Genomic DNA, 57,671 nt, shown 5'->3' on the forward strand with positions numbered 1-57,671 from the left:
GTTGTCCTGCCAGGGCTCGAACCTGGACTCTTCTGATCCAGAGTCAGACGTGTTGCCAATTACACCACAGGACAATTTTCGGGTGCAAAAATAATACAATTGTGCTGAAAAGAAATATCCTTTTTTAAAATCTTTGGCTGGTTTTTAGAAATGAGTTTATATTTTCTGCCCAAAATTTGACTCATTTTCCTCTTTCCGCATTTGAGCATACAATTTGTTGGCAAAAATAAAATCGTTTAGTTTCTCATTTTTCGTGTGTAAAATATCTTTGTTTGAACCTTGCCAGCAAACTTCTCCTTTTGAAATGAAAAGCACCGATTCACCAATTTCAATAACAGAATTCATGTCGTGAGTGTTGATAATGGTGGTCATGTTGAATTCTTTGGTCAAACTTTGAATAAGTTTATCAATTACCGTAGCGGTTTCCGGGTCGAGACCAGAGTTGGGTTCATCGCAAAACAAGTACTTCGGATTCAGGGAAATGGCGCGTGCAATGGCCACTCTTTTTTGCATTCCACCGCTTATTTCGCTGGGGAAAAGTTTAAATGCAGGAGTTTCAATGTTTACATGGTCGAGACAAAATTCCACCCTTTTTTGTTTTTCTTTTGACGACATGGACGTGAACATATCTAATGGAAATTTTACATTGGCAGCTACCGAAAGGCTGTCGAAAAGAGCGCCTCCCTGAAAAACCATTCCTACTTCGCGCCGCATCAATTTTCGTTCTTTTTCCGGCATTTCAACCAAATTTCTGTCGTCGTACCAAATTTCTCCCTTATCAATTTCATATAAACCCAAAATTGATTTTAGTAAAACCGTTTTTCCTGAGCCACTCCTTCCAATTATCAGGTTCGTCATGCCCGGTTCGAACCGGGTTGAAACGTTTGTCAGAACGGTAATTTCTTCAAATGATTTGTAAATATTTTTTACCTCTATCATGTTAGTAATAAACGGGTTAATATTAAGTCGAACAGCAAAATAAGAATGTTTGTATTCACAACCGCTTTTGTGCTGGCTGTACCCACTTCCAGGGCGCCTCCCTGAACGTAATAGCCGTAATAAGCCGGAACTGAGGCTACAATAAAACCGAAAACAACCGATTTTATCAACGAAAAAGTTACATAGTAGGGGTAAAAAAGCCACTGAATGCCATCAATATAATGCGGAATGGTAATAACACCGGCAATGGGGCCTGTTACCAACCCGCCCAGCAGTCCAAAAAACACACTGATAATGAACAAAAACGGGAAAACAAAAACTACCGCCAAAATTTTCGGAAGAATCAGGTAACTGGCTGAATTTACACCCATAATTTCAAGTGAATCAATTTGTTCGGTTACGCGCATGGTTCCAATTTCGGAAGTGATGTTAGAACCAATTTTCCCTGCCATAATAAGAGCCAGCATGGTAGATGAAAATTCAAGAATTAATGTGTCGCGGGTTCCCAACCCAACAAGAGTATGCGGATAAATTGGATTTGCCATGCTGTAGGCAAACTGAATGGTCATAATTCCACCAATAAAAATGGAAATGATAATGACAATCCAAACTGAATTCACACCCAAACTATCAATTTCATGAAACAGTTGCCTGATATACATTTTATGTTTTTCGGGCCGACCAAATACCCTGGCAAGCAACTTAAAGTATTTTCCTACATGAAAAAAGAATTTCATTTTAATCTATTTTTTGATTCACTTTTCGGTTTTAACCCCGTAAAAAGAATTGGCATAAATTTACAACATTAATAACTGAAACAAAACTTAATTCTTTTATTGGATGCTTTATAGGTATAAATAACTTGTATTTTATTCTGGTTCAGGTTAAAATTTTAATTTTGCACATATTAGAAAATTGAAGATTATGGAAAATAATTACTGTGTTATTATGGCCGGAGGCGTTGGAAGCCGGTTCTGGCCATTAAGCCGCCAGGCCAAACCAAAACAATTTCTCGATATTCTTGGAACAGGGCGAACCCTTATTCAACAAACATTTGACCGGTTTTCAACTTTTGTTCCGGTTGAAAATATTTTGGTTGTTACCAGTGTCCGGTACAAAGATTTGGTTATGGAACAACTGCCTGAATTAAAAAAAGATCAGGTGTTGCTTGAACCTTTGCGCCGGAATACAGCTCCTTGCGTTGCCTACGCATCGTATAAAATTAAAATTCAAAATCCTAAGGCAAATATTATTGTTGCACCCTCTGATCATTTGATTATTAAAGAGGAAGAGTTTGTACGTCAGATAAAACACGGACTTGATTTCATTAAAACACATGATGCCTTGCTTACTTTAGGCATAAAACCCAGCCGGCCCGAAACCGGTTACGGGTACATTCAGGTAAAAGAGAAGGTAAGTTTTAACCAACTCGACAATTTGTTTGAGGTGAAAACCTTTACAGAAAAGCCAAATCTCGATATGGCAAAAATTTTTCTGGAAAGTGGTGAATTTTTCTGGAATTCAGGAATTTTTCTCTGGTCGTTGCCATCCATTCTTTCTGCATTCGATAAATACCTGAGCGACGTGTCGGCGTTGTTTGCCAAAGGGCTGAAGCTTTACAATACTGAAGATGAGGTACATTTTATAAACAAAACATATTCTGAATGTCAGGGTATTTCCATTGATTACGGTGTGATGGAAAAAGCAAAAAATGTTTATGTTTTAACTGCCGATTTTGGCTGGAGTGACCTGGGAACCTGGGGTTCGCTTTACGAAAACAAGCAAAAAGATTCTGATGGAAATGTTATTCATGGGGAAAATGTTTTGATATACGATACCACTAATTGTATTGTAAATCTGAGTGATGAAAAAGTAGCTGTTTTACAGGGATTAAATAGTTATATTGTTGCAGAATCGAATGATACACTGATGATTTGCCGCAAAGAAGACGAGCAGCAGATTAAGCAGTTTGTTACCGATGTGAGAATTCAAAAAGGAGATTCACTGGTATAAAAAATGAACGGGGCTGCATTCAAAGCCCCGTTCGTTTTTTCTCTATTTGGGTAAATTCCCTGTCCATTTTTTTATCCGGTAGTTTATGCGAATGGTAAGCATGTACATTACCGGAATTATCAGCAAGGTAAGGAATGTGGCAAAAGTCAGCCCGAAAATTACCGTCCACGACATGGGGCCCCAGAATGCAACACTTTCGCCGCCAATTGATATTTGCGGGTCGAAGCGGGAGTAAAGGGTGAAAAAGTTGAAATTGAGGCCAACAGCCAAAGGAACAAGTCCCAATACTGTGGTAATTGCTGTAAGAAGCACAGGTCGTAAACGGGTTTTTCCGGCTTCAACAAGTGCTTCGCGCTGCATTTTTTGCGGGAGGAAAGCATCTTCGGACAAACCCAGCTCTTCCCGTTTGCGTTGCCTTACCAAATCAATATAATCGATAAGTACAATGCCATTATTCACAACAATACCAGCCAGGGATATAATACCCACTCCGGTCATTATAATTACAAATTCCATATTGAAAATTCCCAGACCCAAAAACACCCCAATGGTACTGAAAAGCACCGTTGCCACAATAATCAATGGCCTTATTAATGAATTGAACTGAGTTACCAGAATAATCATAATTAAGGCAACAGAAACCAATAAGGCAAAAAACAAAAATTCACTGCTTTCTTCCTGCTCCTGTTGTTCTCCTGTAAAAGCATAAGTATATCCATCAGGCATTTCGTAATTTGCAAGTAATTGACGGATGCGCTGATTAATCTGGTTGGGATTGTATCCTTCCACCACGTTGGAAGTTATGGTAATTGTGCGCTTATGGTCAATCCGGCTGATTTTATCGTAGGTTGAAGAATATTCATAACCGGCAACAGCAGAAATGGGAATGGTGTTTCCTTCCACTGTTACTTTTTGATTCATCAGGGTTGAAACATCGTTGCGATACGTTTCGTCAAGCCGTATAAAAATATCGTATTCTTCCTCGCCGTCCTTAAATTTGCCGGCTTCGTAACCATACAGTGCATTTCGCAGGGCCATTGCAATTTGCTGGGTCGAAAGTTCGAAAAGCCTGGCTTTTTCACGGTTAACCTGCACCAGCATTTCCGGTTGGTTTACATTTATATTCAGTTTCAGTTCATCTATTCCGGGAATATTATCATCGGCAATCAATCTTACAAAATCATCAGAAATAAGCACCAGTTGATCAAACTCGTCTCCCGAAATATCGATATTTACCGGAGGTCCTGTTGGTGGCCCGTTTTCATCTTTTTCCACATAAATTTTAGCGCCCACAAAACCTTTCAGATTTTCGGTAATTTGTTGCATAATTTTAGCCGTGCTTATTCCTTCCCTGAATTTATACTCAAGGAAAGATATGGATGTTAATGATTTGTTTGGACTTGCATCATTTTCGAATACACCGCCTTTTCCAACACCAACATTTGTGGTTACCGATTTAACGATGTGGTTAACCGGCTGCAGAGTTTCCTGGATGATTTTCTCCACTTCGTCGGAAACTTCATCTGTTTTTGCAAGCGAAGTTCCCAAAGGAAGTTCCATCGTTACAAAAATGGTTTGCGGATCGGTATCGGGGAAAAAAACCACTTTGGGATTTCCCGCAAAATAGAAAAACATGGAGAAGATTAGCAGGAAAACAGTCCCGCCAAAGTATGCCAGCGGCCAGTAACCGGTAAGTGCGTGCCGCAACTGGCGGGTGTAAATATTTTCGAGCCATACCAAAAATTTGGTTTGAAACCACCGGGCCAAAGGCCTTAGTACAATCAGGTTAAGAACTAAAAACAGCGTTACGGTAATGGCAAGGTTTCCAAGCAGCCAGATTTTTGCTATGTAAAACAACACCGCAACTACGGCAAAAATTGCAGCGTTTTTAAGTTGTTTTTTCCAGTTTAACCGAGCATTAATATCATCTATTTTCATAAATGAAGAAACAAATGCCGGATTTAAAATTAACGCTACAAACAGCGATGAGGCCAGCACCACAATAAGGGTTTTGGGCAACACACTCATAAACTGCCCAACAATTCCTTCCCATATAAGGAGTGGAAAAAATGCAGCCAGTGTAGTTAAAGTTGAAGTGATGATGGGATAAGCAATTTCACTTACTCCTTTTTTTGTGGCACCCATCAGAGAGTATCCGGAATTGAGTAGCCGGTAAACATTCTCCACCACAACAATGGCGTTATCCACAAGCATCCCCAGCGCCAGAATAAGCGAGTACAGTACCATGTTGTTGAGGGTAACTCCGGATTGTTGCAAAATAATAAAGGAAAGGAACATGGACATGGGGATGGCCAATCCTGCAAAAAGTGCATTTCTGAATCCCAAAAACATGAACAGTACAAAAACGACCAGAATCATTCCCAGAATAATACTGTTTTCAAGGTTTTGGATTTCGTCGCGAATGTAGAAAGAGAGGTCATCTGTGGTAACTACTTCGAGGTTGGGAGGAAGGTATCCTTTCTCTTTTTGCTCCTCTATAACACGTTTTACTTTTTCCGAAGCCTCCAGAATATTTTCTCCGGCTTTTTTTGTAACTGAAAGGGTAACAACCGGTTTGTCGTTCAGGCGGGCAATGGTCGATTGTTCTTTGTATCCGTCAATCACTGTTGCCACATCCCTGATGTAAACCGGTTTGCCCATATTCACTTTAATGATGGTGTTGGCAATCTGGTCAACATTTTTAAAATCGGCTACGGTGCGGATTATCCTGCGGGTGGCATCGGCTGTGAATTCTCCGGCTCCAATTGTAATATTTTCAAACTGAACGGCAAGTGCAATATCATCGAAGGTAAGTCCTACTGCATCAAGCTTGTAAGGGTCCACGTTAATTTGAATTTCCCTTTCTTCCACTCCACGTATGTTCACTTCCGAAATTTCCCGCAACCCTTCAAACTCATCTTGCAGAATTTCGGCATACCGTTTCAGATCGCGCATGCTGAAATCACCCGAGAGATTTACATTCATTATGGGAAACTCTGAAAAGTTAATATCGAGAACCAGCGGATCGTTTTGCAAATCGTCGGGCAGTTCCGACTTCGATTTATCCACCCGGTCTTTGGTGTCTTGCAAAGCTTGCTGGGTTTCAATATTTGTATTGAATTCAACCACCACAGTGCTCACATCCTGGTACGATGCCGAAGAAACCTTTTTAATGCCCTGCATTCCTTTCAGCTCCTTTTCAATGGGGCGTGTAATCAGGTTTTCTATTTCAACCGGCGAATTACCCGGGTAAATGGTTTGAACAAAAATGTAAGGCACAACTACTTCGGGCATTAATTCGCGGGGCATTTGGTTGTACGAAAAAATGCCGAAAAATACGAGTAGCCCGGATATTATATAGACCGTAGTTTTGTTTTTCAACGAAAGATAAGTAGGTTTAAACTTTCGGTGAATATGCTGCAGGTTGGGTTCTTTTTCCTTTACCATGTTGAAAACTGATTTAAAATGTTGCTGAATTAAAATACAACAGGAGTTCCGTCAGCTACCTGGCTGTACCCTTCCGAAATAATCTGCATTCCGGCCATAAGTCCGTCAACCACTTCGGTCCGGTTATTATTGGTCATTCCGGTTTCTAAATAAACCTTCCTGGCTTTTGGTGTTTCCTGCCCGTTTTCAACAATAAAGGTGTATTTTCCCCTAAAATCTTCTTTAATATAAAGCGACGGAACAACAATGGCATCATTTGCCACATAATCACGAATCCGTATAACGGAAATCAGGTTGGGTTTTATCATCCGGTCAGGATTATTTAAATCAATCCGGATTCTGAATGTGCGGTTGTTGGGGTCGATGGTGTTTCCAATACGGCGGATTGGCGCACTCATTTCGCGGCTAAGTGCCGGAAAAGTTATTTTTACCGAGTCGCCCTGCGAAACTTTGGTAAGATACGATTCAGAAACATCAGCATAAATTTTTACTGTTCCGATGTTGAGAACTTTTGCAAATGGAATTTGGGGACTTCCCATTTCCCCTTTTTTCTGAAAAACAATGTCAATCACTCCATCAATCGGCGATTTTATTTCCGACATTCTGATTTGCGCAGCCAGCCCGTCAATTCTTTTTTCCAGGCTTTCCATATTTGTTTTTGCCTGAAGGAATTGCATTTCCGAACCAATATTCTGGTCCCAAAGGTTTTTTTGGCGCTGAAAATTGGTTTCTGCCAGTTCCAGTTGAATTTTCATTTCATCCAGGCTCCGTGCAAGCGCATCGGTATTGAGCCTGCCCAAAACCTGTCCTTTTGAAACCTGCTGCCCTTCTGTTACCAGAACGGATTCAATTACGCCTGCCGATTCCGGGCTAACATCCACATCAAGATCGGCTTCAACTTTTCCTGTAACCTCTATAAAATGTTCAAAGCGTTGATTTTCAAGTTCGGTTACTGAAATTTTCACCCTTTCATCTCGTTTGGTATCGGCCAAATCGTTTTCCAGTACAGTAATTTTTGCCTGAAGTTCGGAAAGCTGTTGTTTGTAATTTTGCAACTCACTGCGTTTGCTTTCTTCGTCGCTAACCGGTGTGCTGCTGCATGATGCCAAAAATATTGCAGCGGCGATAAGTGTTGTAATTCGTTTCATATTTTTCTGTTTCTGAATTGTTTATAATTCTCCCATCGCTTTTTTTAGTTTTAAGTCGGCCTGCAAAAGCTGCATAACCGAACCCACGTATGAACCGTAAGTTTGCAGGTATTGGGTTTCCAGTTGCGACAGTTCTGTGCTGCTGGTTAACCCATTGTTGAATTTAATTTTCGATTTTTCCAGAATCTTTTCTGCCAACTGTCGGTTTTCCAAATCATTATCGTATTTTTCAATGGCTGATTCCATTTCGGCAACAGCCGTGAGGTAGTCTTTCTGCAGGGTTGTTTCTGCAAGCATTCTGTTGTTGGCTGCTTTTTCCAAATCAATTTTAGCTTGCTGAACTTTAAACACTTTTTGGCCCGAATTAAAAACCGGAATGGAAAGCTGAAGCCCCACCAGCGAAGACGGAAACCATGAAACACTTGATTTGAACAGGTTTGCATGGTTGCCGTATGCCGTTTTTGAATAGCTGTAAAATCCGCTCAAACTGGGGAGGAAGGCCACTTTTTCCAGCTTAAGCAATTTTTCAGAAACCTGAAAGTTGTTGGTTGCCAGCCGGTAATCAATGTGGTTTGAAATATCGAAGCTGCTTGATGTTCCTGAACTGGTCAGCGGCTGAAGAAATTTATCCAGATTATCGCTTAATTCAATATCAGCATCCATTTGAAAGCCCATGGCATATTTTAAAACCACTTTGGCAATGGCAATTTCACGTTCTGCTTTTAAAATTTCATTTTCGGCATTTTTAACCAGAATCCGCATCTGGTCAACATCCATTTCCTCGCGAAACCCATTATCGTAATATGCTTTGGTTTCAAAAAAAAGTTTTTTCACGTTTTCCAGGTTATCTTCCATTACTTTTTGGTTTTGCTGCCCTATTAATACCATATAATAAGCCTGGGTAACGGCGTCGCGAATTTCTACTTCGGTTTTCTCGTGGGCATGTTTGGCCAGGTTAAGGTAAATTTTTGTGGAATTCACGCCAACAATATATGAGCCGTCGAATATGAGTTGCGAAACGGTAATCCCGAAATCGGAGCTGTAATCCTGTCCAAATTTAACCGGAATGTATGTGCCTGCGTCTTCTCCGAAAAACTCGCCGGGAATTAGCGAAACCGGCAAATCGAGAAATTTATTGTAGTTGGCCGTTCCTGAAACCTGGGGCAGCCCGATTGTTACAGTTTTCCAAACTTCTTTCTGCGCTAAAGTAATGTCGCTGCGTGTATTTTTTAAAACATAGGAGTTTTCCATAGCAAATTGCCGTGCTTCTTCCAGCGAAAAAATGTGGTTTTGGGCTAATGCACCTGTTGTTGCAAATACCAAAATAAGCAGCCAGATTTGCTGTTTCAATCTGTAAGTCATCTGAATTCTGTTTAATTGTTTTCTGTTTTGTCAATTCAATATCTCAAAAAAATGTGTCATTATAAAAGTGTTAATTGTCTTTTAATAATTACAATAACACTCAGACTATTTTTTTGATTACTAAATGTGAAACAAAACTAAATTGTCAGGGAAAAAAATTATACAGTTAATCGGCAAACAGCGAAATAAGCTTAATAAATGTAAAATTATCAAAGGTAAAGTCCCGATAGCAAAAGATAAGTTATAAGATTTTCACCGGTAAATAACAGAACCGGCTTATTCGTTGTGTTTTGGAAGTAAAGTTTTGGCTATAACCAAATCTTCAGGAAAAGTAATTTTAATGTTTTCACGGTTGCCTTCCACCAGGTGTATTTGTGTTCCGGTGTTTTCCAGAACTGAAGCATCGTCGGTAAATTCCGGCAAATACTCTTGGTTAAAAGCATTTTGAATAAGTTGAATACGAAAAGTTTGCGGCGTTTGAACCAGGAAAAACCGGTTGCGGTCAACTGCCTTGTTTTGGCCGTTAAAAACTTCACGAACAGATTCCGATGGTGCAATTACAGGCAAAGCATTGCCCTTCCTCAGCGCTGTTTGAAAGCAGTTTTCAATGGTTTGGGCCGAAACCAGCGGGCGCACGCCATCGTGAATAAACACAATTCCATCCTGGTTAATTTGTGCCAACCCGTTTTTAACCGAATGAAACCTGGTTTTGCCACCTTTTACCACCAAATGTTTTATGTTGAAATTGTACTTTTCGCAAAGGTTTTCCCATGTGCCAATCTCCTTTTCGGGCAGAACCAGAACGAATTCAAAATTTGCATCGGCCTTGAAAAAAGCCTGGAATGTATGCATTAAAAGCGGCATTCCGTTCAATTCAATAAACTGTTTCGGAACAGGTGAATTCATCCGGTTGCCACTTCCCCCAGCCACAATCAATGCAAATTTTCTCATAAAAAAGAATTACCTTGGCATAAAAGTAACGCAATTTAAAAAACAATGGAAAAAGTATTGCAATTTCTTCGGGAGCTTTCAGAAAATAACACACGCGAATGGTTCGATGCCAACCGGGACAGGTACCAGGAAAGCAGGGAAAAGGTTTTGTTTGTTACCGATGTTTTAGTAAACGAAATCAGAAAATTTGATAAGGAAATTCCTGTTTTAAACGCCAAAGATTGTATGTTTCGGATTTTTCGCGATGTTCGGTTTTCGAATGATAAACGCCCGTATAAAACCAATTTTGGCAGTTTTATTTCGAAAGAAGGCCGGAAAAGCCAGTTGCCGGGGTATTATTTTCATATTGAACCCGGAGAAAGTTTTGTGGGCGGAGGAGTTTATATGCCCGATGCCGGGCCGCTAAAATCAATCAGAGAATACATTTCGCGTTTCCCTGAAGAATTTATAGAAATCATTAACCAGTCTGAATTCAAATCGGTATTTTCCGAAATGTACGATCATCAATTGAAAACTGCGCCAAAAGGTTTTCCTAAAGATCATGAATTTATTCACCTGTTGCGTTACAAGTCGTTTGTATTTTCAGCACCAGTTTCTGACATAGAAATTACGAATGGAGATTTTATTGAAATTGCAGTAAATTCCTTTAAACAACTGCACAAATTTAATGCTTATTTATACGATGCTTTAAGGGAATTTTTGTAAAAAAATTATTTGGAAATTGAGGCCAACTTTCATAACTTTACAACATCTTAATAGATGACCCATATTTTTTTATCTTCCCGATGAAAAAATAGCCCCGGCAAAAGAATTTGCCGGGGTTTATTTTTAAATAAGTTTTCTATTTTTGCCGCCATTAAAAATTCTAAAAACCAAATAATATGAAACGAGTTCTACTGTCCTTAGTTTTTGTTACAGCTCTTTTTACAGCCAAATCACAAAATGTTCAGCTTCATTACGACCTGGGTGAAGGAAGAAACTTTTTTACCACAACGGTTGAAATGTTCAGGCCCGACAGTTGGGGAAGCACCTTTTTCTTTATCGATATGGATTACAGTTCCGATACCCGTAATATCGATAACGGAGTTTCGCTGGCTTATTGGGAAATTGCCCGGAGTTTTAAATGGAATGAAAACCAGAAGTTTCAGCCCCGGGTTGAATACAATGGCGGCGTTTTTAAATTGGATGGAGATGAAACTCCGTTTATTCCAATAGAAAACTGTTTGCTGGCCGGTGTGGAAAGAACATTTGCCTCAGGCGATTTTTCTAAAATATTAACCCTGCAGGCCAACTACAAACGCATAAAAAACAAAGAGGATGCCTCGTTCCAGTTAACTGCAGTCTGGACCATCCAAATGCTGGAAGGCAAATTGACATTCACAGGATTTGCCGATTTCTGGAAAGAAGAAATGTTTTGGGGAACAGATTACCGCTTCCTTTCAGAACCGCAACTGTGGTTTAACGCTACTAAAAATTTAGCATTGGGAACCGAAATTGAATTAAGCAACAACTTTGTGGCTGATGAATTTAAGGTAATGCCAACTTTGGGTGTAAAATATACCTTCTAAAAAAACCTGAGTTATGTTCGAAAAATATTTCAAACTAAAAGAAAACAAAACAACGGTTAGAACCGAAATTTTGGCAGGGATAACCACGTTTATGACGATGGCCTACATTCTTGCAGTGAACCCTGATATTTTGAGTGCCACAGGCATGGATAAGAATGCGTTGTTTACTGCAACTGCGCTTTCGGCCATGGTGGCAACCATTGTGATGGCGCTGGTGGCAAAATTACCGTTTGCCCTGGCACCGGGAATGGGTCTCAACGCTTTTTTTGCATTTACCGTAGTGCTTGGAATGGGTCACTCCTGGCAATTTGCTTTAACTGCAGTTTTTCTTGAAGGAATTATTTTCCTCTTGCTTACTGCTTTTAATATTCGCGAACTCATTATAAATGCCATTCCACTTTCAGTAAAACACGCCGTTTCTGCCGGTATTGGTTTGTTCATCGCTTTTATTGGTTTACAAAATGCAGGCGTAATTGTAAACAACGATGCTACCCTTGTTGGCCTGGGAGATATGGGTTCTCCGGCTGTGCTGATAGCAATGGGTGGAATTGTTTTAACTGCTGTTTTACTGGCTTTAAAAGTAAAAGGCGCTTTACTTATTGGAATTTTTACTGCAACTATTGCCGGATTGCCTCTTGGCGTTACCCAAATGCCCGAAGGTCATTTGGTTGGTGCACCGCCATCGCTTTCTCCCATTTTTTTCAAATTTGAATTCGCTGAAATTTTTACGCTCGATATGGTGATTGTGTTGTTCACCTTCCTTTTTGTGGATATGTTTGATACGGTTGGTACGCTGGTGGGTGTTTCGGATAAAGCCGGAATGTTAACCAAAGACGGGAAAGTGCCGCGTGCAAAACAGGCGCTGTTTGCCGATTCAATCGGTACCACAGTTGGCGCCATGCTGGGAACAAGTACGGTTACCACTTATGTTGAAAGTGCATCGGGTGTGGCCGAAGGTGGAAAAACCGGATTAACATCCCTCACCACTGCAGGTTTGTTTTTGGTAGCGTTGTTTTTTGCCCCGCTGTTCACCATGGTTCCGGCTGCTGCAACAGCTGCCGCCCTGGTTTTGGTAGGTTTTTTTATGATGTCGCCCATTCAAAAAATCAATTTTGAAGATTTTACCGAAGCTATTCCGGCATTTATCACCATTATTGTAATGCCGCTTACTTACAGTATTGCCGAAGGAATTGTTTTCGGTATGTTGTCGTATGTTTTCCTGAAACTTTTAACCGGAAAGCTGAAGGATATTTCGGTGGTTATGGTTGTTTTGGCAGCGCTATTTGTGCTGAAGTTTTTTATATAAATATTCTCAGAAAAAATTAAAAAACAGAGCCGGCAAAAGTTATACAATTTGCCGGCCCTGTTTTTTAAACGATTTTCATTCTACCCGTTCAAAATGGTAATTAAACCTGTCGCAACACGGAGAACTTAAATGCAGGGTATCGTTTCCGGTGTAATGTACATACTTTACCCTGTCTGAAAAAAACGAACCCGATTGTTCATCTTTTTCAAAATCAACTTTTAACCGTAAATCGTTAGGATTCCAGAGAGCAGGCACTATTTTACCATATTCCAGCAGGCTGTTGTCTTTTACAAAACCATAGATTTCCACTTTTTTAATGACCAGGTAATCAAAATCGGGGTCATAACCTAAACCGTGAAATCCGCCGGAAATATCAAATATTTTCCATGTGCCGTAAATTTTCAAATCCTGTTCAGAGAAAATTTCTGCATTAAAATACCTGGTTGATTCCACTTCGTCAAGTACCTTTGGTATTTCAATGGTTTCTTCGTTGCAGGCAGTGAATAATCCTGCCAAAATTAAGAGGGTGAAGAAGTATCTTGAAGTTTTCATGGCAAGTTTATTTTGTTGTTTTTAACGATTCATCTCAGGTTATACTTTTTCGTTGTAATTAATGCCACCTGTAATCCGTTTCGGCTAATGGGTCAATATTTTTAAACTCGTCGAAATTTTTGTGTTTGTTTTCGTTCCACCAGTCGAAATAGGCTTTGGCTGCAACTGCATGAGATTCATCACTGTTAACTAATTCTAACCCCTCCGAATTGCGCAATCCTAAAACAAGATTTTGGGATGGAAAATTTCCAAACACGTGTTCAGTTTTAATTGCATCTGTCCTAATAGCTTCAATTGTCCATAAAACATACATGCCCAGTTTACATTCCGGTATCATCAACGATGAAAACATGTTATGAGGAAAGTTGGTTATCATCTGGTTTTCATTTCGGTATTGCAGAAGTAAAGGAATGTCTTCAGCGGTGAATGGTGGAAGTTTCAAAAATTTATATTCACCTTTTTTTAGCAATTCAATGTATTTTTCTACCTCAATATTATTAATATCAACTACATCATCTTTATCGCAACCTAACGCGCTGAATAAGAAGATTATTAGTACTGAAATTTTAAAGGTTTTCATGGTATTTTGGATTTTATGAATTTCAAAAATCTATCTATTCAACTTTTTTAATTTCAATGATTTCGCAATCAATGAATGGCGAACAAAACTCATTTATACCCAGTTCTTTGTATTTCACGTTTACACGGTCATCGGTTTTAAAGGTTATTATTTCATCGATTGAAACGACTAAGGTATCGCCGTTGTCGAAGTGAATTTGTTCGGCACAGTGCCACAAACCGCCACTTAACCAGACTTTTCCATTTCCTTGTTTAATGCCATCGTCAACATCATCTTTTTTATTACAGGAAAAAAGAAACATAAACAGGAATCCGAGCAGAACAAGTTTTTCTATTTCTTGCGATTTTTCAGAATTCATTGTGGTATTCTTCGCTCATCTTATAAATCTTCAAACTGTTTTCATCTACCGAAATGATTTGCCATTTGTAGTCGGCCGTGCCACCCCAGTAATCAACAGTTATAATTAGCAATGAATCCTGCCGCTGCCATGTTCCTTCAAAATCGGCGTAAGCAATTGGCGGAGTTCCGCACCATCCGGCATTTTTTCTTTCGATAAAAATCTGGTTTGATTTAAACTCAAACCCGTAGTCGTTAACTTTCAGGGAATCTGCTCTGGTAAATTCCATGATGGTATCATTTTCCAACTGGTTTGTCCAGCTACCCATTAATTCATCTGAATTCTGAATAAATAATTCAGGTTCCTTTTCGCATGAAAACAACAGAACAGGGAATAAAAACAAAATCAGTTTTTTCATCATCCAAATATTTGCGGTTACTTTTTCAAGATGCTTTTAATATACAATCGGTTGCGTTGAAATTGAAATATTTAAAACCATTGGTAAGAAGTACCTTCCAATGGATTTTTATTTTTCCAATCCTTGTTTTTGAAATTATCCCACCAATCTTTATAAAAGTCCCTGACGATAAGTATTTCATTTCCTTTTAACCCCTTGTATCGTTCACTTTTATTTTTTGCTGCATCAATTAAAAAAGGGTCAAGCGAACCATATCCGGCGCCATTGCGAATTCCTTCCACGGTCCACAACAAACACTCACCCAAAATAAAATATTCCCGTCCTTCGGGAAATGGCCGGCGCGACGAGAGTGGATTAACCGGGAATGCCACAATGTGAGTAGTGTCTTTTGAAAAGTTGATTAGCGATTGAATATGATTTTCAGAAAAATTTGGCATCAAAAGCCATACGTTTTCACCATTGTCTCCTTTCTTATATTTATTGTATTTGCCACTTTTTAGTTGATTCACAAAGATTTCGACATCCGGATTATCCAGGTCAAAGTCATCTTTTTTGCATCCAACGATTAAAAAAAGGCATGCTGCAGCAATCAAAACAAATCTGCTTTTCATCATCCAACGATTTTTGGTTACTTTTTTAAGATGCTTTTAAAAATCAAATGGTTGCGTGCAGAAAATAATTTTTCCTACCTTTTTAAAAACTATACCCAAAAGATACTCCGCCTGACGGATGAAGTTCATTGCCATCCAGTTCATACATTGGGGTGAAACCAATTCTGAAAATAAAACGTCCGTTGGGTTTTTGGTACCGGTAACCAGCGCGCCCGGTTAAAAAAGTGCTCCAATCCCTTGTGTTTTCGCCCGTTAAACGCTGCATTTCTTCATTGGTAAAAGCCGTTCCCAACCCAAATTCAATATGGTGCCGGTTGAAGGAAATCAGTTCGTTAATAGATACCGGAATCCAAAATTCCCGCACATCGGTTGACGGAGGATACCACGCAAAGCCTGCCTGGGCAGTGGTTTTATAATTTTCTCCGTTTAACAGAATGCGTTCGTAATTAACGGAATAAAAAGCTCCGTGCCCGAACAACTCCAACTGGATGCTGTTTTTGTGCTGAAACTCAAACGGCAGGGTTACTTTTTCCTGACAGAAAGCTGTGAAGGTTGCTAAAATGATAATTGCAGTTGTGATGATTTTTTTCATGGCAGAAGGTTTTTTGTTTTGAAAGCTATAACGATTCTTCTGCAATTTTTATTTCATCTTCGGTTAAATCATACAGTTCATAAACCATTTGGTCTATTTCGCGATCGGTTTTTTCGATTTCAGCATTAATTTTAACTCTTTAATTTGTTGCTAAAATGAAGGGACAAAATACAATTTTATCATAACATTAAGGATAAAAATTCCCGGTAAATCCGTATTCGTGTGTTAAAAGCATTTGTTTGATAAGAAAAAATGTAGTTGAAAAATGACGTTGATTTTTTGCAGGTGGTTTCAGTTTCTATGTATCATTCAGGTTTAATTTGGTTTTGTTTTTCTTTTTCTCAATAATCCAAGCATTGTTCCAATCCCAACGCCATAATAAACTCTGTATTTATTTATTTCGAGCATAGGCGAAACGGTTAATCCAAAAACCGATGTAAATGGAAACTCAATTTTTGGGTTGATAATCAGGCTCGCGGCATTGTTTCTTTTGTAATTCCAGGTATAATTTTCGAAAAAAAAAGATCCATCATCAATCTTTTGCCAGTTTTCAGGCTCTCTTATTATTGTATAACCTATTCCAACTAAAAAATTGATCCTGATTGTTCCACTTTTGTTTAACCTGTCAATTTTTCCAAAAGCAATTTGGTAATTTTCAATTTGATCATAAGGATTTTCCAATCCCAAAATCATTACTTTTATCAAACCAGAGGAGTAATCTTCAGGTTGTGATTTTGGTTTTCGGATATTCCCATTGTATCCGATTTTTAAAGAAAACCGTTCGTTATATACGTAATTCAGGTCTGCATTTAGTCCGATGTAATTTCCGAAATTTAGTTCCTGTGAAAGATAAATTGCATGATTTTCAGCAAATTGTGCATGAACCCATTCAATGCTGAAAATGAACAGTGATATTATTATTGTTCTCTTCATCAATTTTCAACGCTATTATTTTTTTGGGGATAGTCCATGTTTTATTCCCACTGAAACTGAAAATCCATAATGCCTCAAATTGTGATCGCCAAAATAGTCTATATTTGAAAATGTAGTTAAACTATGTTTGTAAGCTAACGCCGAACAAATTATAAGTTTCTCTGACAAAGCACGTTCAATGCCAATCTCAATTAATCCTCCAAAGTCAAATTTTGAAATATAATCCATTTGATCAACCGTTTCCTGTCCGATAACTAGTTTTGAATCGTTTAGTTTAGGGATAATTGATTCTGCAGTAACCGGGAATGCAGGCACCATTCCAATTTTTGGAATAATCTTTATTTTATTTCCTATTTCGTATCCAATTTTTATGGGAATACTCATATAGTCAAAATTCATTTCAGAATTTACTTCCCCGTAATACGTTCCATATTCATCAACGAGACTAAATTTTTCAGAAAATCCTTGCTGCGAATACAAAACATCTACTCCAATTCGGTATCTGTCGGAAAGTTTGAGGTCGTAGGTAATTCCGCCAGTAAATCCAGCTCTCATTTCTGAATTATAGAAGATTTCATTAGCTGATATGTTTGTAAGATTCAGACCTACCTGCATTCCTATAATATGCGTTTGCCCAAAAGCAGTTGTTGTTAATGCAATGAATAAAATGATTAGAATCTGTTTCATTGTTATTTTAATTAGTAATTTTTTTTCTTTCAATACCAACAAAATACAAGTCAAATCCGCCTTTTCCGCCCGGCCGGTTCGATGAAAAAATCATCATGTCGTTGTCGAATTCCCATTTATCGGATCGCACAATGGGCCTGAATTCATCGTATTCCGAATTAATTTCACTCCCAAAATTGACGGGTTCGCTCCACTTTCTGTTTTCAAAAACGGAGTAATACAAATCGTACCCGCCAAATCCGCCGACTCTGTTCGAGGCAAAAACCAGTATGTTATTGGTAATGGACGGGCATTTGTCATCAAATCCGGAAGAAAGAACACCATCTTTTTCAACGGACGCTGAACTGTTTTCAGCTAAAATTTCAACGATTTCTTTGCTGTTGTCGGTTTCAACTTTGTAAATATCAAATTTGCCGCCTCTGTTTGACGTAAAATAAATTTCAGAGTTATTGTTATTGAAGGTTGGATAAGCATCATCAAAATCTGAATTTAGAAATTCAACAGCAATGGGGTCTTCATAATTTTCATTTTCAAGATTCTGAGTAAAAAAGATATCCTGATTTCCGTTTGAATTGTTTGAATAAAGGAAAATGTAAGTTTCAAACCTTCCGTTCATATTCGTTCCGCCACTGGTTCTTCCCATGGGAATAAGGCAGGGCCCAAACTCGTCAAAAGGTGAATTGATTTTGTTTAGCGCCTTATTGATATTTTCATTTTCAATATGAACAGAAAGATTGGCTCGGGTTTCTTCATAAATGTCAAGTTTCCCGTTTTTTTTCGAAAATTCCACCGACATCAGTTTGTAAACGATATCGAAATTTTCACCTTTGCTGTTTCTGTTCGATGAAAAACAAAAAGGAAAAACATCCAAAAAAACGGGGATGTCGGAATTGTAATCGTCGAACTCCGTATTAAATTCCTCTAAATTAACCGGCGAGGTTGGAAAGTGGCCAATGGTATATTTGTTTCCTCCCCAGTTCAGGTTGAATAAATCGCAGGAAAACAGTGTCATTGAAGCTACTAAAAGGAGAGCGGAACTTTTGTAAAAAATATTGTTTTTCATTGGAATAGTTTTTTTTAACATGATGGTTTTTCAATGGTATTGGTTGCGTTAAAAAATCATTTTTAAAAGCAAAAGCAGCATTAAAATGACAAACAGGGCAATTCCTGTAATTTTATTGTTGTTGAAGTCGTAAAGTTTCATATTCAATTTGTTTTGGCTGTTTAGCTAACCTTTTGGGTTGTTTTAATATTCGTATAAAATCTGGTCACCGGAATTTGTAATATTTAGTAACACCTTATTTCCATCGACTTGTAAATCTTTAACATCAAACGTTATTTCTTTCCCAATATAGGCATCACACAGTTCCTGATTTTTTAAAGACAACCGTAAATTTCTTTGAGGTGGATTGGAATAAAGAATAATCCCTGAATCAATTAACTTTACTTCCCAGGAACTTCCGCTGCAGCCACTTGAGGCAAAATTAATTTCTAAACAATCAGCATTTATTTCGGCACTGTTTATCGTAAGCTGGTCATTGGGTGCAGTATTGTACTTTTCTTTGCTTACAATAACCGTTTGGTCGCAAACTGTAGATAAATTGTCGGTTTCTTTGTCACAGGAAGTTAATAACAGTCCGGTTATTATTGCTCCAAATATATATTGTAAGGTTTTCATAATTCTGTTTTTCGTAAGATGCAAATGTTTAAAATTAGGTTGCGTTAAAATTAGCTTTTTAAGTTCAGTTTTTCCCTGTAAACTCCTAAATTCTGTTTTTCCCTGTCATTCATCTGAAATTTTGTACTAATTTTGCCGGCACTTGGGTTGTTACCTGCCTGCCTGCCGGCAGGGCTCAGTTGGTATAGTCCGCCAGCCGGCGGATGACAGGGTAGGGGTCGTTAGTTCAGTTGGTTTAGTCCGCCAGTTGGCGGATGACAGGCATAGGGGTTGTTAGCTCAGTTGGTTTAGTCCGCCAGTTGGCGGATGACAGGGATAGGGGTTGTTAGCTCAGTTGGTTTAGTCCGCCAGTCGGCGGATGACAGGGTAGGGGGTCGTTAGTTCAGTTGGTTTAGAACGCATGCTTGACAGGCATGAGGTCGGCAGTTCGAATCTGCCACGACCCACATAAACTTTCAGAATGTACTTTGTTTACGCACTGTATTCATCAAAATTCGATAAGATCTATATTGGGTCCAGCGAAAATCCTGAAAAAAGATTACAATCACATAATGATGAACGAAATAAAGGTTGGACGCGTAAATTCCAACCGTGGCAATTAGTTTACACCGAAGAATGTGCGACAAAAACAGAAGCTTTAAAAAGAGAAAAGCAACTGAAAACTGCAGCTGGAAGAAGATTTGTATGGGAATTAATTAAGAATAATTGATTCCATTTAAAATGTTAGATCAGTTGGTTTAGTCCGCCAGCCGGCGGATGACAGGGTAGGGGTCACTGGTTCGAATCCAGTACGACCCACATAAACTTTCAGAATGTACTTTGTTTACGCACTATATTCATCAAAATCCGATAAGATCTATATTGGGTACAGCGAAAATCCTGAAAAAAGATTACAATCACATAATGATGAACGAAATAAAGGTTGGACGCGTAAATTCCAACCGTGGAAATTAGTTTACACCGAAGAATGTGCGACAAAAACAGCAGCATTAAAAAGAGAAAAGCAACTGAAAACTGCAGCTGGAAGAAGATTTGTATGGGAATTAATTAAGAATAATTGATTCCATTTAAAATGTTAGATCAGTTGGTTTAGTCCGCCAGCCGGCGGATGACAGGGTAGGGGTCACTGGTTCGAATCCAGTACAACCCACAAAATTCAGAGCTGGATTTTTCCGGCTCATTTTATTTTTTTGCCAACTCTTCCACTTCCCTGAACACCCTGAAAAAATTGCCGCCCCACACTTTCAAAATTTCTTCTTCGGTATAACCCCGTTTTACCATTTCGCGGGTGATGTTGGGCATCTGGCTCACATCTTCGCAGTCGGCCAAACCGCCGCCACCGTCAAAATCGCTGCCAATGCCTACGTAGTCAATTCCCACCAGGTTTTTTACATGGTCAATGTGGTCCACCAAATCGGCAACGGTTGGCAAGTCCTTTGGATATTTTTCACCGGTTTCGCGCCATTTTTGCCTGAAGGCTGCTTTTTCTTCATCGGTCATCGACTCAAATTCAGTGTTGTAAATTTTTCGCAGCTCCTGCATTTTTTTGTAGCGAACTGTTGTGGTGTCGGGGTCTTTTATGTAGTCATCGAGCAGACAGATTTGAATAACACCGCCGTTTTTGGCCAGTGCTTTAATCATGTCGTCGGTCATGTTGCGTGGATGACGGGCAAAGGCGCGCACACTGGAGTGGGACGCGATTACCGGCGCTTTACTGCGTTTCATTACATCGAAAAATGCCTTGTCGGAAATATGTGAAACGTCAACCATAATTCCCTGGCGGTTCATCTCTTTTACCACCTTTTTTCCAAATTTACTCAGGCCGTTATGTTCCGGTCCGGCTGCATCGGTCGAAGAGTCGCAGATTTCATTGTTTTTGGAATGGCTTAGTGTAATGTACCGCACTCCCTTGTTGTAAAATTCCTGAACACGTTTGATGTCAGTTCCCAACGGAAATCCGTTTTCCATGCCAATGTAAATGGCCCGCTTTCCGGCAATTTTCAGCCGTTCGGCATCGGCAGATGAGGTAGCAACTTCGGCCAGGTGGTTGTATTTTTTGCAAACCGCCCAGGTAGAATCAATCATCTGGTGTGCCCTTTTGTAGGCTTCTTCCGTATTTTCGGCAGTCCGTTCCCGTTGGCCGGTAAAAGCTGCAAAAAAGATGGCATCCAGTCCGCCTTCTTTCATGCGCACAAAGTCCACACGGCTGCGGGGAGCTTCATTTCGCTGTCCCACATCAAAACCTTCGTTGAGCAAAGCCATCGGCGTGTCAACGTGGGTATCAACGGTCAGTGCCTTTGCATGAATTTTTTGTGCCCTCAATTCTTCATTTTGGCCGGAAACTGAAATGGATACAGATAATGCAATAATCGCGGTTGAAATTAATTTAATCATATTATGATTGATAACAAAACTTTGCAATTATACAAAAAGTATGCTGACCGTATTTACAGCAGATGAGAAAAGTTAGAATTACTTTTTTTCCGCACCAAACCGGTAGGTTATTCCCATTTTAAAAGTATGGTAGTGGTAATCATTTATTCCGGTAATAAATTCAGCCTTCCAGTCGATTGATTTGCCTGATTTTTCAATATTCAGCCGGTACACCAGCGGGTCATTGTTGCCGGTCACACCAATAAATTCATACACATCGTATCCAAAATATCCGCCAATTTCGTTGGCTACCGAAAAGTTGTTTTTGCGCAATTTCAATCCTGCTTCAACCAGCGGACCTTCGTCTTGTGCCATTTCCACCTTGTTGGTTTGCCACAAATAGAATCCGCCCAAACCTGCAATGCGCAATTCGTCCAAAATTCCGGTTTTTGGGAAAAAGCTCTTTCCGAGCGCCAGGTAAAAATAGTTGGTGCCGGCATCGGAATAGCGGCCATGTTTCATTAATCCGGTTGTGTTTTTAAACGAATAATTCAGGGTGATATCGGGCAGTTTTTTGTGATTTTTTAAAACCTGAATTCGGGTACTAATCCACAAATCGCCCTGGTGGGTAATCCAGCCGGGGTCGTCGTAGTAAATTTGCCTTTCGTCTCTTTTTTCGTTTGTCATTCTGAATGTTTCGGTGGGGAAACCCCAAAAGCGAACCTCCACTTTTTCGGGAACAACAATCCATCGAATACTCAGAAATGAATTCACAGCCGTATCGCCTTTCATAAAATGGGTGTGGATGCCGGTTTCCAGGCTCGATGAACCTGCAACCAGCGCGTAATCCATTTCGGGTACGGGAAGTGCATTCGGCCCCATAGTTCCGGGGGCCACCTGAATCCATTTGTTCACATGGCTGCTGCCAAAATCGGTCCAGTCTTTGGTGCTCCGCGACTGCCCGAAAGATTCAGGCGACAAAGTCAGGCTGAAAATTATCAGGAGCAAAACTTTTACTTTGCGATGTTTTTTATGCCAATAAATCATAAAAAATAATTCAGCTTCAAAAATAAGTTTTTACCTCAAACTATTCGTTCATCCGAGAGTTTTCTATTTTTGGCAAAAATGAATGGATAACATTTTGGTTTCGAATGAAAAAACATAGAAAAAAAATAAAAAACCTGCGCTGGTTTCTGCTCCCGCTTTTTGCTGTCTTTACATTTTTTCTGACAGAACTGGCTGCCCGAAACCCGGTTTGGATTGAAAAATACTACACGCAGGGAATTTATCCGGTTATTGCCACATTTCTTTCATTTTTAAGCAATTTGTTCCCATTCTCGCTGGGTGACCTGTTTTACGGGTTTTTAATTCTGTTGCCCGTCGTACTGATTCTGTTCGGTTTTTTAAAACGAATATCGTGGAAGTTTGCTTTAAAACTTGGGCTGAACATTTTAGCGCTGGTTTATATTTCATTCTACTTTTTATGGGGTTTCAATTATTACCGGAGCGATTTGAACCAGCGCCTGGAAATATCTGAACAAAAACCTGCCACTGAAAATTTTATCAGGGTGTTTGAAAACCTGGTTGAACAGGTAAATGCATCGCGAACTGATTTTGAAAGCATCACAAAAGCCGAAATTGATTCACTTGTTGAGGTTTCTTTTGAAAAATGGGCCCCGGTATTAAAGTTGCAATATCCCCTGGGAAGACGAAGAGCCAAAGAAATTACCCTGAGCCGGTTTTTTGCGCAGGCAGGAATTTCGGGCTATTACGGGCCATTTTTTAACGAAGTGCATATAAACCGGCACAACCTGCCGCTGGAATATCCATTTGTTTTGGCACATGAAAAGGCTCACCAGTTTGGAATAACCAGCGAGGCCGAAGCCAATTTTTATGCCTGGGTGGTTTGTTCTCAAAGCGAATCGAAACACCTGCAATATTCGGCAAACCTGGCTATACTCAGGTACTTTCTTTACCAGGGAAATCGGCTGGAAGAACTTCCTCAAATTATCGAAAAACTGGATGAAGGAGTTAAAGCCGATTTCAGAAAAATAAGGGAACACTGGCTGGAGTTGCGAAATGAAAAGATCGATCAGGCTGCTTCGAAAGCAAACGACGCCTACCTGAAAGCCAATAAAATAGAAAAGGGAATTCAGGATTATACCGGTGTGGTGAAACATGTAATGGATTTCTCAGCAGATTCTGTTTTTATGAAGAAACAGGCATTCTAACTCCTTTTTGTGGTTTCCTTTTAAAACATAAATACAGAATTTTGTCTCCATGTTTAAAACAAAACAGGTGAAGTATCGTAAAAGAGGACATTAATAAAAATTCTTAAAACCTTAAAACAATTTATTATGTCTGACAGTATTTACAAAATTATCGAAGTTGTGGGCAGCAGTCCCGAGTCGTGGGAAAAAGCAGCCCAAAATGCCATCGCCCGTGTGTCCGAGTCGTTATCTGATTTGCGTATTGCTGAAGTTTGCAAGATGGATATGCATCTGCATGAAGGTAAAATTCAGTACTATCGCGTGAAAATGAAAATTTCATTTAAGTATCACGGACATGAATAGTACTTTTCCCGGGTTTCAAAGAGGTGTCAGTTCATGGCACCTTTTTGTTTTTAGCGATAATAATTGCAGATGAAAAACTGGTAATGCAATTTTTAAATCGTTATATTTAAGGTCTTTTTGCAAGATTAAATCATTTAATTAACTCAATATGAAACGAAGAAAATTTATAAGGAACAGCGCCATGGGAACCCTGGCATTAACAATTCCTGTCATCCGAAGTTTTGGAAGTAATTTTTCACCCAGTTATGAAATTCCGAAAAGGGTACTGGGTAAAACCGGAGAAAAACTTTCCGTTATTGGTTTTGGCGGTATTATGCTGAACGATAATCCGCAGGATTTCGCCAACGAACTGGTGGCCAAATCTTACGAATTGGGCGTAAATTATTACGATGTTGCTCCTTCGTACGGAAATGCTGAAGAACGGCTTGGCCCGGCACTGAAGCCTTACCGGAATAATTGTTTTCTGGCCTGCAAAACCGGCAAACGCGACGCTGAGGGCGCACAGCAAGAACTGGAGAACTCACTCCGGCTGATGCAAACCGACCATTTCGATTTGTACCAGCTTCATGCTTTAAGTTCGGTAGAACAGGTGGAACAGGTTTTTGCCCCCGGCGGCGCTATGGAAGTTTTTGAAAAGGCCAAAAAAGACGGTAAGGTGAAGTACCTTGGATTTTCGGCACACTCGGTTGATGCTGCCATGTTGGCTATGAAAAATTACGCTTTCGATTCCATTTTGTTCCCCATCAATTTTGCATGCTGGAATGCCGGTGATTTCGGCCCGCAGGTTTATGCCGAAGCTGAAAAACAGGGCATGGGAATTCTAGCGCTCAAAGCCATGGCTCTGACCCGACTGAAAGATGGCGAACAGAAATTTTACAAAAATGTTTGGTACAAGCCTATTTTGGATGAGGAAATTATGAAAATGGCGTTAAAATATACCTTGTCGAAAAATATTACTGCGGCAGTTCCTCCGGGAAAAAATACGCTGTTTTTAAAAGCGTTGGAGTTTATGGATGGATTTGGCGAAATTACTGCTGAAGAAACTCAAAAACTTACTGAACTATCGCAGGTTACCGAACCTATTTTTATGCACGCCTGAAAGCAGAGTAATGGCAAAAAAAAATTGGTCTGTCAAGTGAATGGCAGACCAATTTTTTTTGAACCTGGTTCTTACCTCAATTCAAGTGTAGTGGTTCCAATATTGTGTCCGTCGGCAAACAAGTCAATGGTGTAAGTTCCCGCCATCAATTCGGGTTCGTTGGTGTTGTCCCAGAAAATGGCCACGGGCAAATCGTGCCCTTCGTAAACCACTTCGCGCATGGCTGAGTACTGAATTCTCAAATCTTCAAACTGAAAAAGATTGTCGGCCGATTTACTCATCAGCAACTGGTCAGGGCGCATAATGCGCACATAAATATTTTTGCTGCCTCTTCGGGCGGTAATGTTTTCGTTTATAATGAAATAGACTCTTATGCGTTCTGCCCGACTGGCAAACCGGGTATCTTTATTCCTGGAATTCAGCGCTTCGGCCATCAATTCACGCACCTGAAGCACTGCAGCCCTTTGCAGGTTTTGTTGAAGCCGGTCTTTCTCTTCACTTATCTGCTGTTTTTCAGTTTCCGATCGTTTAAATTGTTCTTTTACTTCCAGGTTTTCTGCCATTAACTCCTGGTTTCGGCGGTTGAGTGAATCTATTTGAACCACAAAATCGCGCATGATGGTGCGTAAGGTAGTTACCTGTTTCTGGTAGGAGTTGATTTTCTCCAGACTTACTCTTTTGGTTTGCTCAATTTCTATCAGTAAATCTTTCACTTTTGCCTGTGCTACAAATAATTGGTCGTTAATGGTATCATTTTCGGTTTGTAACGAATCGTAACTCACCACCAGGCCGCTCAATTCCATTTGAATAGAGTCCTTTTCGGCATTCAGTTCATTTACAATTACCCGGTGTTCCTTGTTTTGCAGGTAATACAAAACTCCTACGGCAACAAGAACTAACGCAAGCACTATTACAATTATATTGTTCCGCCGTTCTTTGGCTTTTATTTTTTTCAGGTCATCCAATTCACTCATCGTATATCTTTTATCTAAATCATAGAACGCCACAAAATTAATAATCTTTTGTGTGCCGCAAATAAAAAAGGCTGCCCGTTCGTAGAGCAGCCTGTTTTTTATTCGGTTTTATGTTTACAGAAGACTTCCCAGCCTGATTCCAAAATAAATTGTTCTGGGTGATGTTGGCCCGTAAATGTATGCCGGGTCACGATCGATGCCTGAATCGAAATCATTTTGATAGGAGTTGAATATATTTTTCACCCCGGCATTCCATTCCATTTTTACCAAGTCAGTAATTCGGGTGGAGTAAGAAATTTTAAGTCCGGCATCAAAAAATGACATTGATTTTCGCAATTCACCCGCTTCCGGATTTTCGAGTTGTGGCCCAAAGTAAGGAACAAGCATTGGGCCTGTATAGTTGCCTGTTGCCGAAAGGCTTAATCGTGGTGAGGGCTGGAAATTCAGACTGGCATAACCATACCTGTCAGGTGAGCGGAAAAATCGTGTTTCGTCAAACTCCTGCGGTTCTTCAAAAGCACTTTTCTGCAAAGTAAAACCCGATTGTAACTGCCACCTGTTTGAAGGCGAAGCATTAAGTTCCAGATTAATTCCCTGCACTTTTGCACCATCCTCGGCATTTGTGCGGGTGTAAATTACCACTCCATTTTCATCGGGTGTACCATATTCGTTGGCAAATGGATTGTTCAGGCTGGTATAAAACCCTTCAGCCAGAAACTGGTATTGCCATTTCCCTGATTCGTAAGTATAATTTAACGAAGCCGAAAAACTGTTTGACGTTTCCTGTTTCAGATTCGGATCATTCCGGTGTAAAACCTGCCGCGAACCTGATGTTTCAATGTGCAAATCTTCATCGAAAATTTGCGGTGCCCTGAACCCTCTGGCAAAACCAAGTCTGGCCTGCAGGTTACGGTTAAGGTTGTACAGGAAACTTAAGCGCGGGCTAAAAACGTTTCCTGAAACTTTTTTGCTTTCTCCGTTATTGTCAGTAACCTGGTAGTTATCGTAACGGATGCCGGTAGTAACTATCCATTTATCGCGGCTCCATTCCGACTGTAAAAATGTTGCCCTGGTGGAAAGTTGCTGATTTGCTACTTTGGTATTTCCACGGTGGATGTCTTCTTTAAAATCGTAATAGCCGAGTTTGTCATCCTGCAGCCAGCTACCGTTTAATTCCAAACCACTGGTAACAGCAGCCGGGGCAAAAAACAGGTAGTCGATTTGTCTTAAGTACTGAACTCCGGATGCAAAAGTGAAATCGGTGGTTAATCCGTAGGCAGAAAGATCCTGGTTCGCTCCGTAATACGAATCCCGGTTAACATGCTGAGCCGAAAAAAATGCAGAAAATTTATCTGCATCGCGCAGAAGTAAATCGAAGGTAGCGGCACCAGAGTGAATGGCGTGATCAACACTCTCTGCAATGTCGGCTTCGTGCAAAGGGAGTTCAAGTTTGTTGCCTCCTCTTCTGAATTCGTTAATATGAAAATAATCGAACGTAAGTTTTCCACGGGTTGCAACCCGCTGGAAAAACCGGGCGCCAAGGGTGCTGTTTTCAATGGAAGCCAGTTCGGTAAACCCGTCGCCATTGGCATCGAACGCATTTCGGTTTCTGTAAAATCCGAAAATGGATAATCCTGTTCGGTAATCATCTGTTACAAAAGATCCATCCAGATTCAGGTTAAAATCGCCAACAGGCTCGTGTGCATCTGCCTGGCCCAATGAACCATAATTACCTGAAATGGAAAACGTATTGGCGATGGGGTCTTTGGTAATCAGGTTTACAGTGCCGGCAATGGCATTGCTGCCATACATGGCTGAACCTCCTCCGCGGATGACTTCCACCCGTTCAATCATATTGGCCGGAATGAGTTCCAGCCCGTAAACACCCGCCAAACCGCTGAATACCGGGCGTGAATTTATCAGAATTTGAGTGTAGGGTCCTTCAAGGCCGTTCATTCTCACCTGCGAAAATCCGCAGTTCTGGCAGTTGTTTTCCATGCGAAGTCCGGGTGAAAAGTTCAGTCCATCGCTTAATGTTATACTTTGTGTACGTTGAAACAGCTTTGGATTGATACTATTTACAATGGTTGGCGTTTTACTGCGGCTTTTGGCATTCCGGTCGGCTGAAATAACAACCTGCTCAATTCCAATGTTGTCGGACTCCAATTCAGCCAAAATAGTAACACTGGTTTTTTGTTTAAATTCCACTTCTTTAGAAAAAGGTTTGTACCCTACTGCCGAAATCAATACCGTTTGTTTTCCCAGTGGAATATCGGTGAGTTTAAAATGTCCCGTGGCATCGGCTGCTGTACCAATAGTTGTTCCTTGTATCACCACAGTTGCAAACGGAATATGATCGCCCTCCGATTTTACATCGCCAAAAAGCATGGCATCGGTATTTGATCTATTTTCAGGCTCATTTGTAAACCCCGAAAGAGAAAAAACAATAAGAAATACAGATAAACTGAATACTGAATTAAATCTCATTTTTAAAAATTAGCGGTTGATGGATTTCCTCCACCATTTTAACTGGTTAATTGAAACACTTCATCAGGCGCAAAAATAGACAGGACCGTTTTACTGTAAAATCCCAATTTATAGGGATATTTTCAATTCAAAAACAATAAATACCGGTATGACCTGCTAAGCAAAAAAATTAAAAAATGAAGGAGGACCGCGGGAAAAGTTTCTGTGTATTGAGAATTGCTGTTTGCTTTTTTCATCCGTAACGTAATATTTTTCCCGTAACGAATTTTCCTGAATTATGATTTGAATTTCAGGCGAATGGGAGAAATAATCGAAATATACGAGGTGATAAAAACAAATTTCCGAATCTGAATGGTCATGTGCGTTTAGTGGTTCATTTTTATCGTGGTTAACCGGATGGGAATGAGAAATAACTATGCCGTTGGCACTGATATGTGTATGCCTGTTTTGAAGTGAACTTTGTGCGATAAAAATATATACCGGCACAAACAAAGCAAACAACAGCCTGATATTTTCCCTGATAAAAACCACCTTTTAAATATTTTCGGCGTAAAAATAGTATATTAATGTTCAGTTCAACTAAATTTATATATGCTGTAAAAGATTTTTAATGATGGCAAAACGTAAACCAGTGTTTAAAATGATTAGTTACGGGGAATATTCAAAGTGGAATCGTGAAAGTGCGAAAATTCCTCATATCCTTAATTTTACTACCCGCATAGAAGCTGAAATTGGAACTGAATTCGGATACGTTCTGCAAATTAATGGGGGGAAGGGTGAAACTCTTTCGTTTAAAATTGAACACCCACCATTTAAAGATGAAAACGGCAAAATTGTTCCACCTTTCGAAGGCGATCAATTCATCAGAACCAATGATTTTCAATTTTACCTTGGCGACTGTGCATGGCAACCCCTTGAAGATAAGTTAGGTTATTGGGAACTAACTACTTATTACAGTGGAAAGGTAGTTGCTCACAAGGATTTCGAACTTGTTAAAAAATGAATCAGGCCACTTTTTTAACTTCCGCAGAAAGTGCTTCAAAAGCATCATCGGCAACGGTTAAAACATCTGCAGCAAGTTCATTGTAATATTTTTTTACCAGTTTCGGGTTGTCTTTTCCATCGGGGTGATTGACTCTTAAGCGAAATTCGCTGTGTTTTTCCATAATACTTTCTGCAATTTTCATTACGGCTTTTGTATCTACTTTTGGATTGTATTCCAATACGTAAAAACAGTCGTTAAGTACCATTGACATCAGCATGTCAATATCTTTTTTTAAATCTTTTTTGCTTGCCATAATTTTTTATGAATTACATTTTTCAGCGTGCAAGCTAGCAAAATTTCCATTTCCAAAAGGAGGGAAATATCATATTTGTTTAATCGCGAAAAACACAAATAAAAAGCAACATTCAGTAAATTTTTAAAAGATGGAGAACAAAATCTGTTTTTGGAATTCGTTTGTGCCGGTGAAAACCCTTATCTTTTCAGGTAAATTTTTATCATGAAGTTTATCGCCGATTTACATATCCACTCCCATTTTTCGCGGGCTACCAGTAAAACGCTCACACCCGAACACCTCGACTATCACGCCGGATTGAAAGGAATCAAAATTGTTGGCACCGGCGATTTTACCCACCCCGGCTGGCTGGCCGAACTGAAAGAAAAAACCGAACCCGACGGCAACGGCTTATTCAAACTGAAAAAGGAGTACCGGCTCGATTCACCTTTTGGCGACAACGAAACACGTTTTATACTCACGGCTGAAATCAGCAATATTTACAAACGTGGCGATAAAGTGCGCAAAGTGCACAACGTGGTTTTGGCCCCGGGATTTGAAGAAGCAGAAAAAATTAACCAGAAGTTGCTGAACCTGGGCGGCAACCTCACTTCCGACGGGCGGCCAATCCTGGGGCTCGACTCCCGCGATTTGCTCGAAATTGTGCTCGATTGCAGCGAAGAAAACTACTTTATTCCGGTGCACATCTGGACCCCCTGGTTTTCCATGCTCGGCTCCAAATCGGGGTTCGATTCCCTGGAGGAGTGTTTTGCAGACTTATCGCCCCACATTCACACTATTGAAACCGGCCTTTCTACCGATCCACCCATGAATTGGCTCTGTTCGTTTCTCGACAATGTTACGCTGGTTTCCAACTCCGATGCCCACTCGCCCGACCGGCTGGGACGAAACGCCAACGTTTTCAATACTGAACTCAGTTACCACAGCATTACTGAAGCGCTGCGAACCGGAAAACCGGAGAATTATTTGGGAACCATCGACATGTTTCCACAAGAAGGAAAATACCATTATGACGGCCACCGGAAATGCAACGTTTGCTGGAATCCGGCGGAAACGCTCCGCAACAAATCCATTTGTCCGGTTTGTGGGAAGCCGGTGACAATTGGTGTGATGAACCGGGTAATTCAGTTATCAGACCGGGAAAATATTGAAAGCCGCCCCAACAAGTTGCCCTTCCGTTCCATTATTCCGTTAAAAGAAATGCTGGCCGAAATTGAAGGAGTTGGCGTGAAATCGAAAAAAGTAGAAGCCGAATACATGCAAACTTTGGGAAAGCTGGGAAAAGAGCTGGATATTTTATTGGAAATTCCGTTGGAGGAAATTGAGGCAAAAACCTCTTCCACTCTGGCCGAGGCGATCCGAAGAATGCGCAACCGTGAAATTTACATTCAGGAAGGATATGACGGTGAATATGGTGTAATCAGTGTTTTCAGGCCTGGTGAGGTAAAAAATTTCGAAGCTACAGGTTCTCTTTTTCAAATGGTAAAACCGGCACCACCTGAAAAACGAGCACTGATTCAATTCGATTTGAAGGACATTCAAAAATTGTTGCATCAAAAAGAGCAGAATGAAAATCTGGCTGCTGAAAAAGCGGAAGAATACAAAATAATAGTTACTGAAAAACCGGTTTTCAATGATTTAAATCCGGATCAATTTACTGCTGTTCAGTACAATGAAGGCCCCTCGTTGATAATTGCCGGACCGGGAACCGGAAAAACCAAAACCCTCACCAGTAAAATTGCCTGGCTGGTGGGAAATCACATGGCCGAACCTGAAGAAATTCTGGCCATTACATTTACCAACAAAGCTGCCGGCGAACTCAGGGAAAGGCTGGAAATTTTGCTGAAAAACAAATCAAAAGCCGGCGAAGTTACTGTGGTTACTTTTCACGCTTTCGGTCTTTCTGTTTTAAAAGAATTCAATGCAGAATTTAACCGAAGTGAAAACTTTATATTGGTGGATGAGGGGTTGAAACATGCAATCATCAAATCATTTTCCGGGGTGAAATCAGGCGAAGCTAAAAAGTTGAGCAACGAAATTTCTGAGATAAAAAATGGCACCAAAGCTGAAACAGAACCTTTCAGAAAGTATGAAACGGAAATGCATAAACTCAATGCTTTCGATTTGGATGATTTGATTGCCAAACCCTTGCAGCTTTTCAGAAAAAATGAAGCAGTAAAAGCCACTTTTCAAAAGCGGTTCCGGTACATTTTTGTGGATGAATACCAGGACACCAACGATGCGCAGTACGAATTGTTGCGGCAACTTGCTCCCGATGCCAGTTCCAACCTCTGCGTGGTAGGCGATGCAAATCAGTCCATCTATGGATTTCGTGGTGCAAACGCCGGTTACATCAAAAAGTTTGAAAAAGATTACCCTGGTGCTAAAGTGTTCCGGCTCACCCGTTCATATCGTTGCTCACAAACCATACTTTCGGCTTCGGCTAATGTGCTGGAAGAACCTTCCGGCTTTTTGGAAGGCCTTTCTGAAGGTGTTCAGGTTTCTGTTTCGGAACAACCCACAGGCGCTGCCGAAGCTGAATTTATTGCCCGGCAAATAATGGATCTGGTGGGCGGTGTCAGTTTCTTTTCCATTGACAGCTCAGTAACCCACGGCGACAAAAACGAAGGCATTTCCAGTCTCTCCGATTTGGCTGTTTTGTGTCGCACCCGCAACCAGTTCGATGCCATTGCCAAAGCATTGAGCGACCACCACATTCCTTACCAGGAAGTTGGAACGACTCCGTTTTTTCGTGAAGAACCGTTTATCGAATTTACCAGCTTGCTTCAGGCTTTTTCCATGAAAAACTATGAACAGGCACAACCGCTTTTCAAACTCAAAAAACAACCGGTTTCTGCCGCGCAGTTTGAATGGGCCCAAAAGAAAATGAATGAAGGGAAACCGGTTGATTTTCTGCATTGGGTGAAAGAACAATTCATGGGAAATCAGAAATTTAAAAACGATGAGTGGAGCCGTTTTGTCGCATTGGCCGGAGAAATGAAAAATTTGAATGAATTCCTTGATTTTCTTGCATTGGGTTCGGGAACAGACACGCACCGGCAACTCGAAGCTGTTTCGCTGATGACGCTTCATGCTTCCAAAGGACTTGAGTTCGAGTGTGTTTTCATTCCGGGCTGTGAACAAGGATTGCTACCTTACAATCTTTACAAAACCGAAGTGGATGTGGAAGAAGAAAAAAGATTGCTTTACGTGGGAATGACACGTGCAAAAAAACTGTTGTATCTCACGCATGCCCGGAGCAGAACGCTGCGCGGACGAAAATTTAACCTGCCTAAAAGTCCGTTTCTCAGTTCTATACAGCATGAACTCATTCAGCAAATAAAAAATAATCCACCCAAAAAGCCGGAAGAAAAAGATAATCAGTTAAGTTTGTTTTGAAGATTAGATTCTGAGACTTTTAGTAGCAGGTATCAAGACAATAAAGAAAATTTAGTAATGCTATTAGCAATTGACATAGGAAACACCAACATCGTTTTTGGAGTGAACGATAACGGGAAGTGGCTGAACCACTGGCGCATTCAAACCGACCATAAAAAGACAGCCGATGAATACGAAGTTATTTTCCGCTCGTTGCTTTCGGCTGGCAAAATTTGCCGGACCGATGTAAACAACATCATTTTGAGCAGTGTGGTCCCCTCGCTGGTTCGTCCGTTTACCGAAATGCTGACGGGATTGCTCAACGGTACAAACATTACAATTGTGGGCCCCGATATTTACCCGAAGTTGCCCATCAAAATTTTAAATCCTTACGAAATTGGCGCCGATTTGGTAGCCAACGCGGTTGCAGCCCATAAAAAATTTGGAAAATTAACTACCGTTATTGATTTTGGTACTGCTCTCACATTTACTACAATCGGTAAAAATGGTGAAATAAAAGGTGTGGCTATTGCACCCGGGTTGCATACGGCCGTTGCTGCGTTGGCAGGCGGAACTGCCCAGTTGCCTCAGATTCATTTAACTCCACCGCCCTCGGTTTTGGGCGAAAACACGGTACATGCCATTCAGTCGGGAATTATTTTCGGGTTTACCGGACTTGTTGATTCCATGATTGAACGAACGCAGCAGGAACTGGGTGAAAAACTTACCGTAGTGGCTACCGGCGGATTGAGCTCAGTAATAGCACCACTAACGAAAAATATCAAAAATGTGGAATTACTGTTAACGTTGGACGGGTTGGTTGAAATCTGCAGGATTGTTTGCGATTAAAAATCAGTTAGATTCCAGAATCTCCAGCAATTCATCCAGTTTTGGAGTAAGAATTATTTCAGTGCGGCGGTTCATTTGCCGGGCTTCCGGGGTTTTTTCAGGAACCAGAGGAACGTATTCGCTGCGACCAGCGGCAATAATGCGTTCCGGATCAAGCTGCGGATTCTGGGTAAGAATTTTTGTAACCGCTGTGGCGCGCATTACACTCAGGTCCCAGTTGTCTTTCACCTCGCCCGAGCCGCGCATGGGAACATCGTCGGTGTGGCCTTCCACCATAATGTTTATGTCAGGATTTTCGGCCAGCAACTTGCTTAAATCACGCAAGGCCTTTTGTCCGTTTGGATCCACAGCCCACTGCCCGGTTTTAAACAGCAACTTTTCGTCCATAGAAACGTAAACTTTCCCATTCTTTTCATGAACAGTCAACCCGTTATCGGTGAAACCGGTGAGTGCCCGCATAACTTTTTCGCGCAAATCTTTCACTGCCTGGTCTTTCTGAGCTAAAACTTCCTGTAGTTCAATCAGGCGTGCATTCCTGTCTTCCAGTTCCTTTTCAGCCTCACGGAGCCGGTCTTCGCGAAGGTTTAAATCGCGGCGGGCAGCTTGCAATTCTTCCATCAGTAATTCAATTTCCGAAGTGCTGCCGGTTTTTAAAATGTCGAGCTGCCGGTTTAGGTTTTGCATGTCGATTTCCAATCCGGCATATTTTTGTTTCTGGGCATTGAGGTTATAAAGCGCCTCTTCCAACTGGGCATTCAAATCTTTGTTTCTTTCGGTAAGCTGCCGGTTGGCGCTTTCCAACTCACGATTAGCTGTTTCCAGCCTCATGTTCGACTGTTTCAACACTTCATTTTCCTGGGTGGCGCTTTTTAATTTGTCCTGAACATCAGTGAATTGTTTTGTAGAAACACAAGAGGAAAGCATCAGGATTGAGGCAACAAATATTAAGATATGTACAGTTCTCATTTTTTTAAATTTTAATTCCGGCTAAATTTACTTTTTTTGCAAGTTGATAACAAATTTGAATAGGTGTAATATTTTTTGAACAATTTGGAGTATTCGATTTGTTGTATCTTTGAAAATATTTTCACGCGAGATGGTTAAAGTTAAGGAAAAATTGCTTGATAAAATAAATGGCCCAGACGATTTAAAGAAATTGCCACCCGAAAACCTTCCTGAAGTATGTCAAGAACTCAGGGAGTTTATTATTGATGCGGTCTCAACAAATCCTGGCCATTTTGGTGCAAGTCTTGGAGTGGTTGAGCTTACTGTAGCTCTTCATTACGTATATAATACTCCATACGATTTAATGGTTTGGGATGTTGGCCATCAAGCATACGGACATAAGATTTTAACCGGACGGCGGGATATTTTTCATACCAACAGAAAATTTAAAGGTCTTAGCGGTTTCCCAAAACGCGAGGAAAGTGAATACGATACATTTGGAGTAGGGCATTCATCTACTTCTATTTCTGCTGCTTTGGGTATGGCTGTTGCTTCCGGTTTGAAAAATGAATCAGACCGGAAAATAGTTGCCATTATTGGCGATGGCGCCATGACCGGAGGAATGGCATTTGAAGCGCTGAACAATGCAGGCGCTTCAAAAGCAAATTTGCTGGTTATTCTGAATGACAACAATATGGCCATCGATCCGAATGCGGGAGTTATTGGGCAATATTTGCTGAATATTTCCAAATCGCATACTTATAACCGGGTAAAAAAGGAGGTTTGGGAAGGTTTGGGAAAACTTGATGGATTTGGAAAGAAAACGCGCAAGTTCATTCAAAAAAACCAACATGCGCTCAAGAATATTTTACTCAAGGAAAATAACCTGTTCGAAGCTTTCGATTTCAGGTATTTTGGCCCAATTGACGGGCACGATGTGGACTACCTTACAGAAGTATTGCATGATTTAAAAGATATTCCCGGACCAAAATTGCTTCATATTGTTACCAAAAAAGGAAAAGGTTTTTTACAGGCCGAAAAAGATCAGACCAAATATCATGCTCCGGGTCTGTTTAACAAGGAAACCGGGGAAATAATTATTTCGGGTTGTCCCATTGAAAACACGCATAAATTTCAGAATGTTTTTGGTGAAACGTTGCTTGAACTGGCCGAGCAAAATGAAAAAATTGTGGGAATTACGCCGGCAATGCCTTCGGGGTGTTCCATGAATCTGATGATTGCTAAAATGCCCCACCGGGCTTTCGATGTTGGAATTGCCGAACAACACGCCGTAACATTTGCCGCGGGTTTGGCTACTCAAGGCATGGTTCCGTTTTGTAACATTTACTCTACATTTATGCAGCGTGCCTACGATCAGGTTATTCACGATGTGGCCATTCAGAGCCTTCCGGTAATTTTTTGCCTCGACCGGGGAGGACTGGTTGGCGAAGACGGGCCAACACACCATGGTGCATTTGATATTACTTATATGCGAACCGTGCCCAATATGATTGTTTGTGCACCCATGGATGAACCCGACCTGAGAAACCTGATGTACACTGCTCAGTTGGGCGAACTGAAACAACCCATTTCAATCCGTTACCCGCGAGGTTGCGGAATTGAGCCGGATTGGAGAAAACCGTTTGAAAAAATTGAAATTGGTAAAGGAAGACAACTTTCGGAAGGGAAAGATTTAGCCATTCTCACCATTGGAAAATCAGGAATTTTTGCTCAACATGCACTCAAAAAACTGGAGGAAGAAGAAATTTCAGTTGCACATTTCGACCTTCGTTTTGTTAAACCTCTTGATGAAGCTTTGTTGTCAACTGTTTTTGAAAAATACAATAAAATTATTACTGTTGAAGATGGCGCAATTAAAGGTGGTTTTGGCAGTGCAATTTTGGAATTTATGGCCGAAAATGGATATTCGGCACAGGTAAAAGTGCTGGGAATTCCCGACAAGTTTATTGAACACGGGTCGTTAAGAGAATTATATAAGCTCTGCGGGATTGATAGAAACGGGATTACAAGGGCTGTTAAGGAAATGCTTGGGAAATAATATAATATTTATTTCATTCTCCCGTTTTCAGGAAAACAAATTAAATAGCTTACCTTGGATATTTACCTTAAAAGAAAGCGTGGAAAAATATTACTTCTGTTGGTTGCAGTTTTAATTGGTGTAGCTTCGTTGCTTTATACCAACTGGTTAACCGAAAAAATGGCCAACGAGGAACGCAAAAAAGTTGAACTCTGGGCTGAAGCAACCAAACGGCTTGCTGAGTCAGGAATTCAGAACGGAAGCCAGGCAGGAGTTGAACAATTGAATACCGCTTATCTTACACTTATTCAATCAATACTTCAACAGAATACAACCATACCCGTGGTTATTGTTGAACCTGACGGCAGTTTTAACTACGATGCCAATATTAGTTTCAGCGAGGGCCGGAAAGAGCAGGTACTGAGCAAGGAACTGGAAAAGATGAAAACGCACGCGGAACCCATCCGCATCAACTTGTCAGAAGAAGATGATGATTATCTTTTACTTTATTACCGGGAATCGAATATTTTGCGAAATCTGCGCTATTATCCTTTTGTTCAGCTCATTGTAATTGTGGTTTTTATTATTGCAGCCTATTCTGCATTTCTTGCTACCCAGCGTGCCGAGCAAAATCAGGTTTGGGTAGGCATGTCGAAAGAAACTGCGCATCAGTTAGGCACACCCATTTCATCTTTAATGGCATGGATAGAAATTTTGAAACTCCAGGATGTTGATCAGGGACTAATTGAAGAGTTTGAAAAAGATACTCAGCGTCTGGAAAAAATTACTGAGCGCTTTTCCAAAATAGGCTCGAAACCGGAGCTGGTGCCAACTCATATTGTTGAGGTTTTAAATTCCACCGTTAGTTACCTGAAAACCCGTTCTTCAGGAAAAGTGAGGTTTGAAACTGCATTCCCGCAGGAAGAACTTTATTTTATTCCGCTGAATGCTGCACTGTTTTCGTGGGTCATAGAAAATTTGTGCAAAAATGCCATTGACGCCATGGATAATCACGGAACCATAACACTCGGGCTTCGTGAAAAGGAAAACACGGTAATAATTGATGTTACCGACACAGGAAAAGGTGTACCAAAATCGCAATTCAAAACTATTTTTCAACCTGGTTATTCTACGAAAAAAAGAGGGTGGGGACTCGGTTTGTCGCTGGCTAAGCGCATTATTGAAAACTACCACCAGGGGAAAATCTTTATTAAATGGTCGGAACTTGGCAAGGGAACCACATTCAGAATAGTTTTGAACAAGTAACCTCCAAAACATTTTCATTTCGTTTCCCCTTGCAAAATATTTCTAACTTTGGGAGCTAATATATTAAGATTACAATGCCACTGCTTAATTCAGTAATAAATTGGATAAATTTTAAGCGGAACTACCAAATACAGTTATACCGCGAGCACCCCAACGATATTCAGAAAGAAACGTTGTTAAATTTACTTCGTCGGGCAAAAGATACCACATGGGGGAAAAAGTTTAAATACGGAGAAATTCGTGCCATTGAAACTTTTCAGCAAAACGTTCCGCTGCAAACTTACGACGATATTAAACCCTGGGTGGAACGTTTGCGCGAAGGTGAACCCGATTTGCTTTGGCCCGGAGATGTGAAATGGTTTGCCAAATCATCGGGTACAACCAGCGATAAAAGCAAGTTTATTCCGGTTACGAAAGAAGCATTGGAAGATTGTCATTTGCGCGGCCCCAAAGACGTTTTTGCCATTTACATTAAAAATTACCCTGAAACCAAAGTGCTGTGGGGAAAAACTCTAACACTGGGCGGAAGCCATAAAATCAATAATTTCAGCAACAATTCCTATTACGGAGATTTGTCGGCCATTCTGATTGAAAACGTTCCTTTCTGGACAGATTTTATCCGGATTCCTCCGGCAGAAATTGCACTGATTGAGGAATTTGAGGAAAAAATGGAACAAATAATTGATACCTCGCTCGACCAGAATGTTACATCCCTGGCCGGTGTTCCTTCCTGGTTTCTGGTATTGTTGAAACGGATTCTTGAAAAAACAGGCAAAAACAATATTCTGGAAGTGTGGCCAAACCTCGAGGTTTTTACGCATGGCGGTGTAAATTTTGAACCCTATCGCGAACAGTATAAAAAACTTATTCCTTCAGAAAAAATGCATTACATGGAAACATACAATGCTTCGGAAGGATTTTTTGCCATTCAGGACGATCCCACTTGCCAGGCAATGTTGTTAATGCTGGATTACGGTGTATATTACGAATTTATTCCGATGAGTGAATATGGCACTGAAAATCCACGGGTACTCACATTGGAACAGGTGGAACTGAATGAAAATTACGCTTTGGTTATTTCCACCAACGCCGGCTTGTGGCGTTACATTATTGGCGATACTATTCAGTTTACTTCAAAAAATCCATACCGGTTGAAAATTACCGGACGCACAAAACATTTTATTAATGCATTTGGCGAAGAAGTTATTGTTGACAATGCTGAAAATGCTTTGCAAAAGGCCTGTCAAAAAACAGGGGCAATAATCAGTGAATATACTGCCGGGCCGGTATTTATGGGCGATAACCAGAAAGGAGCTCACCAATGGATTATAGAATTTGAAATTGAGCCTGACGACAAAAACAAATTTGCCCAAGTTCTGGACGAAAGCCTGAAAGAATTAAACTCGGATTACGAAGCCAAGCGACACAAAGATCTTACTTTGGAAATGCTGCACCTGGTTGTTGCTCCTAAAGGAACCTTCTACAAATGGATGAAAAACCGGGGGAAAGTTGGCGGACAAAATAAAATTCCACGACTTTCTAACGATCGGAAATACCTGGATGATCTGATGAAACTTTTAGAGAAATAATCTTTATTTTCACACTTAAATTAAAAATATAATTATGCATATAGCCGTTGCAGGAAATATTGGAGCCGGAAAAACCACATTAACAGAGTTATTGGCCAAACATTACAAATGGACGCCTCACTACGAGGATGTGGATGAAAATCCGTACCTGAATGATTTTTATAACGATATGCAACGCTGGTCTTTCAACCTGCAAATTTATTTTCTGAATTCGCGGTTTAAACAAATTATTGATATCCGCAAATCGGGAAAAACCATTATTCAGGACCGGACGATTTATGAGGATGCCGAAATTTTTGCACCGAACCTGCACAGCATGGGCTTAATGAGTACCCGCGATTTTAAAAATTACAAAACCCTTTTCGATTTGATGGTTAGTTTAATTCAACCACCGGATTTACTGATATACCTTCGCGCATCCGTTCCAACACTGGTAAATCAGATTCAAAAAAGAGGCCGCGAATATGAAAATTCTATCCGGCTCGATTACCTGAAACAGCTTAACGAGAGGTATGAAAAATGGACTGCTGATTACAAAATGGGCAAACTACTCACTATTAATGTAGATAACCTCGATTTTACTTCAAATCCAGAAGATTTAAGTTCAATTATCGATAAAATTGATGCCCAGATTCACGGTTTGTTTTAAGCTTCAATTTTTTTTACCTGCTCAAGAATCTCAACCCATTTGTTTTCCGGTATTTTTGCACCCATCACTTCCACTACTTTCCCGGAAACAAGTGCTGCAATTTGTCCACATTTTTCAAGGTTTAAACCTTTGGTCAGTCCATATAAAAATCCGGCAGCGTAATTGTCTCCTGCTCCGGTGGTGTCAATTGCTAATGCCTCAACAATTCCAACTTTCGTCTGCTGGTTTCCTTTTTGAATCAGGGAACCTTCCTTTCCGATTTTAACAACTGCCAGGTCACAAACCGAAGCTATTTCTGAAAGAGCTTCTTCTGGCCCTTTCGCTGTAAATGCATGGGCTTCTTCTTCGTTGGCAAAAACAATATCTGTTTTTTCTGCAATGAGTTTTTTCAGGAAAGAAAGATTCTGTTCAACCACATTGAAACTGGACAGGTCAATGGCAACTTTCAAACCCTCGCTGCGGGCCAAATCAATGGCTGTTTCAATTAATTTATGGTCCTGAACAAGGTAACCTTCGATGTAAAAAATAGAAAAGCCCCGGAACATTTCAGACGAAAGCTCTTCGGGTTTTAAATCGGCAGCAGCACCTAAATATGTAGCCATTGTGCGTTCCGAGTCGGGACTAACAAGGGACATTACCCTGCCGGTTTCTATTTCGCTTGAAATCAGGAAGGTCTCAATTTGTGCTCGTTCAAATTCCTGCTGAAAAATTTCTCCCAGTTCGTCTTTTCCAATTTTACCAATATAACCGCATTTTGAACCCAGTGCCGCCAGTGAGTGTATGGTATTTGCGGCTGAGCCACCGGTTGTAATTTGCCGCTGGTTGAACCGAGTGGCTTCAAAAATTTTACGCGAGAGTTCTCCATCAACCAGAGTCATACTGCCACGTGGCAAACCAAATTTGGCCAGTGCAGTATCATTTTCAAGAATATTTATTACATCAACCAAAGCATTGCCCATTCCAAGAACAGCAGGTTTCTCTTCTTCCATTTTTTCAGTATTTACATTTAAAATCATTCATTACAGAATATTATTTCATCTGAATTCAACAAAATAACAAACTTTTTTAATGCTAAAAGAAAATCAGTCCTTTTTAATGCTCCGATAATCTTTTTGAATTTCAGGTTAAAAAATATGTTACGCAGCAGGTTTTTCAATTGATTTTCTCTAGGTCAGCGTATAAACCGGGATTTTTAAATAATGAATGTTGAAATATTAAACAGTGTATATAAAATATACAGTTCGTGTATTTTGCTGATAAACAACAAACTGACATGCTGAAGTGGATTTGATGTAAATATATTCAACAGTTGGTGCTGAATAATTTATGTACAGTTTTTATTGTAATCTATTAATAAACAGTAGTGTATGTTGAGGTTTTTGTTGTGGCACCCTATTTGGATTAATACTGCACGAGTTCAGTAATCAATTGGATTTCAGCGTTCTGAGTATTTAATATGAAACTTTAATTAATAGCATTATTATGAAAACTTTATTATCGTCACTAATTATGTTGTCATTCATACTTTTCGCGGTTAGCGGAAAGGGAATTGACAACCAAACCCGGGAGCAGGCTGGGTCTGAAAACGACCAGGTTGTTCAGATTTACAGTACGCCCGATATGGTGGAATTAACGTCCCATTGGATTTCAGGATTTGAAAAAAGCAATTCCAATGCAAAAGTCGTTGTAAATGAAATCGTAAATAAATCACAAATTGCGGGGGGACAGGTTTATCTCACTTCGGAAGTTTTGGAAACTGAGCCTTCGTGGAAAATGGTTATCGGGCACGATATTGTAGTGCCGGTTTTTAATGTAAAAAATCCTTTAATTGAACAATTGAATAAACAAGGACTTACTTCTGATGATTTCTCCAGGATTCTTTCAGAAAACACAAATTGGTCAACCCTGATTAATGAAGGAAATCCGACTTCAATTCATGTTTATGTTTCTGATAATGAACAGGTGATTTCGAAATTATCTGGTTTTACCGGATTAACTTCTGAAATCATCAGAACAAAAAATATCGTTTCGGTATCGGAGTTGGTATCTACTGTGCAAAATGATGTATTTGCAGTAGCTTTTTGCAAATTGACAGATGTTCTTAATTCAGAAGAAAATTCTTTTGCCGGGCAAATAGCTATCCTTCCCATTGATAAAAACGAAAACGGACAAATTGATGGTTATGAAAATATTTTTAACAACCCGCAAGAATTGACCCGCGGGGCCTGGATTGGAAAGTATCCGAAAGAATTGTGCGGAGATATTTTTGCTTTTGCTGATGGTCAGCCAAAAAATCAGGTTGTTCAGGAATTTTTAGCCTGGGTAATTAATGACGGGCAGGAATCGTTGGGAGCTCTGGGATTTAGTAATCTATCGAGCAGGGAAAAAGCGTCAGGCATGCTTGCATTAAGTGAACCGGTTGTTGCTCCGGAACCTGCAACTTCAGCGCCTGGGTTTCCGGCATGGGGTGTTTTGTTTCTGGTTGCGCTTGCTGTTTTACTGGTTGTTGCTTTTGTGCGCTTCAAAAGAAAACAAAAAGCAGGTATTGTTAGCGAGGACATAGCCATCACCCCGGCATTAAATGTGAATTCTGTTACCGCACCTGCCGGATTGTATTACGATAAATCACACACCTGGGCGTTTATGGAAAAAGACGGGCAGGTAAAAATTGGTATCGATGATTTTCTGCAACACATAACCGGACAACTTACCCAGGTAAAACTGAAAACTGCGGGTGAAAAAGTAAGAAAAGGAGAAAAAATCTTTACCATAATCAGAGAGGGTAAACAACTTGAAATTTATTCTCCGGTTTCAGGATATATCAAACACTACAACGAAGATTTGTTGTCGAATCCTGAAAAACTTAATTCATCTCCTTATGCAGATGGATGGGTCTATCAGATTGAACCTGCAAACTGGCTGAGGGAAACACGTTTTATGTTTATGGCCGACAAGTTCAGAGACTGGCTGGACGATGAGTTTACCCGGTTAAAAGACTTTTTAGCCACTTCAGCTAATTCCAATTCCCTGGTTTATAATCATATTATTCTTCAGGATGGCGGTGAACTTACCGACAATGTATTGGCAGACCTTGGACCAGAAGTTTGGGAAGATTTCCAAACCCATTTTCTGGATTCATCTAAATAAAAGAAAAATCTAAACTTTAGTATTTACTAAATTAAAAATTGAGTTATGAGTATCAATCGACGAAGTTTTTTTAAGGCTATCGGTATTACAGGCATGACCATAATCGGCTTTAATTCATCGGGTTCACCTAAATCGCCCGACGATGAAACTGAATTTCATGGCGTTCTGTACGACTCGAGCATTTGTATAGGTTGCAGAGCCTGCGAAAAAGCCTGCGCCAAAGCCCATGGTCTTCCAGAACCGGAAGACGAAATGAAACCTGGTGTTTTAAGAAAAACCAGCGAAAAACAAAGGTGCGTGGTTAACAGCTATGAAACGGAACAGGGTGAGGTTTATGTGCGAAACCAGTGCATGCATTGTAACGAACCTGCATGTGCTGCAGCCTGCCTCACCAAGGCAATGTATAAAACCAAGGAAGGGCCCGTAATCTGGCGCGAAGACAAATGCATGGGTTGCCGTTATTGTATGATTTCGTGCCCTTTTGATGTGCCGAAATTCGACTACAACAGCACCAATCCTAAAATTCAGAAATGCGATATGTGTTACGATCGCATTGTTAAGGGGGAACTTCCGGTGTGCGTGGAAACCTGCGGAGACGCGCTGTTTTTTGGTACACGTCGTGAACTGATTGCAGAAGCTCGTAAAAGAATTACTGAATGGCCCGAAATGTATGTGGATAATATTTATGGGGAAGCTGTTGCCGGAGGTACCGGCTACCTTTATCTGGCTCCAGTTCCGCAAAACGAACTCGGATTCGATACACGGCTTCAAAATTCATCATATCCTTCATTAACAAAGAGTTTTTTGTATAGTGTACCGTCAGTTTTTGTTCTGGTGCCAACACTGCTCTTAGGAATACACGAAGCAACCAAGTCAAAACAAAATAAAAACGAAAATCATGACTAGTCCGGCATATCCAATTACAAAAGAGAAGCAAAATCAGTCCACCTGGCAATTTATCCTCAGTGAACTGAAACCACGTGGCAAATGGTTAACTCCATTCAATGTTATTTCCATCCCAATAATCCTGACAGGCCTTGTACTGATTGTAATTCGGTTTACTCAGGGACTTGGGGCAGTTTCCAACGTTTCACAGGAAATTCCCTGGGGACTGTGGAAAGGATTTAATGTGGTTACAGGTGTTGCCTTTGCCGGCGGTGCTTACGTGTTAACCTTCATTGTTTATATCCTGAAAGTGGAAAAATATCACTCCATTGTAAGAGTCACCGTTTTGAACGGCTTTCTGGCGTACCTTTTTTATGCAGGCGCCCTGGTACTCGACCTTGGAAAACCATGGAATATTTTTAATCCGCTGATTGGTAATAGTTTTGGTGCAAGTTCAGTATTGTTTTTAGTTGCCTGGCATTTTGTACTATATATTATTGCACAATTTCTTGAGTTTTCACCTGCCGTGGCTGAATGGCTCGGTACCAAAAGGGCTCATAAAATTTTGTCAGGTTTAACAATTGGAGCCGTAATATTTGGGATTACACTTTCAACCTTGCATCAATCGGGCCTGGGAGCTCTGTTTTTAATGGCCAAAGCAAAAATTCATCCCCTCTGGTATTCCGAGTTTATTCCACTTCTTTTTTTGGTATCCAGTGTTTTTGCCGGTCTGTCTATGGTAATTTTCGAAGGTTCCATTAGCCAGAAGGTGTTTTTTAACCAGATAACGGAAAAGAACCGGAAAGCCAGGAATAACATTGTGCAAAGCCTTTCAAAAATTTGTGCATTTGCCATGTTTGCCTATTTTTTTATGCATGTTTTGGTATTTGTTCACGGGCAGCATTACAATTTGCTGAACACACCAATGGGGTATTGGTATCTGCTTGAAATGTTAGGATTTGTATTATTTCCAATGATTCTTTATTTCTACAGTTTTCGTAGCGGCAAAATTTTGTTAACAAAAATTGCTGCCGTCATTACTATCCTGGGAATTATTCTAAACCGGCTGAATGTTTCTATAATCGCTTTCCGCTGGGATGCCGCAACACATTACGTGCCCTCGTGGATGGAAATAGTAGTAAGCATTTCCATCATCTTAATTCAAATCTGGATTTTCAGATGGATAATTAACCGGATGCCGGTTTTGCGCGAATCACCTTCGTGGGCTAAAAACAATCATTAATTAACCAGTTGCCATTTAAAGGCAACCAAAAATTTAAATTATGGAAGGATTTACATATACAAACATTTTCGAAACGAAAGGTATTGAGTACCTGGTAATTATTTCATTTTTTGCAGTCCTGGTTCCGTTATGGATGTTTTTCAACAGGAAGACAAAACCTGCTGCTGCTTTTCAAAATGCCAACAGACCTATTTCTGCCAATTCTTTAAGAATTCCACAGGGAATATTCTTTAGTAGGTATCATACCTGGGCACACCTCGATAAATCTGGTGAAGCTCTTGTAGGACTTGATGATTTACTGGTACATATTACAGGTAATGTAAAACTCACCCAGTTTAAGAAGCCGGGTGAACAAATAAACAAGGGTGAATTGCTTGCAAAAATCCGGTATAACGGACATAGTCTCGATGTGCTATCTCCTGTTTCCGGCGAGGTTCAACAAACCAATTCTGAACTGGAAGAAAACCCCGGGTTAATAAAAAACGATCCTTACCAGCTTGGGTGGATCTATTCCATTAAACCTTCAAACTGGAAGGCAGATACAAATTCATATTATTTGGCTGAAGATGCCACGAACTGGGCCATTCAGGAACTGGAACGTTTTAAAGATTTTCTGGCAGTTTCCGCTTCCAAAATTATGCCACAACCTGTTGGAGTAATGATGCAGGATGGTGGAGAATTAGTTGATAAGCCATTATCTAATTTTCCAAAAGAAGTCTGGGAAGATTTTCAGAAGGAATTCTTGTCGTGAACAAATGAAAGATAGTTGAGCCGAAAATGGCTTACCTGTTTAAAGACCTGTTTAAAGGCGGTGTAATGAGTTGCACCGCCTTTTCTGATATTTATAGTTGGAGATTATTCAGGTTGAATTTGAATTATTCGTCCGGGATTTTCCAACGAAACATATATAAAACCATCAGGGCCCTGTTTAACATTCCTGACTCGTCCCTGATTTTCGAGAATTGGTTCTTTTTCGATTATGGTATTTCCTTCCACCACGCATCTGTGGACTTTTTGTGATACAAGCCCGCTTACAAGCAAGTTGCCGTTCCACATGCCAAACTTGTTACCGGAAATAAATGTCATTCCACAAATACCGATTGAGGGTGTCCATGAATGTAAAGGCGCTGTTATTCCTTCGGCATTGTGGCCTGAAGAAATATTTGTTCCGTCATAATTCATCCCGAGTGAATAATCAGGCCAGCCGTAATTTGCCCCTTTTTCAATAATATTAATTTCGTCTCCCCCTCTTGGTCCATGCTCGGTTTCCCAAAGTTCTCCTGTTTCAGGGTGAAATGCCAGTCCCTGAGGATTTCTGTGTCCGTAGGAATATACTGAGGTTGGGCTGTCATTTCCCGGAATTTCCGGATTGTCGGCAGGAATACTTCCATCGTCATTTAGCCGGTGTATTTTTCCCCAATCCGATTTTGGATTAAGGGCATTTCTGTTATTTGAGTTTGGCCCGCCATAACTTGAACTGCCGCCTTCACCTAAACTCAGAAAGAGAAAATTATTTTCATCAAAAACTATTCGGCTTCCATAATGGCCATACCATGAATTGGGTTCGTTGGTGGTAAAAATGGTTTCAATATTTTGCATCTGGTTGCCCGAAATTTTAAAACGAATAAGCCTTAATTCGCCACCACCTTCTGGTTTTTGTGCAGCAAAACTTGCAAAAATCCATCCGTTATTTGAATAATTGGGATGGATTTTAATGTCAAGCAGCCCGCCTTGCCCTGAAGAAAGAACTTCCGGGAAACCCGTAATTTCAGTAACTGAATCATCGCTTTTGCGGTAAAGTTTTCCCTGCTTCTCCCCGAAAATCAAATCGCCATTGGGCAGAAAATCCATTCCCCAAATAATCTGATAACCGGTAAGAATGGTTTCGGTTTTTAACTGAGGAACTTCCGGTAAATCTTTTACTGTTTCTTTTTTACAGGAAATCACTATGAAGATGCCAAGAATTATAGTTGTGAGAATTTTGTTTTTCATAAATGTTTTAAATTTATTCCATTAAGGCAAGTAATTTTGTAGTTGTATTCCAGTTGCGTATGGTAATTTCTTTGTAAAACGGCATCGAAACTATTTTTGACAAATAACTTTGCGAGGCTCTGCTGATTAATCGCGAAAAGTATATTACGTTTAGGCCGGACCAGACGCTGTCAACGCCCTCTTTAATTTTTATGTTTTTTAATATTTCCATCGGATTAAGTGAATCTTTAACAAAGAGAACATCTGACCTGTATTTATCGGGTTCTGTTCCAAAATTTGGTGGTGAATCAGTTACTACATGTTTAAGTTGCTTATAATCAATTATAAAAACACTTGAATTATATTTAAATCTTTTGGATAATGTTTCTTCAATTTGTTTTTTGAGCAGTGTTTTATCCTTTTCCACCGAATTAAATATCACATTTCCACTTTGAATATAAGTTTTAACACAGGTAAATCCCATGCTTTCAAAACATTTTTTCAGGTCGGCCATTTTTATGATATTATTCCCGCCAACGTTTATCCCGCGCAACAATGCCAAAAATTTATCTTCATCCATTTGTTTATTTTCTATGGTAATCATTTAAATTCTAACAAATTAAAAATGGTAATTGTTGTAATGTGGTTGATGACACCCGGAAACAAAACTCCCGGTTTAAAGATAACTTCGTAACATTTCTCCCAACAGTAGGAATTTTAAATTCCTTAAACAATGCAAAATATTAAACTTCCTTTCTTTATTAAAATTTGTTGTTATTGTTTTGATTTACAATATTTTATGTATGATTTGTTTAAACTGGTACGTGTTTTGTATATTTTAAGCGAAGAAAAGTTCATTTTAAAACTTAAAGTCATGAAAAATTTAGTAATCACATCAATCATCGCGCTGCTGGTAGCAGGCTGGAGCATAGCCGGGGCACAAAATTATCCGGATGAATATCTGGGTTTGCCAGGTGATAACTTAAATCTCTATGCAGTAATGAAACTCTTCCAGGAATCTGAAACACTCGAAGATTTTGAAAGAAATCTGAATAATAAGGGTACTTTGGTGAACAACCTCGACCTGAATGGCGACAACATGGTCGATTACATTATGGTTTACGATTATGTTGACGGGAATGTTCACAACATTGTGTTACGTGTTGCAATCAATCAGCATGAAAATCAGGACGTAGCCGTTTTTACTGTTCAGCAGTTTAACGACGGTTCTGCCCAGGTTCAACTTATAGGCGACGAATTACTCTACGGGGAAAACTATATTGTAGAACCCTACTATGCTGAAAACGGAGCAACACCAAATCCGGGCTATGCAGGCAATACCCGCAGAGCCAAAAATGTTACCGTTATTCATACAAACACTTATCAGGTAGCTGAATGGCCTATTGTCCGGTTTATTTTCCTTCCAACTTACAGTGTCTGGCGTTCATCATGGTACTGGGGTTACCGTCCGGTTTACTGGAATCCGTGGCGCCCGTTTTACTGGCATACTTACTATGGATACCACTATCACTGGCATAATCATTACTATGCCCATTACCGTCACTGGAACCATTACAGGTACCCGCGGTATAAAAATCACTACTATACCAGTATCAGGAATTATTCTCCAAGGATTACTGTAAATATTAATAAGGGAGTTTATAAATCTACCTATTCCCGTCCGGATTTAAGGAATCAGGGTGAAGTACTTTATGCAAGACAAAATTCAGGTAGAAATTCTGCAACAGTCAGAAACAGTTCAACCAGCAGAACAAGAGCCAACAGCACTGCTGTTCAAAGGTCGCGTACCAATACCCAAAACAGTGTTGGAACACGCTCTGCAGTTAGGTCTTCTGCTCAAAGGAGCAATACTGCTGTAACACAAAGAAACAGTGCTGAAAGGAAGTCTGCAACGGTTAGAAGCAATACAAATTCTTCAGTCAGGCAGAATTCAGGAACGACTCGTAACAACTCAGCCACCAGGCTGAACAATTCAACCGAAAGCAGGTCGGCCAGGACCAACACGGGAGTAGCTGTAAGGCAGGGTACTTCCAATTCAGGCAGTTCGGCTGAGATGAAAAGCACAAGGAGTGTTAAAAGTTCACCGGTAAGAAGTTCAGGTAATGCTGTTCGCAGTTCGTCTTCAAATTCTTCACAACGTCCGGCAGTTACAGGACAGGCCAGAACCAGCACTCCTCAAAAATCTGTCACTATTTCAACGAGAAAAAATACAAATCGTTCGTCTGTAAGTTCCTCCGGTAGTAGCGTTTCCCGTAAGTCTGCACCTTCAGTTTCGCGGCAGAGTGCACCAAAAACCAAATTTGCACCGAAAGTGAGTACTTCAAGGAGTTCGGCTCGTCAGTCAGCTCCAAAAGTGAGCACTTCACGCAGTACCTCCCGTCAGTCATCTCCTTCGGTAAGCAGGAGTTCTTCATCAAGAAGTTCTTCACCTGCCGTTAAAAGTGCCGGCTCCAGAAGTTCTTCAGCCAGAAGTTCAGGGCGCAGGTAAACAACTATTGTGATTACTAAAACATCAGCATAAAAGTTAAGGCCGGCCTTTCCGTTTAGGGGAGGCCGGTTTTTTTGTGGGATTTTTTAAAAGATGAAAATTATTCCGAAAAATAGCGTTCTGCAAATTTGATAAAGTAAGGCCAGTTTGGCCCGGTGGTATGGCCTCCCTCGTGCTGCCGGAAAGATACATCGCCATCAACCAGCGTTTTCTGCGGTGGAAACAGCATGGTTCGCATGATTCTTTTTCCCAGCAATACGTAAACCGGTCCGGCCATGGCGCCGCCCAGAAACATGCCTTTGGCATCCACCCACTGGCCTTCCACATCGGCTGACCATGCCATGGAAACTGAAAACTCAAATTCAGGAAATAACTGGGATGAATTTTACAGGAAAGCCCGCAACGGAGGATTTTTCAGTTACCGGATAACCACCGGCGGAGAAAAAAATCTGGAGTTGAAGGTGCGCTACTGGGGATTTGAATGGGGCAGCAGGAAATTCGATATTTTTATCGATAACGAAAAACTGGTTACTGAAGACAACACCGGCCGGTGGAGCCAATCGGCTTTTCAGAATGTGGTTTATGAAATTCCGGAATCGATGGTTGAAGGAAAAGATTTTGTTCGGGTGAAATTTCAGGCGCACGAAGGAAGCACTGCCGGCGGTGTCTATTACATCCGGTTGCTTCGCAGATAAATAGTTTTACTGGAAAAAAATTTTTTAGCACAAAATCGAAAAAAGATGCTTTTCCATTTCGCCATAACAGTAATTTTTACTTTTTTTATGAAGTATTCTAAATCAATAGTTATTAACCTGATATGAAAAAATTAATTTCCTTAGTATTTCCTTTTTTCCTTAGCCTTGCCGGCTATTCGCAGGAAATAGCAAATCCGGCACCAGAGGGTTTCGATGTTGTTCGTTCTGACATTCTACACGGGAATATCGATACAATAACCTATTTTTCAGAAACAGTTGGCAATAACCGGAATGCTGTTATTTACATACCGCCCGGATTTTCAAACGAAAAAAAATACCCGGTGCTTTATCTTTTACACGGCATTGGCGGAGATGAATTTGAATGGTTGAACGGCGGCTGCCCTCAGGTTATTTTTGATAATCTTTACGTCGAAAACAAAATTGAACCTATGATTGTGGTGATGCCCAACGGCAGGGCAATGAAAGACGACCGGGCCACGGGAAATGTTTTTGCTCCTGAAAAACAGGAATCATTTGCCACCTTTGAAAAGGATTTGCTGAACGATGTGATTCCTTTCGTTGAAAAAAATTATCCGGTGATGAAAGACCGGGAACACAGGGCCATTGCCGGTTTGTCGATGGGAGGCGGACAGTCGCTCAATTTCGGTTTGGGTAACCTCGACAAATTTGTCTGGGTAGGCGGATTTTCATCGGCGCCCAACACCAAACCACCGCAGGAACTGGTACCCAATCCTGAAAATGCGAAAGCACAATTGAAACTGCTCTGGCTTTCGTGCGGCAATAAAGACGGGCTTATCAATATCAGCAACCAAACAAGTGACTACCTGAAAGAAAACGGCGTTCCTCATCATTATGAAATTTACGACGGAAACCACGATTTCGAGGTTTGGAAAACCAGCCTCTACAAGTTTTCGCAACTGTTGTTTAAATTTGATAATCAGTAATTTTTAGTTCAAAATAAATAGAAAAAGTCATTTGCTTAAATTCGAAAAAAATTAAAAAACAATACAAAATGAAACTCAAATTGAATTCCTTATTGCTGCTAATCCCCTTTCCCTTGTTTTTGTTGTCTTTTGTTGAATTCGGACAAAACCATTCAGCAAACCCAAATCAACCTGAAAACAAGCCGGTATTCTCACAGTTTGTTTATCAGGGAGATGACCAGGTTTACAAAGATTATTCTCTGGAAGACGATGAATTTTACAGTCCCATTTTGCAGGGCTGTTATCCCGACCCGGCCATAACACGAAAAGGAGACGATTATTTTATGGTACATTCGTCGTTTGCCATGTTTCCGGGTGTGCCCATTTTTCATTCGAAAGATTTGGTGAACTGGAAACAAATTGGGCATGTGCTGGACCGGAAATCTCAACTAAAAGTGTCCGATACAGGAATTGCTGCCGGCGTATATGCCCCAGCCATCAAATACAACCCGAACAATGATACTTTTTATATGATTACCACACAGTTTGCAGGCGATTTTGGCAATATTGTGGTGAAGACCAAAGATCCGTTTAAAGGTTGGAGTGACCCATACAAACTCAATTTCAGCGGCATTGACCCGTCACTGTTTTTTGATGACGACGGGAAAGCATACGTGGTACACAACGATGCACCGGATCGGGGAAAAGAGTTATATAACGGCCACCGGGTAATTAAAATCTGGGATTACGATGTGGAAAACGACCAGGTGATGGCCGGCACCGACAAAATTATTGTTGACGGCGGAGTGAATATTTCTGAAAAACCCATTTGGATTGAAGCACCACACATTTACAAAAAAAACGGTAAATATTATCTCATGTGTGCCGAAGGTGGCACAGGCGGCTGGCACAGCGAGGTGATTTTTGTAAGCGACAATCCACGTGGACCATACACGCCGGCTGTAAATAATCCCATCCTTTCGCAGAGGTATTTGAACCCCAACCGGTCCAATAAGGTGGAGTGGGCAGGCCATGCCGATTTGGTGGAAGGTACTGATGGCAAGATGTACGGCGTTTTTCTTGGTGTTCGTCCTAATGAAAAAAACCGGGTGAACACCGGTCGTGAAACGTTTATTCTGCCGGTTGACTGGAGCGGGGATTTTCCGGTTTTCGAGAACGGTTTGGTTCCAATGGAACCGAAACTGAGAATGCCGGAAGGTGTTGAGAACAAAACAGGAAAGAATGGATTTTTCCCCAACGGGAATTTTACGTTCACCGAAGATTTTTCGTCGGAAAAGCTGGATTACCGGTGGATTGGAATGCGGGGCCCACGTGAAGATTTTATTACAGTAAACCTCAACAGGCTACAAATAAACCCGTTCAATAAGAGCATAAAAGCCGTTGCACCCATTTCTGCGCTGTTTCAACGGCAAATGCACAAAACTTTTTCAGCAACAACAACGCTGGATTTCACACCAGGATCAGAAAAAGATTTGGCAGGAATGGTCTGTTACCAAAGCGAACAGTTTAATTATGTGTTTGGGTTAACAAAAAAGGAAAACGATTATTACCTGCTGTTGCAGCGCACTGAAAAAGGCGAATCGAAAATTCTTGCAAGCACCAAAATTGATGCAACTCAACCCATTCAGCTTCAGGTAAAAGCCGAAGGCGACGATTACCAATTCAATTATGCCGTTGGTAAAGGCGAATTTCAAAATCTGGGCGGCACCGTTTCAGGCGATATTCTTTCCACCAACGTGGCCGGAGGTTTTACGGGGAACTTAATCGGTTTGTATGCAACTTCCTCCAACGACGCTCAACCTGAATGATGATGAAGTCTTCGATTATTATTCTGTTTAGCTTGGTAATCCTTTTTTGGGGAAATTCAATATTTGCTCAAAATAAGGCCCAAAACCCAATCATCCATGCCGATGTGCCCGATATGTCGATGATTCGGGTGGGTGACACGTATTACATGAGCAGCACTACAATGCACATGAGTCCGGGGGTTCCCATCATGAAATCGACTTACCTGGTGAACTGGGAAATCGTGAATTACGCCTATGACACACTCGCTAATGTGGATGCACTAAATCTTGAAAACGGGAAAAATGCTTACGGCAGCGGTTCCTGGGCGAGTTGTATCAGGTACCACAACGACACTTATTACGTGAGCACTTTTGCAGGAACCACCAATAAAACCTACATCTATTCAACCAAAGACATCGAAAACGGTCCGTGGGAAGAGATTTCCTTCAGTCCGAGTTACCACGACCACACTATTTTTTTCGACGACGATGGAAAAATTTACATGATTTGGGGCGTTGGCCGGTTGATGATGATTGAGTTGAAAGCAGACCTGACGGGCGTAAAAGAAGGGACCGAACGGGTTTTAATCGAAAATGCCAGCGAACCGGCAGGTGACAACATCATGCTGCCTTCCGAAGGATCGCAACTTTTTAAAGTGAACGGCAAATATTTCCTGTTCAACATTACCTGGCCACGAGGCGGTATGCGCACCGTCATTATTCACCGCGCCGATAAAATAACCGGCCCCTGGGAAAGCCGGCTGGCATTGCAGGACAGGGGAATTGCGCAGGGTGGATTAATCGACACACCCGACGGCGACTGGTTTGCTTACCTCTTCCGCGATTACGGTTCGGTTGGCCGAATTCCGTATCTGGTTCCGGTTACCTGGGAAGATGGCTGGCCTGTGTTGGGCTTTGACGGTAAAGTACCCGATGAACTTGATCTTCCGGCAAATAAAGGTTTGATTCCCGGAATTGTAGCTTCGGATGATTTTAAACGCAAAAGAGGGGAGCCCGATTTACCGCTGGTGTGGCAATGGAATCACAATCCTGACAACGATTTGTGGTCGGTAAACCGTCGGAAAGGGTACCTGCGCCTGAAAACCGGGTGGATTGATGAACATTTTCTTCAGGCAAAAAATACGCTGACGCAAAGAACCATTGGCCCGGAATGTTCGGGTTCAACATTAATCGATGTTTCGAACATGAAAGATGGTGATTTTGCCGGGCTGACTTTGTTGCAGAAAAAATACGGACTGGTAGGAGTGAAATTCGAAAACGAGGCAAAGAAAATTGTAATGGTCAGTGCCCAGACCGATGAGCCTGTTGAAATGGAAAGCCTGCTGCTGGAACAAGATAAAATATACCTGAAAGCGGAATGTGATTTCAGAAACCGAAATGATGTGGCTGATTTTTATTACAGCTTCGATGGAAAAAATTGGACAAAAATCGGCTCGCAACTGAGATTGGAATATACGCTTCCGCATTTTATGGGCTACCGGTTTGGACTGTTTAACTATGCCACTAAATCAGTAGGTGGGTATGTGGATTTCGATTATTTCAAAATAGATGGCACTTAACCTGATGTGCAATAGTTTGTTATGGCTGAGTAATCCCGTTTCCTGAATTTTTAGTGGCTAACGGATTTAATTTTCTGATCTGAATTTGCTGTGACTACTCAAATTCCTTTGGAACCCCGCAAATCATTATAAACGGCCCGGTTCCGGTATTCTGGTACTGGTGTTTTTCGTCCGGTTCTACCAGCGCAAAATCGCCGGCCTTCAAAAAAGTTTCTTTCCCGTTTTCATTTACCAGTGCGCCTTCGCCTTCTATCACATAATTCATGTGTTCGTACGGGTGGTTGTGAAAAGGTGTATGTCCTCCCGGTTCAACGGTGAAAACCCTGTATGCATAAACAGGAGCACCGTCTTTACTTCCAAGCGGCAATTGTTTCCATGCCCCGGTTGCGCCTTCCATATTTACCTTTATCTTTTCAACTTTTTCCAGTGAGATAACTTTCATTTTTTAAGTTTTTGATTTACCCAAAGGTATTAAAAATGATTTAGTTGGCGAGTGATTTTGAATGTCAAAACGAAAGTGCTTAGTCAACAGAATACAAAAAGTTCCGGATTTATATGTAGTTTTACTTTTTCAACGTTAATTTACTTTTTCGATCTTACCAGATAATGATAAAACATAAGACTTTTTTATTTCTCCTGGCAATTCTTTTAAGCCTTTTAACGGGTTGTGAAGTGTGGCCTGAGCATGAGAAGTATAATCGGCCAGATTGGCTTCCGGGAAAATTATATACCAGTGTGTCAGTTCAGGAAAACCTTTCCTTGTTTACCGAGTGTTTGCAATTAACAGGCCTGGATAAGATACTTGACGTATCGGGAAGTTGGAGTGTTTTCGCCCCAACGGACGAAGCTATGAAACAGTTTTTGGTTGAAAATCAGTATGCCAGTATTTCTGATATCCCACCAGAGGAGCTTGTCAGAATCGTCGAATTCCATATTATTCAGAATCCATGGACGCTTGATCAATTGCAGAACCTCGGCGTAAATGGATGGAAAACAGGAAATGATAATAATTCGAATCCATTTGCATATAAGCGTGAGACAATGTTGAGAAATCCTGCTGAAAAGTACTGGATTAAGAGGGATAGAAAGAAGGAAATGATAGTGATGGATTCAACAATTTCAGACGGTTATAAAAGAGTATTTATTCAGTCTAGAAAATATGTGCCCATTTTTTTTGATGAGTATTTAATAACAAACGAGCTTACTTCTGAAGATTATCGCTTTTATTTTAATAGGATTTATGAACCTGGAAATGTATATTTTGCAGGAGCCAAAATAATTGAGGCTGATGTTTTTGCCGAAAACGGATTTATTCATATCATTGACAAGGTTGTGAACCCCATGCTAAGTGCAAAAGAGCTGCTTGAAAAAGAGGTGCCGGGTGAATCCTACAAACTTTTCATGGAAATGGTTTATTGGCATTATCCGGATTTTGAGCCAAACATAACTGCCACTTTTAATCAGCCAGAAGTAAGATTTGGGGGATTAGTTGATACTTTGTGGGATTTAAATTACACTAAACTGGCATTTGATCTTCATAGTGAACGTATCTATAGTTTAAATCAAACCATTGTCAGACACAATGGTTTGTTTGCTCCAACCGACGACGCTTTCAGGAAATTTATTGATGGCACGCTAACCGCAAAGTCCGGATTCCCCCACTGGACCGATCAGAAATCTCTTCCACCTGATATTGTTGAAATCATTATTGCACAAAATTTTAAAACTTCTCCAATATTTCCATCAAAAAATCAATATCAGGAAATTTTTAAGAAAGGAAACAGGTATCATCAGGAGGAAGAAGGTATCATCAGAAAAGAATTTGGCAGCAACTGTACATTCATAGGTCTGAATTCATATATCCCCGACCGGGTGTTTACCAGTGTTACCGGGCCGGTGTTCTGCCGTCCAAGCTATTCTATATTCAGGCGGGCAATGCTGTATTCCGGAGCTATTGATGTCATTGCCAATCATAATGGCCCATTGTATTTTTTCCCAATTCCCGATTACGCTTTAATGTCCGATTCGTCGCTGTTAATCAATTGGATTAATAAAGATGAAGACATGTATAATTTCCAGGTATTGAATAAATTAACACGTCAGGTTGAGAATGTGGGAAGCAATACACTCAAAAATTGGATTTTGAATCAGGTAGGAGTTTCCCTAACCAATCAAGGTGCCGAAAAGCAAATTATTCGAACTTTAGGGGGTAAAAACATCACCTGGGATCATGCAAGCAATACAATTCG

Annotated in this window: 53 protein-coding genes and 2 tRNA genes (1 of these 55 running past the window's edge); 27 read left to right on the forward strand and 28 right to left on the reverse strand. The window is 40.6% G+C overall.

The features are described from left to right. Window position 1: 1 nt before the first annotated feature. The 3 genes from ACESMA_RS08680 to ACESMA_RS08690 form a co-directional block, all read right to left on the reverse strand. Window positions 2-74 (reverse strand) — tRNA-Gln (locus ACESMA_RS08680). A gap of 82 nt (window positions 75-156) precedes the next feature. After that, complete coding sequence (locus ACESMA_RS08685; protein ID WP_372948404.1) at window positions 157-939, reverse strand: ABC transporter ATP-binding protein; 783 nt, start codon at window positions 937-939, stop codon at window positions 157-159. Next, window positions 936-1,676 carry an MlaE family ABC transporter permease gene (locus ACESMA_RS08690; protein ID WP_372948405.1) on the reverse strand — a complete coding sequence of 247 codons (741 nt, stop codon included), beginning with the start codon at window positions 1,674-1,676 and terminating at the stop codon, window positions 936-938. The genes ACESMA_RS08685 and ACESMA_RS08690 overlap by 4 nt, the downstream gene beginning before the upstream one ends. A gap of 187 nt (window positions 1,677-1,863) precedes the next feature. Between ACESMA_RS08690 and ACESMA_RS08695 the strand changes: the two genes are divergently transcribed. Then, window positions 1,864-2,952: a mannose-1-phosphate guanylyltransferase gene (locus ACESMA_RS08695; RefSeq protein ID WP_372948406.1), complete on the forward strand. Its 1,089-nt coding sequence runs from the start codon at window positions 1,864-1,866 to the stop codon at window positions 2,950-2,952. Window positions 2,953-2,994: 42 nt separating this feature from the next. Here the strand turns inward: ACESMA_RS08695 and ACESMA_RS08700 are convergent, their stop codons facing one another. From ACESMA_RS08700 to ACESMA_RS08715, 4 genes are all read right to left on the reverse strand, one after another. Next, entirely contained in the window at window positions 2,995-6,399 is a 3,405-nt protein-coding gene (locus ACESMA_RS08700) for an efflux RND transporter permease subunit (protein WP_372948407.1), read from the reverse strand. Window positions 6,400-6,428: 29 nt separating this feature from the next. Beyond that, entirely contained in the window at window positions 6,429-7,547 is a 1,119-nt protein-coding gene (locus ACESMA_RS08705) for an efflux RND transporter periplasmic adaptor subunit (protein ID WP_372948408.1), read from the reverse strand. 21 nt (window positions 7,548-7,568) lie between these two features. Next, window positions 7,569-8,909 (reverse strand): TolC family protein, encoded by a 1,341-nt coding sequence (locus ACESMA_RS08710; RefSeq protein ID WP_372948409.1) that lies wholly within the window; start codon window positions 8,907-8,909, stop codon window positions 7,569-7,571. A gap of 276 nt (window positions 8,910-9,185) precedes the next feature. Beyond that, complete coding sequence (locus tag ACESMA_RS08715; RefSeq protein WP_372948410.1) at window positions 9,186-9,860, reverse strand: 2-C-methyl-D-erythritol 4-phosphate cytidylyltransferase; 675 nt, start codon at window positions 9,858-9,860, stop codon at window positions 9,186-9,188. Between the two features lie 45 nt (window positions 9,861-9,905). Here ACESMA_RS08715 and ACESMA_RS08720 point away from each other — a divergent pair, with 45 nt between their 5' ends. The 3 genes from ACESMA_RS08720 to ACESMA_RS08730 all read left to right on the forward strand — a co-directional run bounded on the left by ACESMA_RS08720 (window position 9,906) and on the right by ACESMA_RS08730 (window position 12,734). Further along, window positions 9,906-10,565 carry a DUF2461 domain-containing protein gene (locus ACESMA_RS08720; RefSeq protein WP_372948411.1) on the forward strand — a complete coding sequence of 220 codons (660 nt, stop codon included), beginning with the start codon at window positions 9,906-9,908 and terminating at the stop codon, window positions 10,563-10,565. 176 nt (window positions 10,566-10,741) lie between these two features. Next, window positions 10,742-11,428, forward strand: coding sequence for a DUF5020 family protein (locus ACESMA_RS08725; RefSeq protein WP_372948412.1), 687 nt, complete (start codon window positions 10,742-10,744; stop codon window positions 11,426-11,428). A gap of 13 nt (window positions 11,429-11,441) precedes the next feature. Beyond that, window positions 11,442-12,734 carry an NCS2 family permease gene (locus ACESMA_RS08730; protein WP_372948413.1) on the forward strand — a complete coding sequence of 431 codons (1,293 nt, stop codon included), beginning with the start codon at window positions 11,442-11,444 and terminating at the stop codon, window positions 12,732-12,734. Window positions 12,735-12,809: 75 nt separating this feature from the next. Here ACESMA_RS08730 and ACESMA_RS08735 read toward each other — a convergent pair whose 3' ends face one another. From ACESMA_RS08735 to ACESMA_RS08780, 10 genes are all read right to left on the reverse strand, one after another. Continuing rightward, window positions 12,810-13,286 carry a hypothetical protein gene (locus ACESMA_RS08735; protein WP_372948414.1) on the reverse strand — a complete coding sequence of 159 codons (477 nt, stop codon included), beginning with the start codon at window positions 13,284-13,286 and terminating at the stop codon, window positions 12,810-12,812. Window positions 13,287-13,344: 58 nt separating this feature from the next. Continuing rightward, the gene (locus ACESMA_RS08740; RefSeq protein WP_372948415.1) at window positions 13,345-13,866 is read right to left on the reverse strand and encodes a DUF4943 family protein; all 522 of its coding nucleotides are present in this window, start codon (window positions 13,864-13,866) and stop codon (window positions 13,345-13,347) included. A 34-nt stretch (window positions 13,867-13,900) separates the two neighbouring features. After that, on the reverse strand, window positions 13,901-14,224 hold the full coding sequence (locus ACESMA_RS08745; RefSeq protein ID WP_372948416.1) for a hypothetical protein: 324 nt from the start codon (window positions 14,222-14,224) through the stop codon (window positions 13,901-13,903). Beyond that, window positions 14,214-14,621, reverse strand: a complete 408-nt coding sequence (locus ACESMA_RS08750) for a hypothetical protein (RefSeq protein WP_372948417.1) — start codon at window positions 14,619-14,621, stop codon at window positions 14,214-14,216. The genes ACESMA_RS08745 and ACESMA_RS08750 overlap by 11 nt, the downstream gene beginning before the upstream one ends. A gap of 71 nt (window positions 14,622-14,692) precedes the next feature. Then, window positions 14,693-15,232 carry a DUF4943 family protein gene (locus ACESMA_RS08755; RefSeq protein WP_372948418.1) on the reverse strand — a complete coding sequence of 180 codons (540 nt, stop codon included), beginning with the start codon at window positions 15,230-15,232 and terminating at the stop codon, window positions 14,693-14,695. An 82-nt stretch (window positions 15,233-15,314) separates the two neighbouring features. Then, a complete protein-coding gene (locus ACESMA_RS08760; RefSeq protein ID WP_372948419.1) occupies window positions 15,315-15,824 on the reverse strand; it encodes a hypothetical protein in 510 nt (169 codons plus the stop codon). Between the two features lie 315 nt (window positions 15,825-16,139). Further along, complete coding sequence (locus ACESMA_RS08765; RefSeq protein ID WP_372948420.1) at window positions 16,140-16,757, reverse strand: hypothetical protein; 618 nt, start codon at window positions 16,755-16,757, stop codon at window positions 16,140-16,142. 15 nt (window positions 16,758-16,772) lie between these two features. Next, window positions 16,773-17,444: an outer membrane beta-barrel protein gene (locus ACESMA_RS08770; RefSeq protein ID WP_372948421.1), complete on the reverse strand. Its 672-nt coding sequence runs from the start codon at window positions 17,442-17,444 to the stop codon at window positions 16,773-16,775. Between the two features lie 7 nt (window positions 17,445-17,451). Beyond that, entirely contained in the window at window positions 17,452-18,507 is a 1,056-nt protein-coding gene (locus ACESMA_RS08775; RefSeq protein ID WP_372948422.1) for a TolB family protein, read from the reverse strand. A 183-nt stretch (window positions 18,508-18,690) separates the two neighbouring features. Then, entirely contained in the window at window positions 18,691-19,122 is a 432-nt protein-coding gene (locus tag ACESMA_RS08780) for a hypothetical protein (RefSeq protein ID WP_372948423.1), read from the reverse strand. 371 nt (window positions 19,123-19,493) lie between these two features. Here ACESMA_RS08780 and ACESMA_RS08785 point away from each other — a divergent pair. The 3 genes from ACESMA_RS08785 (at window position 19,494) to ACESMA_RS08795 (ending at window position 20,183) form a co-directional block, all read left to right on the forward strand. Continuing rightward, window positions 19,494-19,568 (forward strand) — tRNA-Val (locus tag ACESMA_RS08785). 14 nt (window positions 19,569-19,582) lie between these two features. Beyond that, window positions 19,583-19,831: a GIY-YIG nuclease family protein gene (locus ACESMA_RS08790; RefSeq protein WP_372948424.1), complete on the forward strand. Its 249-nt coding sequence runs from the start codon at window positions 19,583-19,585 to the stop codon at window positions 19,829-19,831. A gap of 103 nt (window positions 19,832-19,934) precedes the next feature. After that, entirely contained in the window at window positions 19,935-20,183 is a 249-nt protein-coding gene (locus ACESMA_RS08795) for a GIY-YIG nuclease family protein (protein ID WP_372948425.1), read from the forward strand. A gap of 121 nt (window positions 20,184-20,304) precedes the next feature. Here ACESMA_RS08795 and ACESMA_RS08800 read toward each other — a convergent pair whose 3' ends face one another. Together ACESMA_RS08800 and ACESMA_RS08805 are read right to left on the reverse strand one after the other, a co-directional pair. Next, complete coding sequence (locus ACESMA_RS08800; protein ID WP_372948426.1) at window positions 20,305-21,516, reverse strand: dipeptidase; 1,212 nt, start codon at window positions 21,514-21,516, stop codon at window positions 20,305-20,307. 78 nt (window positions 21,517-21,594) lie between these two features. Then, on the reverse strand, window positions 21,595-22,542 hold the full coding sequence (locus tag ACESMA_RS08805; RefSeq protein ID WP_372948427.1) for a hypothetical protein: 948 nt from the start codon (window positions 22,540-22,542) through the stop codon (window positions 21,595-21,597). 104 nt (window positions 22,543-22,646) lie between these two features. On the opposite strand from ACESMA_RS08805, the gene ACESMA_RS08810 reads away from it, so the two are divergent. The 3 genes from ACESMA_RS08810 (at window position 22,647) to ACESMA_RS08820 (ending at window position 25,167) form a co-directional block, all read left to right on the forward strand. Beyond that, on the forward strand, window positions 22,647-23,726 hold the full coding sequence (locus tag ACESMA_RS08810; RefSeq protein WP_372948428.1) for a DUF3810 domain-containing protein: 1,080 nt from the start codon (window positions 22,647-22,649) through the stop codon (window positions 23,724-23,726). A gap of 126 nt (window positions 23,727-23,852) precedes the next feature. Next, complete coding sequence (locus ACESMA_RS08815) at window positions 23,853-24,068, forward strand: dodecin family protein (protein ID WP_372948429.1); 216 nt, start codon at window positions 23,853-23,855, stop codon at window positions 24,066-24,068. 148 nt (window positions 24,069-24,216) lie between these two features. Continuing rightward, complete coding sequence (locus ACESMA_RS08820) at window positions 24,217-25,167, forward strand: aldo/keto reductase (protein WP_372948430.1); 951 nt, start codon at window positions 24,217-24,219, stop codon at window positions 25,165-25,167. Between the two features lie 71 nt (window positions 25,168-25,238). Here ACESMA_RS08820 and ACESMA_RS08825 read toward each other — a convergent pair whose 3' ends face one another. Together ACESMA_RS08825 and ACESMA_RS08830 are read right to left on the reverse strand one after the other, a co-directional pair. Then, the gene (locus ACESMA_RS08825; RefSeq protein ID WP_372948431.1) at window positions 25,239-26,141 is read right to left on the reverse strand and encodes a hypothetical protein; all 903 of its coding nucleotides are present in this window, start codon (window positions 26,139-26,141) and stop codon (window positions 25,239-25,241) included. 114 nt (window positions 26,142-26,255) lie between these two features. Next, window positions 26,256-28,628, reverse strand: a complete 2,373-nt coding sequence (locus tag ACESMA_RS08830; protein ID WP_372948432.1) for a TonB-dependent receptor — start codon at window positions 28,626-28,628, stop codon at window positions 26,256-26,258. Between the two features lie 610 nt (window positions 28,629-29,238). Between ACESMA_RS08830 and ACESMA_RS08835 the strand changes: the two genes are divergently transcribed. Then, window positions 29,239-29,631 (forward strand): DUF3859 domain-containing protein, encoded by a 393-nt coding sequence (locus ACESMA_RS08835; protein ID WP_372948433.1) that lies wholly within the window; start codon window positions 29,239-29,241, stop codon window positions 29,629-29,631. A 1-nt stretch (window position 29,632) separates the two neighbouring features. Here ACESMA_RS08835 and ACESMA_RS08840 read toward each other — a convergent pair whose 3' ends face one another. Beyond that, window positions 29,633-29,926, reverse strand: coding sequence for a hypothetical protein (locus ACESMA_RS08840; protein ID WP_372948434.1), 294 nt, complete (start codon window positions 29,924-29,926; stop codon window positions 29,633-29,635). 204 nt (window positions 29,927-30,130) lie between these two features. Here ACESMA_RS08840 and ACESMA_RS08845 point away from each other — a divergent pair, with 204 nt between their 5' ends. After that, window positions 30,131-33,325: a UvrD-helicase domain-containing protein gene (locus ACESMA_RS08845; RefSeq protein WP_372948435.1), complete on the forward strand. Its 3,195-nt coding sequence runs from the start codon at window positions 30,131-30,133 to the stop codon at window positions 33,323-33,325. A 57-nt stretch (window positions 33,326-33,382) separates the two neighbouring features. Further along, window positions 33,383-34,153, forward strand: coding sequence for a type III pantothenate kinase (locus tag ACESMA_RS08850; RefSeq protein ID WP_372948436.1), 771 nt, complete (start codon window positions 33,383-33,385; stop codon window positions 34,151-34,153). 3 nt (window positions 34,154-34,156) lie between these two features. On the opposite strand, the gene ACESMA_RS08855 is transcribed toward ACESMA_RS08850, so the two are convergent. After that, window positions 34,157-35,119 (reverse strand): OmpA family protein, encoded by a 963-nt coding sequence (locus tag ACESMA_RS08855; protein WP_372948437.1) that lies wholly within the window; start codon window positions 35,117-35,119, stop codon window positions 34,157-34,159. A 130-nt stretch (window positions 35,120-35,249) separates the two neighbouring features. Here ACESMA_RS08855 and dxs point away from each other — a divergent pair, with 130 nt between their 5' ends. The 4 genes from dxs to ACESMA_RS08875 all read left to right on the forward strand — a co-directional run bounded on the left by dxs (window position 35,250) and on the right by ACESMA_RS08875 (window position 40,640). After that, the gene (gene dxs / locus ACESMA_RS08860; RefSeq protein ID WP_372948438.1) at window positions 35,250-37,157 is read left to right on the forward strand and encodes a 1-deoxy-D-xylulose-5-phosphate synthase; all 1,908 of its coding nucleotides are present in this window, start codon (window positions 35,250-35,252) and stop codon (window positions 37,155-37,157) included. Window positions 37,158-37,211: 54 nt separating this feature from the next. After that, window positions 37,212-38,402 (forward strand): sensor histidine kinase, encoded by a 1,191-nt coding sequence (locus tag ACESMA_RS08865; RefSeq protein WP_372948439.1) that lies wholly within the window; start codon window positions 37,212-37,214, stop codon window positions 38,400-38,402. Window positions 38,403-38,476: 74 nt separating this feature from the next. Then, window positions 38,477-39,991, forward strand: a complete 1,515-nt coding sequence (locus ACESMA_RS08870) for a GH3 auxin-responsive promoter family protein (RefSeq protein WP_372948440.1) — start codon at window positions 38,477-38,479, stop codon at window positions 39,989-39,991. A 34-nt stretch (window positions 39,992-40,025) separates the two neighbouring features. After that, window positions 40,026-40,640, forward strand: coding sequence for a deoxynucleoside kinase (locus tag ACESMA_RS08875; protein ID WP_372948441.1), 615 nt, complete (start codon window positions 40,026-40,028; stop codon window positions 40,638-40,640). On the opposite strand, the gene ACESMA_RS08880 is transcribed toward ACESMA_RS08875, so the two are convergent. Continuing rightward, on the reverse strand, window positions 40,637-41,629 hold the full coding sequence (locus ACESMA_RS08880) for an adenosine kinase (protein ID WP_372948442.1): 993 nt from the start codon (window positions 41,627-41,629) through the stop codon (window positions 40,637-40,639). The two genes, ACESMA_RS08875 and ACESMA_RS08880, sit on opposite strands and share 4 nt — an antisense overlap. A 493-nt stretch (window positions 41,630-42,122) precedes the next feature. Here ACESMA_RS08880 and ACESMA_RS08885 point away from each other — a divergent pair, with 493 nt between their 5' ends. Genes ACESMA_RS08885 through ACESMA_RS08900 form a run of 4 tightly spaced genes read left to right on the forward strand, consistent with a single transcriptional unit; the run spans window position 42,123 to window position 46,666 of the window. After that, complete coding sequence (locus tag ACESMA_RS08885) at window positions 42,123-43,787, forward strand: hypothetical protein (protein WP_372948443.1); 1,665 nt, start codon at window positions 42,123-42,125, stop codon at window positions 43,785-43,787. Between the two features lie 45 nt (window positions 43,788-43,832). Then, on the forward strand, window positions 43,833-44,693 hold the full coding sequence (locus tag ACESMA_RS08890; RefSeq protein ID WP_372948444.1) for a 4Fe-4S dicluster domain-containing protein: 861 nt from the start codon (window positions 43,833-43,835) through the stop codon (window positions 44,691-44,693). Next, window positions 44,686-45,915, forward strand: coding sequence for an NrfD/PsrC family molybdoenzyme membrane anchor subunit (gene nrfD / locus ACESMA_RS08895; protein WP_372948445.1), 1,230 nt, complete (start codon window positions 44,686-44,688; stop codon window positions 45,913-45,915). The genes ACESMA_RS08890 and nrfD overlap by 8 nt, the downstream gene beginning before the upstream one ends. Window positions 45,916-45,955: 40 nt before the next feature. Next, window positions 45,956-46,666, forward strand: coding sequence for a glycine cleavage system protein H (locus ACESMA_RS08900; RefSeq protein ID WP_372948446.1), 711 nt, complete (start codon window positions 45,956-45,958; stop codon window positions 46,664-46,666). Window positions 46,667-46,770: 104 nt separating this feature from the next. Here ACESMA_RS08900 and ACESMA_RS08905 read toward each other — a convergent pair whose 3' ends face one another. Further along, window positions 46,771-47,907, reverse strand: a complete 1,137-nt coding sequence (locus ACESMA_RS08905) for a PQQ-dependent sugar dehydrogenase (RefSeq protein WP_372948447.1) — start codon at window positions 47,905-47,907, stop codon at window positions 46,771-46,773. Window positions 47,908-47,920: 13 nt separating this feature from the next. Then, the gene (locus ACESMA_RS08910; protein ID WP_372948448.1) at window positions 47,921-48,490 is read right to left on the reverse strand and encodes a DUF1697 domain-containing protein; all 570 of its coding nucleotides are present in this window, start codon (window positions 48,488-48,490) and stop codon (window positions 47,921-47,923) included. Between the two features lie 270 nt (window positions 48,491-48,760). Here ACESMA_RS08910 and ACESMA_RS08915 point away from each other — a divergent pair, with 270 nt between their 5' ends. Then, entirely contained in the window at window positions 48,761-50,395 is a 1,635-nt protein-coding gene (locus ACESMA_RS08915; RefSeq protein ID WP_372948449.1) for a hypothetical protein, read from the forward strand. A 100-nt stretch (window positions 50,396-50,495) separates the two neighbouring features. On the opposite strand, the gene ACESMA_RS08920 is transcribed toward ACESMA_RS08915, so the two are convergent. Then, complete coding sequence (locus ACESMA_RS08920) at window positions 50,496-50,738, reverse strand: hypothetical protein (protein ID WP_372948450.1); 243 nt, start codon at window positions 50,736-50,738, stop codon at window positions 50,496-50,498. On the opposite strand from ACESMA_RS08920, the gene ACESMA_RS08925 reads away from it, so the two are divergent. From ACESMA_RS08925 to ACESMA_RS08940, 4 genes are all read left to right on the forward strand, one after another. Continuing rightward, a complete protein-coding gene (locus tag ACESMA_RS08925; RefSeq protein ID WP_372948451.1) occupies window positions 50,737-51,090 on the forward strand; it encodes a DUF6805 domain-containing protein in 354 nt (117 codons plus the stop codon). The genes ACESMA_RS08920 and ACESMA_RS08925 overlap by 2 nt on opposite strands. A gap of 122 nt (window positions 51,091-51,212) precedes the next feature. Then, a complete protein-coding gene (locus ACESMA_RS08930; protein ID WP_372948452.1) occupies window positions 51,213-52,055 on the forward strand; it encodes an alpha/beta hydrolase in 843 nt (280 codons plus the stop codon). A 68-nt stretch (window positions 52,056-52,123) separates the two neighbouring features. After that, entirely contained in the window at window positions 52,124-53,863 is a 1,740-nt protein-coding gene (locus tag ACESMA_RS08935) for a glycoside hydrolase family 43 protein (protein ID WP_372948453.1), read from the forward strand. A gap of 2 nt (window positions 53,864-53,865) precedes the next feature. Next, window positions 53,866-55,422 (forward strand): glycoside hydrolase 43 family protein, encoded by a 1,557-nt coding sequence (locus ACESMA_RS08940; RefSeq protein ID WP_372948454.1) that lies wholly within the window; start codon window positions 53,866-53,868, stop codon window positions 55,420-55,422. 94 nt (window positions 55,423-55,516) lie between these two features. Here ACESMA_RS08940 and ACESMA_RS08945 read toward each other — a convergent pair whose 3' ends face one another. Continuing rightward, window positions 55,517-55,864 carry a cupin domain-containing protein gene (locus ACESMA_RS08945; RefSeq protein ID WP_372948455.1) on the reverse strand — a complete coding sequence of 116 codons (348 nt, stop codon included), beginning with the start codon at window positions 55,862-55,864 and terminating at the stop codon, window positions 55,517-55,519. 293 nt (window positions 55,865-56,157) lie between these two features. Here ACESMA_RS08945 and ACESMA_RS08950 point away from each other — a divergent pair, with 293 nt between their 5' ends. Next, window positions 56,158-57,671, forward strand: the 5' portion of a protein-coding gene (locus tag ACESMA_RS08950; protein ID WP_372948456.1) for a fasciclin domain-containing protein. Its footprint extends 124 nt past the window's final position; the window shows 1,514 of its 1,638 coding nt (coding positions 1-1,514); the start codon lies at window positions 56,158-56,160; its stop codon lies off the right edge, out of view.

It is taken from the genome of Mariniphaga sp. (assembly GCF_041687215.1).
Taxonomy (GTDB): domain Bacteria; phylum Bacteroidota; class Bacteroidia; order Bacteroidales; family Prolixibacteraceae; genus Mariniphaga.

Excerpts from the sequence above, each read along its gene's own strand:
- ACESMA_RS08910 (WP_372948448.1), bottom strand. The coding sequence starts at position 48,490 with ATGATTACCATAGAAAATAAACAAATGGATGAAGATAAATTTTTGGCA.
- ACESMA_RS08900 (WP_372948446.1), top strand. The coding sequence starts at position 45,956 with ATGGAAGGATTTACATATACAAACATTTTCGAAACGAAAGGTATTGAG.
- ACESMA_RS08810 (WP_372948428.1), top strand. The coding sequence starts at position 22,647 with ATGAAAAAACATAGAAAAAAAATAAAAAACCTGCGCTGGTTTCTGCTC.
- ACESMA_RS08930 (WP_372948452.1), top strand. The coding sequence starts at position 51,213 with ATGAAAAAATTAATTTCCTTAGTATTTCCTTTTTTCCTTAGCCTTGCC.
- ACESMA_RS08740 (WP_372948415.1), bottom strand. The coding sequence starts at position 13,866 with ATGAAAACCTTTAAAATTTCAGTACTAATAATCTTCTTATTCAGCGCG.
- ACESMA_RS08835 (WP_372948433.1), top strand. The coding sequence starts at position 29,239 with ATGATGGCAAAACGTAAACCAGTGTTTAAAATGATTAGTTACGGGGAA.
- ACESMA_RS08920 (WP_372948450.1), bottom strand. The coding sequence starts at position 50,738 with ATGGCATGGTCAGCCGATGTGGAAGGCCAGTGGGTGGATGCCAAAGGC.
- ACESMA_RS08725 (WP_372948412.1), top strand. The coding sequence starts at position 10,742 with ATGAAACGAGTTCTACTGTCCTTAGTTTTTGTTACAGCTCTTTTTACA.
- ACESMA_RS08915 (WP_372948449.1), top strand. The coding sequence starts at position 48,761 with ATGAAAAATTTAGTAATCACATCAATCATCGCGCTGCTGGTAGCAGGC.
- ACESMA_RS08685 (WP_372948404.1), bottom strand. The coding sequence starts at position 939 with ATGATAGAGGTAAAAAATATTTACAAATCATTTGAAGAAATTACCGTT.
- ACESMA_RS08800 (WP_372948426.1), bottom strand. The coding sequence starts at position 21,516 with ATGATTAAATTAATTTCAACCGCGATTATTGCATTATCTGTATCCATT.
- ACESMA_RS08780 (WP_372948423.1), bottom strand. The coding sequence starts at position 19,122 with ATGAAAACCTTACAATATATATTTGGAGCAATAATAACCGGACTGTTA.
- ACESMA_RS08750 (WP_372948417.1), bottom strand. The coding sequence starts at position 14,621 with ATGAAAAAACTGATTTTGTTTTTATTCCCTGTTCTGTTGTTTTCATGC.
- ACESMA_RS08770 (WP_372948421.1), bottom strand. The coding sequence starts at position 17,444 with ATGAAACAGATTCTAATCATTTTATTCATTGCATTAACAACAACTGCT.
- ACESMA_RS08890 (WP_372948444.1), top strand. The coding sequence starts at position 43,833 with ATGAGTATCAATCGACGAAGTTTTTTTAAGGCTATCGGTATTACAGGC.
- ACESMA_RS08790 (WP_372948424.1), top strand. The coding sequence starts at position 19,583 with ATGTACTTTGTTTACGCACTGTATTCATCAAAATTCGATAAGATCTAT.
- ACESMA_RS08765 (WP_372948420.1), bottom strand. The coding sequence starts at position 16,757 with ATGAAGAGAACAATAATAATATCACTGTTCATTTTCAGCATTGAATGG.
- ACESMA_RS08745 (WP_372948416.1), bottom strand. The coding sequence starts at position 14,224 with ATGAATTCTGAAAAATCGCAAGAAATAGAAAAACTTGTTCTGCTCGGA.
- ACESMA_RS08825 (WP_372948431.1), bottom strand. The coding sequence starts at position 26,141 with ATGAGTGAATTGGATGACCTGAAAAAAATAAAAGCCAAAGAACGGCGG.
- ACESMA_RS08840 (WP_372948434.1), bottom strand. The coding sequence starts at position 29,926 with ATGGCAAGCAAAAAAGATTTAAAAAAAGATATTGACATGCTGATGTCA.
- ACESMA_RS08730 (WP_372948413.1), top strand. The coding sequence starts at position 11,442 with ATGTTCGAAAAATATTTCAAACTAAAAGAAAACAAAACAACGGTTAGA.
- ACESMA_RS08700 (WP_372948407.1), bottom strand. The coding sequence starts at position 6,399 with ATGGTAAAGGAAAAAGAACCCAACCTGCAGCATATTCACCGAAAGTTT.
- ACESMA_RS08715 (WP_372948410.1), bottom strand. The coding sequence starts at position 9,860 with ATGAGAAAATTTGCATTGATTGTGGCTGGGGGAAGTGGCAACCGGATG.
- ACESMA_RS08720 (WP_372948411.1), top strand. The coding sequence starts at position 9,906 with ATGGAAAAAGTATTGCAATTTCTTCGGGAGCTTTCAGAAAATAACACA.
- ACESMA_RS08830 (WP_372948432.1), bottom strand. The coding sequence starts at position 28,628 with ATGAGATTTAATTCAGTATTCAGTTTATCTGTATTTCTTATTGTTTTT.
- ACESMA_RS08760 (WP_372948419.1), bottom strand. The coding sequence starts at position 15,824 with ATGAAAAAAATCATCACAACTGCAATTATCATTTTAGCAACCTTCACA.
- ACESMA_RS08925 (WP_372948451.1), top strand. The coding sequence starts at position 50,737 with ATGGAAACTGAAAACTCAAATTCAGGAAATAACTGGGATGAATTTTAC.
- ACESMA_RS08795 (WP_372948425.1), top strand. The coding sequence starts at position 19,935 with ATGTACTTTGTTTACGCACTATATTCATCAAAATCCGATAAGATCTAT.
- ACESMA_RS08935 (WP_372948453.1), top strand. The coding sequence starts at position 52,124 with ATGAAACTCAAATTGAATTCCTTATTGCTGCTAATCCCCTTTCCCTTG.
- ACESMA_RS08905 (WP_372948447.1), bottom strand. The coding sequence starts at position 47,907 with ATGAAAAACAAAATTCTCACAACTATAATTCTTGGCATCTTCATAGTG.
- ACESMA_RS08695 (WP_372948406.1), top strand. The coding sequence starts at position 1,864 with ATGGAAAATAATTACTGTGTTATTATGGCCGGAGGCGTTGGAAGCCGG.
- ACESMA_RS08880 (WP_372948442.1), bottom strand. The coding sequence starts at position 41,629 with ATGGAAGAAGAGAAACCTGCTGTTCTTGGAATGGGCAATGCTTTGGTT.
- ACESMA_RS08870 (WP_372948440.1), top strand. The coding sequence starts at position 38,477 with ATGCCACTGCTTAATTCAGTAATAAATTGGATAAATTTTAAGCGGAAC.
- ACESMA_RS08940 (WP_372948454.1), top strand. The coding sequence starts at position 53,866 with ATGAAGTCTTCGATTATTATTCTGTTTAGCTTGGTAATCCTTTTTTGG.
- ACESMA_RS08945 (WP_372948455.1), bottom strand. The coding sequence starts at position 55,864 with ATGAAAGTTATCTCACTGGAAAAAGTTGAAAAGATAAAGGTAAATATG.
- ACESMA_RS08875 (WP_372948441.1), top strand. The coding sequence starts at position 40,026 with ATGCATATAGCCGTTGCAGGAAATATTGGAGCCGGAAAAACCACATTA.
- ACESMA_RS08690 (WP_372948405.1), bottom strand. The coding sequence starts at position 1,676 with ATGAAATTCTTTTTTCATGTAGGAAAATACTTTAAGTTGCTTGCCAGG.
- ACESMA_RS08820 (WP_372948430.1), top strand. The coding sequence starts at position 24,217 with ATGAAACGAAGAAAATTTATAAGGAACAGCGCCATGGGAACCCTGGCA.
- ACESMA_RS08805 (WP_372948427.1), bottom strand. The coding sequence starts at position 22,542 with ATGATTTATTGGCATAAAAAACATCGCAAAGTAAAAGTTTTGCTCCTG.
- ACESMA_RS08845 (WP_372948435.1), top strand. The coding sequence starts at position 30,131 with ATGAAGTTTATCGCCGATTTACATATCCACTCCCATTTTTCGCGGGCT.
- ACESMA_RS08855 (WP_372948437.1), bottom strand. The coding sequence starts at position 35,119 with ATGAGAACTGTACATATCTTAATATTTGTTGCCTCAATCCTGATGCTT.
- ACESMA_RS08710 (WP_372948409.1), bottom strand. The coding sequence starts at position 8,909 with ATGACTTACAGATTGAAACAGCAAATCTGGCTGCTTATTTTGGTATTT.
- dxs (WP_372948438.1), top strand. The coding sequence starts at position 35,250 with ATGGTTAAAGTTAAGGAAAAATTGCTTGATAAAATAAATGGCCCAGAC.
- ACESMA_RS08775 (WP_372948422.1), bottom strand. The coding sequence starts at position 18,507 with ATGAAAAACAATATTTTTTACAAAAGTTCCGCTCTCCTTTTAGTAGCT.
- nrfD (WP_372948445.1), top strand. The coding sequence starts at position 44,686 with ATGACTAGTCCGGCATATCCAATTACAAAAGAGAAGCAAAATCAGTCC.
- ACESMA_RS08850 (WP_372948436.1), top strand. The coding sequence starts at position 33,383 with ATGCTATTAGCAATTGACATAGGAAACACCAACATCGTTTTTGGAGTG.
- ACESMA_RS08735 (WP_372948414.1), bottom strand. The coding sequence starts at position 13,286 with ATGAAAACTTCAAGATACTTCTTCACCCTCTTAATTTTGGCAGGATTA.
- ACESMA_RS08885 (WP_372948443.1), top strand. The coding sequence starts at position 42,123 with ATGAAAACTTTATTATCGTCACTAATTATGTTGTCATTCATACTTTTC.
- ACESMA_RS08755 (WP_372948418.1), bottom strand. The coding sequence starts at position 15,232 with ATGAAAAGCAGATTTGTTTTGATTGCTGCAGCATGCCTTTTTTTAATC.
- ACESMA_RS08705 (WP_372948408.1), bottom strand. The coding sequence starts at position 7,547 with ATGAAACGAATTACAACACTTATCGCCGCTGCAATATTTTTGGCATCA.
- ACESMA_RS08815 (WP_372948429.1), top strand. The coding sequence starts at position 23,853 with ATGTCTGACAGTATTTACAAAATTATCGAAGTTGTGGGCAGCAGTCCC.